Consider the following 56,121-nt stretch of genomic DNA (forward strand, 5'->3'; position numbering starts at 1 on the left):
GACTTCAGGATGCAGGTTTTGCCGCATCGTTGCCCGCCGGCGCCACGGGAGAAGCCACAATATTCACTGATCGCGTCAAGGTGGCTCACGTTATCCGAAAAGTGCTGCTGCGCCAGATTGCGATCCTTAATTATATCAATCCATTTTAGTTGAGCAGGAGCGCGAAGACGATTTGATGCTCAAACGGTTGGGGGCGCACGAACCGGATATTCGGAGCAAGTTGATGGCAGCAAACCCGGCAAAAAACGTTCGGCTTGGGTTTAAAGCGTCCATTATCGCGCTGTTCGTCGCCCTTGTTCTCGCGATTGGGTTGACGCTCGTCTACTTAAGTTTCTCGCGTATCTCCGCCATCACTGAAGCGGCTGCCAGCAAGTTCATCGACAAGGTGGCTGAGCTTTCCGCTGACCGGATCGGTTCGCAGCTCAAGCTGATCAAGGACAATCTGGAGATCTTGCGGGACCTTCCTTCGATCCAGGGCGGAGCCATCAACAACGCTCAGCAATTGAATCCGCTGCTCGCGGCGATGCTGGAGAACAACCAGGAGCTGTTCAATCTCTATATCGGGTATGAAGACGGCTCGTTTATCGAATTGGATGCTGTCGATCGTGCAGGGACCGGTGCTCGCGCCAAACTAGGCATGCCGGATGAAGCGGTGTTCCGTCTGGTCCATATCTCGAGATCGAACAACTCCGAACAGATCGAATCGAAACGGACTTTTCTTTCGAGAAAGCTTCAAGTTGTAGCGGAGGCGCCGGGGCCCCGCGATTACGATCCGCGCGATCGGCCCTGGTATCAGGACGCCAACCGGAATGACGGAAGTCTCTTGACCGGCCCTTACATTTTCTTTGCAACGGGCAAGCACGGCTACACGATCCGATTGCCTTTGAAGGCCGGAAAGCAGGGCGTCGTCGCCGGTGACGTGCTGCTTGACGCCACAGAAGAGCTTTTGACCAAGGAGAAGCTGACGGAGTCGGGCGTTGTGTTCCTGTTTGACGACGCCAACCGAATTCTTGCACACCCGCAGATGTCTGAGCTCTTGAAGCGCGAGACCGCCGTTCATGGCGAAGGCACGCTTCCCCGCATCCGCGCTGACGATATGGGCGGTGTCATCAACGCAGTTCACGCCTGGCGGGCGAGCGGCGTCGCACAGCAGTTCTTTCGTGATTCTGGCGGACGGCTCTATGCCGCAGCCTTCCGGGAAATACCGATCGCCGGCAATGCAAATATGCGATTGGCGGTCCTCGCGCCCGTCGATGAATTCTTCGCCAATATCTTGTCCGAGCGAAATCGTCTCTTTGCGATTGCCATCGGATTTGTCCTCCTGATGCTCCCGCTGGTGTTCTTTATTGGGGTCTTGTTATCGCGGTCGCTTCGTGCATTGGCGATTGAAACAGACAAGATCCAGAAATTTGAACTGGTTTCCACGCCGCCTGTGCGGTCGATGATCCGCGAGATTGACGATCTTGGCCGTTCGGTGTCGACCATGCGTACCGTGACGCAGACCTTTTCCAATTTTGTGCCGAAGCGCCTTGTCGAGCAGCTGATCAGAACAGGAACTCCGCTCCAGCTCGGAGGAACGCGCAGGGAGGTTTCCCTGCTGTTTACGGACGTCGAGAATTTCACCGCCATCACCGAGAAGGCGGATCCCAGTCAGGTGATGCAATACACGTCTCGCTACTTCGCCGTTGTTTCAGACGAAGTGATGAAGCGTTCCGGGACGGTGGATAAATTCATCGGCGATGCGATCATGGCGATCTGGAATGCGCCAGCCGATGATCCCGATCATGTGTCTCACGCCTGCGCCGCTGCGCTTGCCATGTTACGGGCCAATGAACGGCTGAATGCAGAGTTCGAGCAGGAGGGATGGCCGGCCTATAAGACCCGGTTTGGTCTTCATATCGGAGAGGCCGTTGTCGGCAACATCGGCTCTGAGGACCGCATGAATTACACCGCGCTTGGTGCCGCGGTTAATCTGGCCGCGCGTCTGGAAGGTCTCAACAAGAGCTATGGCACGTCGATCCTGGTCAGTTCAGCCGTGCGCGAACGTGTAGCCTCTGAATTTATATTCAGGAGTGTCGATCAAATATCGCCAAAGGGCTTTGCAGAATCGTTCGATATTTTCGAGTTGCGATGCGAGCGGGGCAGCAACAGCGACGAACATCTCTCTCAGGATTGGGAGATCATCTACGCAGCCCTCAAAAACAAGCCTTCTGCGGAGGCGGAAGGTTCACTTATCCTGTTTATGAAAAAGTATCCGGACGACCGGGTCGCCCGTTACTATCATCGGAAGCTGTTCTGCGGCCAAGAGGCAAGTTTATAATTCACGCCCGGCAGTCTGGGCATGTGTGCAGTGAAGAGCGAGATTGGCCGCCGTGATTGTCTGGCCTGTCGTGTCAACAGGTCGAGGATTTGGGATTTTTCAGCGGCTGCCGACCTTCCTCCAGTTCTCGCCACCGCAAATTGCGCCAACGCATCCTTCGACACGAAGCGAGTTCGGCCCCGTCCATGCAATCTTGCTGTCATACATGCCGCCATCGTCGGCATTGTAGATGCGACCCGTCCAGGTCCCGGGTCCGCTTGGACGCATTCCAACGAACAGCTGCACACCGATCATTGGACGTGATGAAAGAGATGCGTTGGGGTTCTTGGAATCGGTCTGAGGTTTGCCGGTGGCGGGATCGATCGGCTCGCGCAGCCACACCACCTTGCCGCAAAGGGTGTTGCCACACTGGCTGATCTGAATTCGGGCATCGCCTTTTTCCGTCAGCCAAACGCCTGCGGGGACCTCTTCCTCAGCCTTTACAGTGGAAAATGCGCACGTGAAAAATAAGAGTGCTAAAATAAGATTCAACTTCGACGTCATGATCAGCCTTTGTTATTCGCGTTGTTACTCGCGTTTTAGCGGTTGCGCAGAACCTACACGGCCCCGCCGCACGTTTCAAACAGCATTGCCGTTCTGATCCTTGCGCCTTTTGACGACCGTCACGTCGCGAACGCCGTCCAATTCCTTCAACTGGTCGGGAAAGGACGCAATATCGTGCGACGAGACCTTGCTTAAAAGAACCAGCAGTTCGTCACCTCCTTCGGCGTTCCTGTTTTCAACAAGAAAGCGTTTGACTTGGCTGGGCCTTAGCCCAAGCGCCTCCCTCAAATCCTCTGGCGTCAACCCGCCGTGATCAACCTCGATCTTGAGCTGGCACGTCTGGTTTCGCGAGCGATAGGCTTCTTCCAGCGGCTTCATGCCGGCGAGGATCAGAAGAATGATGATGGTGGATGCTCCGGCGGCAAGGTAGAGGCCGCCGCCGACGGCAAGCCCGATAGCGGCGACCGCCCAAATGCTCGCCGCCGTGGTCAGACCTTTGACAATCTCGCCGCGGGCAAGAATCGACCCGGCTCCGAGAAATCCGATGCCCGACACGACCTGCGCCGCGATGCGCGACGGATCCAGCACGACGTGCTCCTTGGACAGCACATCCGCGAATCCGAATGCAGATACGATCATGATGAGACACGACCCGACGCACACGAGCATATGGGTGCGGATGCCCGCAGCCCACAATAGGCGTTCGCGCTCGAATCCAACGAGGCTTCCGAGTGTGGCAGCGGCCAGCAGGCGAAGCAGCATCTCCGAGTTAGATAGCATCGTGCCTCCCATCACAGCAAAAGGGGCAAAAAGGTACCATCATCCGCAGGATATGCACCCCCTGACCGGTGTCACACACAGCCGATCAGGTGCGGGCTCCAGTGGTTGAAGGGTTCTACGAAGGCAGAGCTGAAAGCCCAAACAACGTGAGGAAGGCCGGGAACAGCTCTGAAGTTATTGCTTTTGTGCTGCTTTTGTCCCCCTTATAACGAGGGACATAATTCAACTTGGTGGGATGCGGCCGGCAAGGCTGAGGGCATGCACGAACTTATTCACGACATCACCTTCTGCATCTTGTTCGCCTGGGTGCTTGGTCTTGCGGCGCATTTCTTTCAGCAGCCGCTGATTCTCGCCTATCTGGTGGCGGGGTTCGCCATCGGGCCGTACGGGATGGAATGGGTCAAGTCGCAGGACTCGATCAGCATCATCTCTGAACTCGGCCTGATTTTCATGCTGTTCATGATCGGGCTCGAAATCGATCTGAAGAAGATCATTCGTGCAGGGCGGGTGATTCTGTTCGCCGCGAGCGGCCAACTGATAGGCGCCTGCGTTCTCGGCGTCGCCTTTTTCGTCGCGATCGGCCTCTCGATCGGCGGCGGCAAGTTCGATGCGGTCTACCTGACGGTCGCCTGTGCGCTGTCCAGCACCGTGATCATCGTCAAAGTGCTGTACGAGAAGCGCGAGCTCGACACCCTCCCAGGCCGAATCACGCTCGGCGTGCTGGTGCTGCAGGATATTTTCGCGATCCTGTTCCTGGCGATTCAACCGAGCCTCGCGGATTTGCAATTCAGCATCGTTCTGATGTCGATTGGCCGCGTCTGCCTTCTGGTCGTGACAGCGCTGGTCCTCAGCCGTTTTGTGTTGCCGAAACTGTTTCATCAAGTGGCGCGGCGGCCGGAACTTGTCATGCTGGGGGCGCTGGCCTGGTGTTTCCTGATTGGCGAGATCGCGGAACGCCTGCATCTATCTCGTGAAATGGGATCGCTCGTTGCCGGCGTGTCGCTCTCGACATTCCCCTATGCGCTCGATGTGACCGCCAAGGTCACAACGCTGCGGGATTTCTTCATCACGCTGTTCTTTGTCGGCCTTGGCATGACGATCCCGGTTCCGAATGGGGCGACCATCGGCCTCGCGCTCGTCATCGCGGCGTTTACGGTGGTGAGCCGATTGGTGACGACATTCCTGCCGCTGTATTTCATGAAGCAGGGTTTGCGGGCCAGCCTGCTGCCGGCGATCAATCTCGCGCAGATCAGCGAATTCTCCTTGGTCGTGATTCAGGTCGGTCTTGCCGCGGGTCACATCGGAACGGAGACGTCCAGCGCCGCATCGTTCGCTTTTGCGATCCTTGCGGTGCTCAGTACATTTGCCATGACGCGCAGCGACCAGATCACCCGTTGGGCGATCGCCGTGTTGAAGAAACTGGGAATCCGCGACCTGGACGACGGCGGCAAAGTCAGTGCCGAAGGGCATGAAGGGGGACACGGCGAGGCACGGCGTGTCGTCATTCTCGGCTTTTTCCGGGCCGCAAGCGCCCTGGTCAGCGAGATCGAGCAGCAGAACAAATCCCTGCTGGATCAGATCAGCGTCGTCGACTTCAATCCGAATGTCTTCCGCACCCTCACGGCGCGCGGTATCCACGTGATCTACGGCGACATCAGCAATATCGATACGCTGATCCACGCCGGCGTCAGCAAGGCCGAGATCATCATCCTGAGCGTGCCCGATTCCCTTCTCAAAGGCGCCAACAACGAGAAGCTGGTTCGCCATGTGCGATCGCTCAATCCGGAGGCAAAGATCATTTCGACAGCGGACCTGTTGGGCGATGTTCCCGATCTCTACGCCGCCGGGGCGGACTATGTGACGGTCACTCGCATTACCGATGCGCAGGAGCTCTATAAAGTCATTGACGCCGCGGATCAGGGCTTGATCGAGAGCAAGCGCGCAGAGCTAGATGCGGTGTTGCGCGAGCGCAAGGAAGTCCTGCCCTGATCTGACGTGGGTTTGATCGCCGCGAAGTCCCAGCTGTGATAAATCGCGGTGTGAATTCACGCGATCCAGGGGAATACATGCGCGACCATAGTGAAGAGACACTCACCCAGGCCGTTCTTGATCGCGTTCAGCATGCAGCCGATCCACGCACTCGGGACATGTTGCAGGCATTCGTGCGCCACATGCATGCCTTTGTGCGCGAAGTCCGTCCGACCGAGGCGGAATGGAAGCAGGCGATCGATTTTCTCACCCGCACAGGTCAGATGTGCGACGACAGGCGGCAGGAGTTCATCCTGTTGTCGGATACGCTCGGCGTATCGATGCTGGTCGATACGATCAATCATGCGCGCGGTGGCGGCACGACCGAGACCACGGTGCTCGGACCCTTCTATGTCGACCATGCGCCGATGGTTGAGCTTGGCGCGGACATTTCCGGAGGGTTGAAAGGCGATCCGCTTTTTGTCGAAGGCATCGTCCGCTCGGAAAATGGAACCGCTTTGTCCAATGCCGTCGTCGATGTCTGGCAATCCGACGATGAAGGGCACTACGACCTGCAGTTCAACGATCCAAACCTGTTCTTTCTGCGCGGGCGGTTACAAACGGACGAGGAGGGACGTTTCCGGTTCTGGTCGATCATGCCGCGCAGCTATCCCATACCGACCGACGGTCCGGTCGGAGCGCTGCTGGCGGCTGCGGGCCGGCATCCGTTTCGCCCGGCACATCTTCATTTCATGATCGCCGCGCCGGGGCATAACAAGCTCATCACTCATATTTTTGTAAAAGGTGACGATTACCTCGATTCCGACGTGGTGTTCGGGGTCAAGGACTCGCTCATCGCAGATTTCGAAACGCGCACAAAAACCACGAGCCTGAACGGCGCGCATATCGATCGCCCGCATCGCTACCTGCGCTACGATTTCAGCCTTCAGAAGGGCCCCGGAGCTTCCGCCGCCTGATCGATTGTTTCGCCCTGCGGAAGCCGCGTCCACCGAAATCGGTCTCCGGTGAGCAAACGGGGACCTTGCCGCGGGTTTTGCCAGTCATATCTGCTATTTGGGGCGAACAAAGTCCGGCAGACGACCCGCTATGTAAACGGCGCAGTTGCGCGCGCCCCCGCCCTGCGCCATACGATCTGCACCATATTTGAAGGTACGAGCGCGTTTATGGCCCATTCCATTCCTGAAGTCCTGAAAGCTTTCGCGGCCGGCGAGATTGTCGTGGTCACGGATGATGATGATCGTGAAGGCGAGGGCGATCTGATCGTCGCGGCGACGCTTTGCACCGCGGAGAAAATGGCGTTCATCATCCGCCATACCTCGGGCATCGTCTGCGCGCCGATCACCTCGGACAACGCCCGCCGGCTGCGGCTCGACCCGATGGTGGCGCAAAACGATTCCAACCACACCACCGCTTTCACGGTCTCGATCGACTACAAGCCGGGCATGACCACCGGCATCTCCGCTGACGAACGCACCGCGTGCTGCCGCGCCCTTGCCAATCCCAATGCCGGCCCCAGCGATTTCGCCCGCCCCGGACATATCTTCCCGCTGATCGCACGCGACGGCGGTGTGTTGCTCCGTTCAGGCCATACCGAGGCGGCGGTGGATCTGTGCAAGCTTTGTGATCTGCCGCCCGTCGGCGTCATCAGCGAACTGATGAACGACGACGGCACGGTGATGAAGGGCGAGCAGGTCGTGAAATTCGCGGCGGCTCATAACCTCAAGCATGTCACCATCGCTGACATGATCTCGTACCGTCAGGCGCGCGAGAAACTCATCGAGCGTGTTTCGACCTTCACCGTCGACAGCCCGATCGGCACGCTCGATGGTTATGCCTATCGCTCGCCGTTCGATCCGATCCACCATGTTGCCTTCGTCTATCAGGGTGTCGGCAACGGCCAGAACGTGCTGACGCGATTTCACAAGCCGAATATCGTGAAGGATATCTTCTTCGGCTCGGGCCGCGTTCTTGCTGCGCTGGAGCATTTCAAGAAGAACGGCAGCGGCGTCCTGGTTTATCTGCGCGATGGTGCTGCAGGCGTTCCTGTGGCGCCGCTTGACGACGATCATTCCGCCGAGGCCGATCGCAATCGGCAATGGCGTGAGGTCGGTGTCGGTGCGCAAATCCTGCGCGACCTCGGTGTCACCTCGATCCGCCATCTGACGTCGTCCGCTCATGACTACAAAGGCCTGTCAGGGTTCGGCATCGAAATCGTTGCAAACGAACCATTCGAAGGGTGAACGTCGTCGAACCGGGGAACTGGTTTAACGCTTGCAACCTGACACTGACGATTTATCGTAACCAAAACCAGCAGACATAAAGCTGAAAGGACTATTCCATGAGTTCGCGTCCGCAGACCAAGGACAAGCCGGCGAAGGCAACGTTCCAGTGGGACGATCCGTTCTTGCTCGACGATCAGTTGACCGAAGACGAGCGCATGATCCGTGACACCGCGCGCGCTTATGCTCAGGACAAGTTGCTGCCGCGCGTCTCGCAGGCCTATCTGGAAGAGAAGACCGACCGCGCCATCTTCAACGAAATGGGTGAGTTGGGTCTGATCGGCGTGACGTTGCCGGAGGAATATGGCTGCGCCAACGCGAGCTATGTTGCTTACGGCCTGATCGCGCGCGAGATCGAGCGCGTCGATTCCGGCTATCGCTCGATGAACAGCGTGCAGTCGTCGCTGGTGATGTACCCGATCTACGCCTACGGCGATGAATCGCAGCGCAAGAAATATTTGCCCAAGCTCGCCTCAGGCGAATGGGTCGGTTGCTTCGGCCTGACCGAGCCGGATGCCGGCTCCGATCCGGACGGCATGAAGACCCGCGCGGAGAAGGTCGCCGATGGCTATCGGCTGACCGGCAGCAAAATGTGGATCTCGAATGCGCCGATCGCTGACGTCTTCGTGGTGTGGGCGAAGTCCGCTGCGCACGACAATCAAATCCGTGGCTTCATCCTCGAGAAGGGCATGAAGGGCCTCTCGGCCCCGAAGATCGGCGGCAAGCTGTCGCTGCGGGCATCGATCACCGGTGAAGTGGTGATGGACGGCGTCGTCGTCCCGGAAAGTGCACTGTTGCCGAACGTGTCGGGCCTGAAGGGGCCGTTCGGCTGCCTTAACCGCGCGCGTTACGGCATTTCGTGGGGCGCAATGGGCGCTGCGGAAGACTGCTTCGCCCGCGCACGGCAATACGTGCTTGACCGCAAGCAGTTCGGCCGTCCCCTCGCGGCGACCCAGTTGGTGCAGAAGAAGCTCGCCGACATGGAGACTGAGATTACGCTCGGTCTGCAAGGCTCGCTGCGTCTGGGCCGCTTGATGGACGAAGGCAAGCTGGCGCCGGAAATGATCTCGATCATGAAGCGCAACAATTGCGGCAAGGCGCTCGATATCGCTCGTATGGCGCGCGATATGCACGGCGGCAACGGCATTTCGAGCGAGTTCCACGTGATGCGTCACGCGCAGAACTTGGAGACGGTCAACACCTATGAGGGCACCCACGACATTCACGCCCTCATCCTCGGCCGTGCCATCACCGGCATCCAGGCGTTTATGTAAAGATGCGCCGCGATTGATCTTTCGTTCCACAATGTCATGGCCGGGTTATTCCCGGCCATGAACGTGTTTGCAGTTGATCAGACGAATATGGACACAGACACATGAGCGATAACGAGGACATGCCATTCAACCGGGATTTTCCGCTTGCCCCAGGGGTAGTGGAAGAAGTCGTCCCCGGCGTGCGCCGTGTGCTGTGTAACAATCCCAGTGCTTTTACGTTTACCGGCTCGGTGACCTACATCGTCGGCCGTGGCAATGTGGCGATCATCGATCCGGGTCCGGTCAATGAAGACCACGCCCGCGCGGTGCTCGATGCCGTGCGCGGCGAAACTGTTACCCATATTCTTCTGACGCACACCCATAATGATCATTCTCCCGGCACCGCGCGGCTCAAGGAAGCAACCGGCGCAACGGTCTATGCTGAAGGACCGCATCGCGCCTCGCGGCCGGCTTATGCGAGCGAGACACGTGCGACAGAGTCCGGCGGCGACTGGGACTTCCGGCCGGATGTGACGCTCAAGGATGGCGACATCATCGAGGGGGATGGCTGGCGGCTGGAAGCGGTCACCACGCCCGGTCACACCGCTAACCACATGGCTTTCGCATGGCCGGAACGTAAGCTGATGTTCATCGGCGACCATGTGATGGGTTGGTCGACGTCGATCGTAGCTCCGCCCGATGGCTCGATGGTCGATTACATGGCGTCACTTGAAAAGCTGACGCACCGTGACGAGCAGCTCTATTTCTCCGGGCACGGACCTGAGATTCCCGACGCAGTACGTTTCGTGAAATTTCTTATTCGCCACCGCAAGGCGCGAGAAGCATCGATCCTGCATCGGCTGTCCAAGGGGCAGGCGGACATCCCGACGATCGTCCGCGCGAGCTATATCGGGCTTGCTCCAAATCTGGTTGGTGCCGCTGGCTATTCAGTGCTGGCTCACCTTGAAGACCTCGTTGCGCGCAAGGTCGTGGCAACCGATGGCGACCCGGTCATCGGGGGGACTTATCGTTTGGTCGCGCCCTTGGCCTGAGGCTTGGCGGGCGTCATCAGTTTCTTGACCGGTGCCGCATTGTCGACGGCCGTATTGAGATCTTCCGTGAACTTGGTGATGCGGGCGGCGTTGCTGCCGAGATCGTGCTCGAAGTAGCGCGACGATGAGCGGATATCGACGCGCGAGCCATCGCCATCCGGCGCGACGCGGATCGAGATGTCCTCACGGAATCCCATGACCGGCGTGCGGGCCACCGCCTCGATGCGTCCCGGGCGCTGCGGCGGTTGCGGCGGACGCTCGTCGATGATCAGCCACTTACGCCGGTTGACGATGCGCAGGACGAGCTCATAGGCCCGCTGCGGCGGGACGTCGATACTGATCGGTTCGATGTCCGGATAGGCGGCGCGCTGTTGCTCCGCTGAGTAAAGGCCGGCGTACACCGCCGAATTCGCCCCATCCGTGGCTCTCAATGGTGCCAGCGTGTCGAAGCGCGGCGGGTTGATCGCGTCGGTGGTGATATCGTGAATGGCCGGGAGTTTGCGATACTGATAGGCGAGGTAAGCCGGGTAGGCCAGGATCGCAGCACTGATCAGGAAGGCCAGAAGAATGAGGCTCATGCCGCGTGAGCCGTTCTGCCAGATCGCGGCGAACGCAGCGAGGCCAACGAGAATCGAAAGTCCGGCAAGGGCGAGGGCACCGAAGAACGTGGCCAGCGCGGGTCTCAGCTCAAGAAATCCGAAGCGGATCACGATGATCGAGGTGACGGTCGCCAGCAGCGAAAACACCGCGAGGCGCCGCGACCACACGGCGAGGGCGGAAAGCGGCTCTGTTTGATAGGCAGCTGAGAAGCGGCGTCGCATGCCTTGAATATCCGTTGGTACGCCGGCCGGAAGGGCTGCGTTGATGCGAACGTTAGAAGCGGACCACTAGCGCATTTGCGGGGCGGCTGTGAAGCGCTCTCGGCGGGAAAATTATTGATAAGCAAAGGATTTTTGGCTTGGCGTGGCTTAATCAGTCGCCCGGTTGCCTCAAAAATGTGATGCCCGGGATTAACCCGGGCATCATCAATATGAGCGGCCGAAGACGCCGGTCTTACGCCGCGGCGGTCGGGAACTTGTAGGCCTTGAATTGGTCCCGCAGCGCCGTCTTGAGGATCTTGCCGGTGGCGGTGTGCGGGATGGCGTCAACAAACTGAACGTCGTCCGGCATCCACCACTTGGCGATCTTGCCCTCCATGAACTTCAGGATCTCGTCGGGCGTGGCACTCTGATCCGGCTTCAGCTGCACGACGAGCAGCGGCCGTTCGTCCCACTTCGGATGATGCACGCCGATCACGGCGGCCTCGAGGACCTTCGGATGACCAACCGCGAGGTTTTCCAGGTCGATCGAGGAAATCCATTCGCCGCCGGACTTGATGACGTCCTTCGAGCGGTCGGTGATCCGCATGTAGCCATCCTCGTCGATGGTCGCGACGTCACCTGTATCGAAGAAGCCGTCATCGTCCAGAATATTGGTGTCGACGCGGTAGTAGGCTTTCGCGACTGCAGGACCGCTGACCTTGAGGCGACCGAAGGTCTTGCCGTCCCACGGCAGAAGCTTGCCGGTATCGTCGGTGATCTTCATCTGAACCGCGAACGGCGCGTAGCCCTGAGTTTGAAGGACATCGAGCGCAGCTTCGCCGGCGAGCTCCGTGAAAGGCGGCTTGAGCGCGCCCACGCTGCCGATCGGGCTCATCTCGGTCATGCCCCAGGCGTGGCGGGCTTCGACACCCATATCCATGAAGGCCTTGATCATGGAGCGCGGCATCGCCGAACCGCCGCAGATCAGAACCTTGAGATCGGGCAGGGTCTTCTTCTCGGTGGCCATGTATTGCAGCAGCATCAGCCAGACCGTCGGCACCCCGGCGGTGTAGGTCACCTTTTCGGTCGAGAGCAGCTCGTACACCGAAGCGCCATCGAGCTTCGGTCCGGGCATCACCAGCTTGGTGCCCATGCTCGGTGCTGAGAACGCGATGCCCCAGCTGTTGGCATGAAACAGCGGCACCACCGGCAGCATCACATCCTTGGCCCGCGTGCCGAGCGCATCGGAGTTGTTGGCCATCAAGGCATGCAGCACGTTGGAGCGGTGCGAATAGAGCACGCCCTTCGGGTCGCCGGTCGTGCCCGAGGTGTAGCACATGGCAGCAGCGGTGTTCTCGTCGAACTCCCTCCACTGGAAATCGCCGTCGACTTCCGCGATCCAGTCTTCATAGGCGATCGCGTTTTTCAGGGTAGTCTGCGGCATGTGGGCCTTGTCCGTGAGCACGATGTAGCGTTCGACGGTCGGCATCTTGTCCGCAATTTTTTCCAGAATGGGCACGAAGGTCAGGTCCGTCATCATGATGCGGTCTTGCGCATGATTGACGATCCAGACGATCTGATCCGGGAACAGACGTGGGTTGACGGTATGGCAGATGGCGCCGATGCCCATGATGCCGTACCAAGCTTCTAGATGGCGCCAGGTATTCCAGGCGATGGTCGCGACGCGGTCGCCGAGCTTGATGCCCTCGCGGTCCAGCCGCTGTCCGACCTTCAACGCGCGGGCGCGGATTTCGGCATAGTTGGTGCGATGAATTGGCCCTTCAACCGATCGAGTCACGACTTCTTGCTTGCCGTGAATCGCTGCTGCGTGATCGATAATTCGATGACACAACAAGGGCCAATTTTGCATCAATCCAAGCATCCGGTGTTTCCTCCTCAGCGTAGCTTTTTGTCTTTGTCCGGTGATCGTTTTGCTCCCCGAAGGGATTTGTATGAACTGTAGCGCGGACGACGCGGGCCGCAAATGGTCTTCTGTTTGGCATGCCAGCGGCATGATGTCTGTTGCCCAAACGTTCATATTGGTCGCCTGTGTCGCTTTCGCGGGGCAGGTGCATGCCGCTGTGCCGTTGCCGCGCCCGCGGCCTGCTGAGGCACCGCGGATTGACGATGCGCCGGAGAAGGCCGGACAGGGTGCTCAACAGGCGCCGGAGATTGAAGCCGGGAATCCGGAGGCAGCACAGGCCAAACCGGCCGCGCCTTCGGCGTGCCGTCTCGCCTTGACCGAAAGCATCGCCATCGCACCGACCATCCCGCCGATCAGAGGGCCGGGCGGATGCGGGGGTGAAGACCTTGTACGGCTTGAAGCCATCGTGCTGCCGTCGAACCAGCGTGTGGCGGTGAAGCCTGCCGCTATCCTTCGCTGTACCATGGCGACAGCTGTGGCCGACTGGATCCGAACCGACATGGTGCCGCTCGCAGCGGGCCTCGGCACCACGCTCAGCGAGCTGGATAATTTCGACTCGTTCGAATGCCGTGGCCGCAACCGCGTCAGGGGCGCAAAACTATCTGAACATGGCCTTGCCAACGCGCTCGATGTGCGCGGGCTCAGGCTGTCAAATGGCGTCACGCTCTCGCTGACGGACCGGACCCTGGCGCGTGACACACGGGAGAAGGTGCTCGCGTCGGTCTGTACGCGGTTCACCACCGTGCTGGGGCCGGGGTCGGACTGGTATCACGAGGATCATGTCCATCTCGATCTCGCCGAGCGGCGCAACAACTACAAACTTTGCCACTGGAACGTCTATGATCCGCTGCCGGCTGTCGCCCCGCTGCTGCCAGCCGAACGCCCGACAGAGGCCCCGCCGCGCGAGATGCCAGCCATCAGCGAGCGGAAATAAAAAAGCGCCGAATTGCTTCGGCGCCTTCGTGCATTTGATGTGTTCGCGAACTGTCAGGTACCGCCGGAGCCGCCCTGCAACGCCATTTTGGAGTTGAAGGGCGAGTCACCCTGCTTGGGATCGAGCACAACCACCACTGTGCCTTGCTTGGCACGGCTGTAGAGGTCGATCACGTCCTCATTGGTGAGCCGGATGCAGCCGGAGGAAATCGACGCGCCGATGTATTCCGGCTGGTTGGTGCCGTGAATGCGGAACAGCGTGTCCTTGTTGCCCTGATAGAGGTACAGCGCGCGCGCGCCGAGCGGATTGTCCGGACCGCCGGCGACTGACTGCGGTAAGCCTTCGATGCGCTTGTGAATGTCGGCTGTCGGCGTCCACTTTGGCCATTCCTGCATGTTGCCAACACGGGCGATACCGGAGAACGCCAGAGCCTCTTCGCCGACGGTGATGCCGTAGCGGATCGCCTTGCCGCCTTCCAGCACGTAGTAGAGGTAGTGGTTGTCGGAATCGACGACGATCGAGCCCGGCAATTCCTTGCGGTGATAGTTGACGATGGCGCGGCGGAAGGGCTCGGCGACCGCGACCTTCTCGTAGCGCGCCTTGGCAAGGTATTCCTTGTCGCGCGGCTTCAGAGTCGCTTCGGGCGATTTTTCATACGTCGTAGACGTGGCCTGTATGCAGCCGGCAAGCATTGCGCTTGCGAGCAGAACGGCAATTTTTGAAGTAAACGAAGACATTCCTGAGTTCCAATGGATACTGGGGCGTGTCGTCACCCCTTAATCTAGCCGGACGAAGCTTCCGATTCCGTTACCAATCTTTCTGCGTTGAATCGGCCGGTTTTTCCAGCTTTTCGGCGGACGTTTTGCTACGCAGCACGTGCTGTGTGGCTTTCCGGGTTCATGTGGCGAGTTGACGCATCCCCGCCGCCCGCGCGACACGCGAGATCAAAAGAAAAAGCGCCGCGTTTAGCGGCGCTTTTCAGATCGAGAACCAGCGCTTGGCGAGGTTAGTTACCGCCGCTGCCGCCCTGCATTGCCATCTTCGAGTTGAATGGCGAATCGCCCTGCTTGGGATCGAGCACCACGACGACGCTGCCCATTTTGACCCGGTTATAGAGGTCGATGACGTCCTCATTGGTCAGGCGGATGCAGCCGGAGGAAATGGAGGCGCCGATGTATTCCGGCTGATTGGTGCCGTGAATACGGAACAGCGTGTCCTTGCCGCCCGAGTAGAGATAAATCGCGCGCGATCCCATAGGATTGTCAGGTCCGCCCTTCACAAAGGTCGGGACGCCGAGGCGGGAAATCTCGCCCTTGGTGGGATGCCAATCGGGCCATTCGCTCATGGCGCCGACCTTGGCGATACCAGACCAGGCCATCGCTTCTTCGCCGACAGTGATGCCGTAGCGGATCGCCTTGCCACCATCCAGCACGTAGTAGAGGTAGTGGTTGTCGGAATCGACGACGATGGAGCCCGGCAGCTCCTTGCGATGGAAATCGACGATGGCGCGCCGGAATGGCTGTGCTACGGGCACCTTGTCGTAGCTGACTTTCGACAGATACTCTTTGTCGCGCGGCTTGAGGCTGGCTTCCGGTGCGGCCTCAAAATGGGTCGCCTGCATGCAGCCGGCCAGCATGGCGCCTGCGGCGAGAAGAACAAGTTTCGAAGCAAAAGAGGGCATTGACGAATTTCCGATCACGAGGCGCTGCGCGTCACTCAGTCACATGTTTTTTGCGACGCGCTTCTGTTTAGCGCACCGCCATATAAACGACGTCTCTTGCCATATTTCCAGTCATTCTCTGGTGATCTTGCCACGCGGCATCCGAGTGTGACTTTGATGCCGCACTCGCTGGCAGATCGGGCTAAATATTGGCCTTGTCAGCACTTTTAGGACCTCTCCCAGCCCCGTCCCAACGCTCCCAACCCCCCGGCGCCCGGCGGCGTTTGTGACATCGGGATGTCGCGGCCATGTGCCAGAAGGCTTGCCAGAATCGAATCAATTTGCGCTTTGACACCTCATGGCGGTCTCGGTTACCGCAGCCATCCAGCCTTCGCGTTCCGGAGATGCCCATGCTCACAGCCTATGTTCCCAGCGCGTCCGGTCTGAGGAAGTTCGATGGTCTTCAGCCAGAAGCGTTGCCTGGTGAAGCGATCTGGATCGATATGAAGACGCCGTCACCGGGCGAGGACAAGGCGGTCGAAAAACTGGTTGGCATCGAAATCCCGACCCGTGAAGACATGCAGGAAATCGAGATTTCCAGCCGCCTCTATACCGAGAATGGCGCGCGCTACATGACCGCGACTTTGATGTGCGGGGCCGACTCGCTGGCGCCGCGCACCACCCCCGTCACCTTCATCCTGACGGACCACCGGCTGGTGACCGTCCGGTACGATGAGCCCAGGCCATTCGCGTTGATCGCCGCCAAGCTGGGGCGCAGCTGTTCGCCGAATATCACGGGCGACGGCCTTCTGTTGGAAATTCTCGACGCTGTGATCGACCGCTGCGCCGACATTCTTGAGCGCGCCGGCGCGGACGTCGACAGCGTGTCCTCTCAAATATTCGAACCGTCGGCCGAGAAGGGCCATGCGCGAAGCTATTCCCAGATTTTGCTCGCCATCGGCAAGAAGGGCGACATTACGTCGAAAGTACGTGAGAGCCTGGTGTCGATCGGACGCCTGATCTCCTTCGTCACGGTCGAAACCGATGCGGGCCGCTGGAACAAGGAACAGAAAGCCCAGTTCAAGACCCTGCAGCGGGACGTCTCGTCCCTGACGGATCACGCATCCTATCTGTCGAGCAAGATCACCTTCGTGCTCGATGCGATGCTCGGGGTGGTCAACCTCGAGCAGAACAACATCATCAAGCTGTTCTCGGTGATGGCGGTGGTGCTGATGCCGCCGACCCTGATCGCGTCCATCTATGGCATGAACTTCAAGCTGATGCCTGAACTTGACTGGCCGCACGGATATCCGATTGCATTGGTGATGATGCTGATCGCCGCCATACTTCCCTACATGTTCTTCAAATGGAAGCGGTGGCTCTAGTGTTCCGGTTCTGACGTTCGTATCACGGACTCGCGGCTGATACTGATACGAACATCAGATCCACCGCACGAGCTATTTGGCGAGCTTCGCAATCGCGGCCTTGATCGAGCGTCCGCCGTCATCGTAGTCGGACCAGGCCTTCGTCTTGCGTAAAAGGGACGGTACCGTCCGCAAGGTATATTTCTTCGGATCAAGATCACTGCGCACTTGAGCCCATGTCACCGGCATCGAGACGGGCGCACCCTCGCGTGCGCGCGGTGACAACGGGGCGACTGCCGTCGACATCCGGTCGTTGCGCAGGTAGTCGAGAAAGATCTTACCGTTGCGCTGCTGCTTCGACATGTTGAGCAGGTAAAGCTCGGGATTGTCGGCTGCCATCTGTTGGCACACCTGCTGGGCGAAGGCTTTCGCTGTTTTCCAATCGATCTTGTCTTTCTTCGCGTCCTTCAGCGGCGTGACGACGTGAAGGCCTTTGCCTCCCGTCGTCTTGCAGAAACTTTCCAGGCCCAGTTCCGTCAAACGGTTGCGCATCTCACGTGCGGCGTCGATCACGGCGGTGAATTCAACGTTGGGCGCGGGATCCAGGTCGAAGACCAACCGCCCAGGCACATCAGGCTCATCGGGTGCGCAATTCCACGGATGCAGTTCGAGACCGCCAATTTGCGCCACGGCAATGAGGCCTTCGATCCGATCGATCTGAAGATAAGGTTTTCGATCGCCTGAGACTTTTACTTCCTCAAGCAGGTTCGACATGCCCGCCATGGCATGGCGCTGGAAGAATGTCTCGCCGTTGATGCCGTCCGGCGCGCGGATGATTGAGCAAGGGCGCCCCTTGATGTGCGCGATCAGCCAGTCGCCGACGCTTTCCATGTAGTGAGCGAGGTCAAGCTTGGTAATGGGCTCACCGTCGCCGCCATCGGGCCACATCGCTTTGTCGGGGTTTGAAATCGTCACGCCCAAGACGACTGCGGTGCCCTTGGACGGTTTTGCGCTCGCCTTGGATGCCTTCGCTTTTGCGGCTTTTGCCGATGCAGGTTTCGAAGGCTCCGCGACCTCGGTCTTGACCGGCTCATCCGCCGTGACCTCGCTGGCCGATTTGTCTTTTCGCAGTCCCTTGAAAGCGGCCTGCCGGACCATGCCGTCGCCGGTGAAGCCGGCGAACTCGATCTCCGCAACCAGTTCGGGCTTGAGCCAGTGCACCTCGGATGCTTTCTTCGGCACATTCGCGCCGCCAAACGGATTTTCCTTGGCGGCATTGGCTTTGAGTTCAGGCATGATCTGTTTGACGACCGCTTGTCCGTAGCCGGTGCCGACAATTCCGACGTAAGCGAGATGATCGCCGCGCGGCACGCCGACCATCAGCGAACGGAATTTGCCCGCGGTGGTTTTCCAGCCGCCGATCACGACCTCATGCCCGGCGCGGCACTTGGCCTTGCTCCAGCTTTCCGTGCGGCCAGACCGGTAGGGCGCCGACGTCATCTTTGAGACGATGCCTTCGAGCGACATCTTGCAGGCGGACTCCAGGATGGCATCGCCGCCGGTCTCGAAATGATCCACGTATTGGATGACGCCTTTGTCGCGCTTGCGCCGGCCATCGAGCAGCGCCTGCAGCCGCGCTTTGCGTTCGGACAACGGCAGCTTGCGCAGATCCGCGCGATCCGAGAACAGCAGGTCGAAAGCGTAGAAGATCAGTTCATCGGTCTTGCCGTCCGATAGGGCTGCCTGCAGCGAAGCGAAGCTTGGATGCTTCGCATGGTCGAGCGCAACGACTTCGCCGTCGATAATGCCGTCGGGAAGCTTCGCTGCTTCCTTGGCGATGGCGGAGAACTTACCGGTCCAGTCCAGTCCCTTGCGGGTCTTGAGTGAAACCTCGCCGTCCGCGATCCGCATCTGAATGCGGTAGCCGTCGAACTTGATCTCATGGACCCAACCTTCACCGGACGGCGGCCGGCTCACCGAAGCGCAGAGTTGCGGAGAAATAAAATCCGGCAGCTTGGAGACGGGCTTCGCGCCGGACGTTTTCAGCGGGGCGCTTTTGGAAGGCGACTTGCTCCGCAGTCGTGCCACGGTCTTCTTTTTTGTCCCGCGCGCGGGTCGCTTGGCGGGGCGGCTCTTGCTTTCACGCCGATCTGCAGCGAGACCTTTATTTGAATTCCAGATCTGATTGGCTTTTGCAGAGCTGGATTTGGTCATGAATGGTTTGGGGGCACGGCCTTTGCCTTCGGCGATCTGCGCCATGGTCCGGCGGGAGGCTACGGACTTGTCTTCTTCCAGGATGTCATTCTCCGCACCTTCGCGGGAATAGTCGTCACGATGCTTGATCAGCAGCCAGTTGGTGCGCTTGCCGCCCGTCCGATCGTTCTTCATGCGCACCAGCACCCATTCGCCATGCAGCTTGTCGCCTTCGAGCGCGAATTTGAGGTCGCCTTTCTTGAAACCTTTGTCAGCATCGTCCGACAGCCAATAGCCACGGTCCCACAGCATCACCGTGCCGCCCCCATATTGCCCCTTGGGAATTGTGCCTTCGAAGTCGCCGTAATCCAGCGGATGATCTTCGACCTCAACCGCCAGGCGCTTGTCTTTCGGATCGAGCGAGGGGCCACGCGTCACGGCCCATGATTTGAACACACCATCGAACTCGAGCCGCAGGTCGTAGTGCAGGCGGGTCGCATCGTGTTTCTGGATGACGAAGCGGCGGACCTTCGATGGCGCCACGGTTGTCTTGCCGCTCGGCTCTGATGTCTTCGTGAAATCGCGCTTCGTGCGGTAAGTCTTGAGGCTTTTACGGGCCACGATGTTTCCCCACCTGCAGGATCAGAGCTTCCCGGAACGAAAACCCGTGAGCTCCGTTGAGGTTCCATTCCCGCCGAACTTCGTGCCTGGAGGTTACCGATGCCGCGCCCGTACTGGAAAGGGACGTTGAAGCTGTCACTCGTGATGTGCCCGGTGGCGCTTTATCCGGCCTCCAGCACCATGGAGCGCACCCGATTTCACATGATCAACACCGAGACCGGCAATCGCCTCAAACAGCAGATGGTTGATGCCGAGACCGGCGATGTCGTGGAAGGAGAGCAGAAGGGGCGCGGTTACGAAGTCAGCAAAGGGTCGTACGTGCCGGTCGACAAGGACGAACTGGACGCTGTTCAGCTTGAGAGCAATCACACCATCGATATCGATAACTTCGTGCCGCGCGACGAAATCGACCGCCGTTATCTCGATCATCCTTATTACATGGTGCCCGACGGCAAGGCCGGCATCGAGGCTTTCGCGGTAATCCGCGATGCCATGAAGGATCAGGACCGCGTGGCGCTGGGGCGCGTGGTGCTCGCGAACCGCGAGCGTACTGTGACGATAGAGCCGCTCGGCAAAGGCCTGCTGGCGACGACGCTGAGATACGCCGGTGAAGTGCGCGATGAGGCGGACTACTTCGACAAGATCAAGACGCCGAGAACGTCCAAGGACATGATCGATCTTGCGGTGCATATTCTCGATAGCAAGGCCTCTCACTTCAATCCCGAAAAATTCAAGGACAAGTACGAGACCGCACTGCGAGCGCTGGTCAAGCGCAAGGCATCGGGCAAGACCATCAAGCAGCCCGAGCCCGAAGAGAGGCCGGACAACGTCATCAACCTGATGGATGCTTTGAAGCAGAGCCTCAAAGGGAGAGCATCGTCTTCACGCGCGACGCGCCGGTCTCGCACAACATCTTCGCGCCGGACCGCGAAGAAGTCCGGTCGTGCGACGGCGCGGCACAGGAAGGCGAGTTAAGTTGCGTGGCTGGCCGGCGCGTTCGCCTGCGCATCGATGAGCTTGTCGCGCAGCGCTTTAATCTCAGTGGTCAGGTTGATGATGTCGGGCACAGTGAGACCGGTGGCGCAGCCGATGGCTTCAGGGATGCCGCCGGCTTTTTCTTTTAACGCGCGTCCCTCGGGCGTGAGCTGGATACGGACCACGCGCTCGTCCTCACGGTCACGGGTGCGACGGATCAATTGCGCGGCTTCCAGTCGTTTCAGAAGCGGCGTGAGCGTGCTCGATTCCAGCAGCAGCGTGTCGCCGATGTCTCCGACAGTGCGGTCGTCTTTCTCCCATAAGGCGACCATGACCAGGAATTGCGGGTAGGTGAGGCCGAGCGGCTCCAGCAAAGGCTTGTAGAGCCGCGTCATCGCATGCCCCGCGGAGTACAGCGCGAAACAGATGAAATTGTCGATCTTCAAAAGCTCGGCCGTCTTCGGGGTTGCCATGGCCCATCTCCCTCATGACGGATTTAGGACGTGCGCGATTGAATCGCGCGATCGTTTTCTGAAGAGCAGCTATGCAAATTTGTATATTGCGCGATTAGATCGTGCGCGATACAAATTACCTATCCGGTTCCGATGAATGGAACCGAGCCGAGCTTCGAAACCAACGGAGATGACGATGTCTGTAAATGTTCTCTATCGCACCCAAGCAACTGCCACCGGCGGTCGTGACGGCAAAGCCGCGACCAAGGATGGTGCATTCCAGGTCAGCCTCTCGACCCCGAAGGAGCTCGGCGGTGCCGGCGGTGCGGGTAACAATCCGGAACAGCTGTTCGCGGCGGGATATGCGGCCTGCTTCATCGGCGCCATGAAGGCTGTGGCGTCACAGGGCGGTCCGAAGGTGCCGGCGGATGCGACGGTGACGGCGGATGTCGGAATCGGCCCGCGCTCAGAGGGCGGGTTTGGTCTCGATATCGCGCTCGCGGTGTCGCTCCCGGGTCTTGATCGCGCGGCAGCGGAGGACCTTGTCGCCAAGGCCCATCAGGTGTGCCCGTACTCGAACGCGACCCGCAACAACGTCGACGTCAAGCTGACGGTCGTCTGATGACATCACGAAGGTCGGTCGGTCAGTGGCCGACCGACCTGTCGATTCCAGCGCTCTTCAGACGTGCTGTCCGCCGTTGATGTGAATTTCTGCGCCATTCACATACGACGACGTCTCGGTGCACAGCACGTAGATGATCTTGGCGACCTCATCGGGGGTGCCGAGCCGGTGCATCGGGATCTGGCTGTCGACGATCTTCTCGGTGCCAGGGGACAGGATCGAGGTGTCGATCTCACCCGGGGCAATGGCGTTGACGCGGACACCGACCCGGCCGAAATCCGCCGCCATCTCACGGGTCAGCGCGGCGAGCGCAGCTTTTGACGTTGCGTAGGCGGCGCCGGCAAACGGATGCACGCGCGAGCCGGCGATCGACGTCACATTCACGACCGAACCCTTCACGGCCTTCAGCTCTTCGATCAACCCGCGCGCGAGCATGATCGGCGCGAAGAAATTCACGCGAAACACATGGCTCCAGACATCGACATCGGTGTCCACCGAGCCCATGCGCGTGCCACCAGCACCCTTCGGCGAAATAGCCGCATTGTTGACCAGCGCGTGAAGGTGGCCGCCATTGAGCCGTTCGCGGATTTCATCGATGGCGCGCGCGGTGTCCTTGTGATCGGACAGGTCAACCTGGATGTGGTCTTCCGGACCGGCGTCCCACGGGCACTGCTCGGGAAACGGATGGCGCGAACAGGTGATCACGCGCCAGCCGGCGCTGGAAAACCGGATGACGGTGGCATGGCCGATGCCGCGGCTCGCGCCGGTCAGAAGCAGCGTGCGCTTCGGCGCGTTGGAATCGGCTGGCGTGGAATTTGGCATGGGAAAGGGTCTCGGCTGCGGGCTGTCGCGTTGAAGGACTGTCTATCACGGATAGAGGCGCGTTTTCTCCCATGCGGCGTCTGAAGCTGCGCGACGAAATTCAATCCGGTCGTGCAAGCGGAATGGGCGATCGTGCCAGAACTCGAATGCCTGGGGGATGATCCGCCAGCCGCTCCAGCCGGGCGGGCGAGGCACTTCGCCGATGGTATATCTCGCGGCGTTGAGCGCGATCGCTTTTTCAAACGCCATGCGGCTTTCCAGCGGCTGGCTTTGCTTGCTCGCCCAGGCTCCGATTTGCGCCTGTTTCGGCCGGGTCGCGAAATAGGCATCCGCCTCGGCGTCGGTCACAGTTTCAACCTTGCCGCGGATACGGACCTGCCGGCGCAGGGATTTCCAGTGAAACAGCAGTGCCGCCTTGGGATTCGCGGCGAGCTCGCGGCCCTTGGCGCTGGCGATGTGGCTGTAAAAGACGAATCCGTCGGCGTCGTAGCCCTTGAGCAGAACCATTCGCAGATCCGGCAGTCCATCGGCGTCGACGGTCGCCAGCGCCATCGCATTGGGATCGTTCGGCTCGGATTTGACCGCCTCGGCAAACCACGTGGCAAAAAGCCCGAAAGGTTCCTCCGCGGCGGTGAAATCACCGGAAATTAACTCACTTGGGCTTTTGATGGTGTCTGGACCGTTCATGTTTGGAGTACCGGTTTGCGTCCCGCCGCGCCACTCAGCGCCGAGCCTTTGTTGTGCGACCGTTCCCTATATAGGGCACGCGGCGCCCGTGGCCTATCGCCGATCCGCAAGCTTTTGCTTGCCACGGCCCTTGTGATCATCGGTGTATCGACCGGGGGATGCAGCTTCCGGCTGGGCAACATGTTTGCCAAGAACGACAAGAAAGAAGATCTCTCCGACGTTACGGGCTCGATTGGTCCGATTGTGCGTGTGAAGGACGATACGGAGCTCACCGATGCCGACCTCGCGCTTGCCCGCAATGCGGCGTCCGACATCCTGACGCGCGGCGGTAAAAATGCCAGCCAGCCTTGGGAAAATCCTGAAACCGGCGCGCGGGGCTCGGTCACGCCTCTGGCCTCAACCTATACCAACGAGGGACGCACTTGCCGTGATTTTCTCGCCAGTTACGTCCGCGGCAGCAACGAGGGCTGGCTGCAGGGCGAAGCCTGTCAGGACGGCAGGGGACAGGCCTGGGAAATTCGCAATATGAAGCCCTGGAAGCGGAGTTGAATGATTTCGAAATCGCCGCTGTGGGATGGACCCGTTGCGGAAATGTGACGAAAACCCCAAATAACCCCCAATTGCTGGGTAAAGGCCAACCGGCCTCACTTGAATTCCAAGGAGATTCAACGAATGCGCGACCCCTATGAGGTCCTGGGGGTGCAGCGGGGTGCCACTGCGGCGGCGATCAAGAGCGCTTATCGCAAGCTCGCCAAGAAGCACCATCCCGATGCCAACAAGGACGACCCGAAAGCGGCCGACCGCTTTTCCGAACTGAACATGGCGAATGAGATTCTCGGCGACGAGAGCAAGCGCAAGCAGTTCGATCGCGGTGAAATCGACGCCGAGGGCAAACCGAAGTTTCAGGGTTTTGAAGGCGGCTTTCCTGGCGGCGGCGGTGCGCGTCGTGCCGGGCCGGGCGGCTTTGAATACACCTTCCGTCAGGGCGGAGCGGGAGCAGGACCCGGCGGTGCCGGCTTCGGCGGCGGTGGTGGTTTCGAGGATATTCTCAAGAGCATGTTCGGTGGGCAGGCGGGCGCTGCAGGTGCGCGCGGCGGAGCCGATACGTTTGAGTATGAAACGCCGTTCGCGGCCGATCTTGATCTGAACGTCACCATGAACGTTGCCCTTGAGGAAGCTGTGCAAGGCGCGACGCGCCGCGTGCGGCTGCCCACCGGCAAGGAACTGAACGTCAAGATTCCGGCGGGCGTCGAATCCGGTCAGCAGATCCGGCTCAAGGGTCAGGGACAGGAAGCACCGGGGCATCGTCCCGGTGATGTGCTGATTACGGTGAACGTTGCGCCGCACCCGTATTTCAAGGTCGATGGCACCAATTTGCGGCTCGATCTGTCGATCACGCTGTATGAAGCTGTGCTTGGGGCAAAGGTGCGCGTGCCGACGCTTGACGGCGCGGTGCAGTTGTCGATCCCGAAGAACACGTCGAGCGGGCGAACCTTCCGCCTGAAAGGTAAGGGGCTTCCCAACAAGGGCGAGCCGGGCGATCTGCTTGTGACCGCGCGGATCGTACTGCCCAACGGCAATGACGCGGAGCTCGAGGCGCTGATGGAAAAATGGCGCACCGATCATCCCTATAATCCGCGCACCGATCTCGAATAACGCTGCCGATGCAATGCCGTCTCCGCGAATGCGGCGACGGCATTTTTTTTTCAAAGTCATGCGTGCTGTTCGTAGCGCTTCGCGCGACGGCTTACCGAGCCTCCTCTTCCAAAACATTCGATCGTCCCTGTCCTGACGCGACAGATGATCCTGGATGGCCTCACCCACGGCTGTCCCGGCGCGAACATCTGCGTTGACTCATATATAAGTATGTACTTATATATCAAAGATGGCTGCCGCGGCACCGAAACTTGACCTCGTCTTAAAGACGCTCGCCGATCCAACGCGCCGGGCGATGTATCAGCGCATCGTTCAAGCAGGTGAGGTGACGGCGACGTCATTGGTGAAGGGCGCCCGTGTCTCGCAGCCAGCGGTTTCGCAGCATCTGCGTGCGTTGCATGGGGCGGGGTTGGTGAGCGAGCGGCGCGAAGGCCGCAACGTGCATTACAGCGCAACTCTGAGGGGACTTGCGCCGCTGGTGGATTGGCTCGGCCATTACGGTCAGTTCTGGCGAGAGCGCTTTGACGAACTGGAAAAGCTACTTGGAGAGTTGAGTGATGAGTGAAACCCAATCGATCATCGTGGAGAAGACAGTGGCGCACGCGCCTGAGAAAATCTGGCGCACGCTGACCCAGAGCGCGTTGATCGCGAAGTGGCTGATGCCCAACGATTTTGAGGCGACAGTTGGACATCGCTTCACCTTCACGACCAAGCCGATGGGAGATTGGGACGGCATCGTGCGTTGCGAGGTGCTCGACTGCGATCCGCCGCGTCTGCTTCGCTATTCGTGGAAAGGTGGCTCGGATGCAAATCCGAGATATGGCTCGCGGCTCGACACCATCGTGACGTGGACACTCACGCTCGCGGATGGCGGCACCCATGTTCGCATGGAGCATTCCGGTTTCCGCCTGCCGCAAAACCAGTCCGCATGGGATGCGATGACCCCAGGTTGGGGACACGTGCTGGATGGTATCGCGCGCGTGACGGCGGAAAATATCTAGTGTTCCGATTCCGAAGTTCGCATCATTGCGCGGCACCTTCGTTTGCGAACTTCGGAATCGAAGGACACTAGCAAGTTATTGTTGTCGTGTGGCTTTGATTCAGAAGTCCGCATTCCGGGCTCGCCGCACAAATGATGCGGTCTTCTGAACCGCCACACGAGCAGCTCAGATTGAGCGACGCGGCCGCGTGCGCTGCGCAGAGCTGCATGGCCCACATGAAGCAGGTGCGGTGGTCGCCGGAATCCCTCGAAGCTATAAGCGGCGCATCGCGAAATAGCAGGATTTCAAGGCCGCAACATTCGATGGATAGATCAAGATGGATCGGCTTTGCCTGTTTGGGTGTGACCGCGCTGGGATGGGGATTTAACTGGCCCGCCATCAAGCTGTTGCTGCGCGAGTTGCCACCGTTGTTCTCACGGGGCGCGGCCGGCGTGACAGCTGCACTTATTCTCGCCTGCATCGTGCTTGCACGCGGTGAACGATTGAGCGTACCGCGCGAAGCCGTGCCGCGATTGCTGTTTGCAACGTTCACCAACGTTTTCGCATGGATGGGCTTCACGACCATTGCCATGAAATGGGTCAGCGTCAGCGAGGGCGCACTGCTGGTCTACACCATGCCGATCTGGGCGACGCTGTTCGCGTGGCCGATTCGCGGCATGCGCCCGATGCCGCGCGACGTCATCGCTTTGGTTCTTGGGCTCGCCGGACTTGTTGTTCTGTTCAGCGGTCAGGGCTTCGCGTTCAGCCACGACAAGCTGGTGGGCATTGTTCTCGCGCTGGCAGCGGCCATTCTGTTCGCGCTGGGCAATGTCCTGAACCGATCGCAGATTCCGTTGTCACCGATCGCGCTTGTCGCCTGGCAGGTCGGCCTGGGATGTTTTGTGATGCTCGTGCTCGGGCTGGCGTTCGAAAAACTCGATTTCAGCGCCCTGTCTCCAACCGGCTGGACGGTCATGATCTATATGACGCTCATCCCGATGGGCGTGTGCTACCTGACCTGGTTCGAGACCCTGCGCCGTCTTCCGCCGGCATCCGCGTCGACGGGAATGCTGCTGGCGCCTGTGATTGGCGTGGTGTCGGCAGCGTTCGTGTTGGGTGAACCGCTGGGTGTGAGGGAGATCATTGCGATGGTGCTGACGCTCAGCGGCGTCACGATCGCGTTGCAGAAATCGTGACGCCTTCGCTTGGCAAGGAAATAGAGCTTACAGTCCCGTCTTCTCAGTCTGGTCATAGACCAGCCGCGCGACGTGTTGCAGCCGGGTACGGTCTGTCGGTCCCGATACCACGTAGCCGACGCCACGGTCGGCCCAGAACATGGCGCCGTTGCCGTCGTTAGCCGCGTAGCGCATCTGCGTGGCTTCGGTCGTGGCGCGTGAGGCGTAAATCGTAAACCGCTCACCCGAGGCGTTCTCGTACATCAGGAACGATGCGGGGCCGCTGGGGCCGGGCAGCAGCCGACCGCCGACAAGCTTCAGTCCGTTCGCGTCGAGTTCGGGCGCGCGAACCTGATATCCGCATCGCTTGGACAACCATTGCTGCAGATGGGCGCGTTCGTTGCCTGCTACTTCCACGGGATGCCGAACCTCGACCACATACAGTTTGTGGGCGTCGAGCGCGTCGTCGGTGAAATTCGCGAACATGGATTGCTTTGTGTTGGCGCCGTGCGCGATCCAGCCAACGCTGCCGCCGGCAACGAATGCCACGAGCGTTGCGGCGATGGCGCCCATCATCCAGCGCCGGGGTGGCCGCGCCAATGCGTCGAGAGACAGGCGAGGCGGCACGGGCTCATCAGCCACCGCGCCATATTTAGCCTGCAGTGTGTCGCTCATCGCCCGCCACGACGCCACCCGCGCCGAGTCGTCAGGATGGGTCGCTAGCCATGCCTCGACGGCGGCGAGGCGCTCTCCCGGCAATTCATTGTCCACATAGGCGTGGAGTTCGTCTTCCGTGACGGGAATGTTGCTGTCGGTCATCAGAATATCTTTTCCGTCTTCAATCCGATTTCATTTAACACGCCGCAACGCCGGGCGCTCGCCTTCCAGGCTCGCCTTCACGTGCGCTCTCGCCCGGGCGAGCCGTGACATCACGGTACCGATCGGCACTGCTTGGATGTCAGCGACATCGCGGTAGCTCAGTCCTTCCAGCACCACGAGCAGCAGCACGGCGCGCTGGTCCTCGGGGAGCGTGGCCAGTGCCCGGGAAATGTCGCGCCCCTCGGCTTCCGTGCCGCTGGCATCCGCCGTGGTATCGTAGAGTTCCGTCATCGTCGGTTGCCGGGCCAGCGAACGGCGGCGGTTCCGATTGAGATTGGTCAGGATCGTGTACAGCCACGCCCGCAGGTCGCCGCCGATAAACAACCGCTCCGAGCGCAACGCACGGACCAGCGTATCCTGCACCAGATCGTCGGCGAGATCGGTATCCCGGGTCAGCGCCCGCGCATAGCGCCTCAAGGCCGGAATCAGGGTTTCGACATTGTGGCGAAAATCGTGGTTCATCAGGGGCTCTGTGCGGGCCGGCACTTCCGCCCCGTTCTACAGGTAAAACACCGAAAAGACGGCACTATTCCGCGGTCTTGAGTGGATAAGGTTAGTGATCCCCGACCCTTGTCTAATGTCCCGGTTCTAACGTTCGCATCACTTTGCAGCACTCTCTTTGAGAACGTTAGAACCAGAAGGGACACTAGCATCTTGATGAAACTAGTGCGCTTTTGGATTTGACGTTCGTAATAAGGACTCGCTGCGATACTGATACGAACGTCAAATCCAGCGCACTAGCTTGAACGGCTATTGCGGCTATGCCATGAGGTGGCTCGGTTCTCCAGCAATGGACATGAGTTAAATGGCTGAAAATATGGGCCTGATGCGCGGCAAGCGTGGTGTGATCCTGGGGGTCGCCAACAATCGGTCGATTGCTTACGGAATTGCGAAGTCTTGCCGCGACCAGGGCGCAGAGCTCGCTTTCACCTGGCAGGGCGACGCACTGAAGAAGCGTGTGGAACCGTTGGCCAAGGAACTCGGCGCCATTACGCTCGGCCATTGCGACGTCACCGATTTCTCGACCATCGATGCGGTGTTCGACGAGGTGAAGAAGCAGTGGGGCAAGATCGATTTCGTTGTCCATGCCATCGCGTTCGCCGACAAGGACCAGCTCGATGGCCGCTATATCGAGACCACGGCGGACAACTTCTCCAAATCGATGCTGATCTCGTGCTACTCGCTAACCGCGATCGCGCAGCGCGCTGAGCATTTGATGACCGATGGCGGCTCGATCCTGACGCTGTCCTATTACGGTGCTGAGAAGTGGATGCCCCATTACAACGTGATGGGCGTTGCCAAGGCTGCGCTTGAAGCCAGCGTCCGCTATCTGGCCGCAGACCTCGGCGAGAAAAACATCCGCGTCAATGCAATTTCGGCCGGGCCGATCAAGACGCTCGCCGCGTCAGGCATCGGCGATTTCCGCTACATCCTGAAGTGGAATGAATACAACGCGCCATTACGCCGGAACGTTACGCAGGAAGACGTTGGCGATAGCGCCATGTATCTCCTGTCCGACCTGTCCCGCGGTGTGACCGGCGAGGTGCATCACGTCGATTCCGGTTATCACATCGCGGGCATGAAGCGCCCCGATGCGCCGGATATCTCCCTGTCGAAAGAATAAGTCTGCACGCGCATGCCCACTATTTATTTTGTCCGCCACGGCCAGACCGAATGGAATGCCGCCGGCCGTTTCCAGGGTTCGCAGGACATCCCGCTGAACGATATCGGCAAGGGGCAGGCGGTTCGCTCCGGCGAACTGCTGACAGACATCCTTGCCAACGATTCCCACGATCTGGCGAAGATGCCATTCGTGTCCTCCCCGCTCGGCCGCGCGCGCAATACGATGGAATTGTTGCGCGGAGCGCTCGGCGTCCCGCCGCACGGTTACGAGCTCGACGATCGCTTGCGCGAAATTGGTTACGGGCACTGGGAGGGTTCGACCCTGGCGCAGATGGAAGTCTCCCATCCGGAGCTGTTCGCGGAACGTCAGGCCGACAAATGGGGCGTGCCGCCGCCGGGCGGCGAGAGCTATGCTTCCGTCACCATTCGCGTGCGTGATTGGTACGACTCGCTGTTGCAGGACACCGTGACCGTCTCCCACGGCGGAACGATGCGCGCGCTGATGGTGGCGCTCGACGTCGAAACGCCGGTGAGCGCGGTCGATACGCTGGTGGAGCAGGGCGTGGTCTACGTATTCCGGGGCGGCCAGGTCACGAAACATAGTTAATGCTTCGTTAAAGTGGCACTTTAAGCGTATTTGACGCTCCCGACCCCGCGCGTTACGACATCGGATCAAAATCGCTGTTTAGCGGTTTCTCCGAGGTCGGGTAATTCACCATGTCTTTCAATACGTTCGGCCATCTGTTTCGCGTCACGACCTTCGGCGAAAGCCATGGGGTCGCGATCGGCTGCGTCGTCGACGGTTGCCCGCCCCGCATTCCCATTACGGTTGAAGAGATCCAGCGCGACCTCGATCGCCGCCGTCCGGGCCAGTCGCGGTTCACCACCCAGCGGCAGGAAGCCGATCAGGTGAAAATCCTGTCCGGCGTGATGGACACCGAGAACGGGCAGATCACGACCGGCACGCCGATTGCGCTCCTGATCGAGAACACCGACCAGCGCTCAAAAGACTATTCCGAGATCAAGGACAAGTTTCGCCCGGGCCACGCCGACTTCACCTATGAGGCCAAGTACGGCCTGCGTGATTATCGCGGAGGCGGGCGCTCGAGCGCGCGCGAGACCGCCACGCGTGTTGCGGCCGGCGCCATTGCCCGCAAGGTTCTGCCCGGCTTGAACGTGCGCGGTGCGCTGGTGCAGATGGGGCCGCACAAGATCGACCGCGCCAACTGGGACTGGGACGAGGTGGATCGCAATCCGTTCTTTTGTCCGGACAAGGCCAAGGCGGAGTTCTTCGCCGAGTATCTCGATGACATCCGCAAGAGCGGCTCGTCCATCGGTGCGGTGATCGAAGTGGTCGCCGAGGGCGTGCCCGCGGGGCTCGGCGCGCCGATCTACGGCAAGCTCGACAGCGATCTCGCCAGTGCCCTGATGAGCATCAATGCCGTCAAAGGCGTGGAGATCGGTGCGGGCTTCGGTGCTGCCGAATTGCACGGTGAGGAGAACGCCGACGAAATGCGCATGGGCAATGATGGCCCGGTGTTTCTGTCCAACCATGCCGGGGGCATTCTTGGCGGCATTTCCACCGGGCAGGCCGTGGTGGCGCGCTTCGCGGTGAAACCGACATCTTCGATCCTCACGCCACGCCGCACCATCGACAGGTCCGGTGCGGATACCGACATTATGACAAAGGGCCGTCACGATCCGTGTGTCGGAATTCGTGCAGTTCCAGTCGGTGAAGCGATGATGGCCTGTGTGATCGCGGATCACGTCCTGCGTCACCGCGGTCAGGTCGGTAATTAGCGCCGGGCTTGACCCCACGCCGCCAGGTAAAGCAAAACTGGCGCATGGTGGCCGCTGAACTTCAAAGCGTTGCAGACTGGTTGATCGATGGTGCGCGCTCGGCGTCACGCGTTGACCAGTTCATGGCTCAGGCCTGCGAGCGGATGGTCGATTGCGGCATTCCGCTGTCGCGGGTCGGCGTGTTCGTCAGCATGCTTCATCCCAATCTGATCGGCCGCAGCTTCATTTGGCGCCAGGGTTCCGGCGTCAGCATGGGAGGCATGGCCCATGGCTCTGAGGCGTCTGACGATTATCTGTCGAGCCCGCTATCGATCGTATTCGAGCAGGGGCTCGAGGTGCGGCGGCGTCTCCTGGATTCGAGCGTCGGCAACTCGCCGTTTCTGGCCGAAATGCGCGCCTCCGGTGCGACGGACTATATCGCTCTTCCGCTTCACATGTCCGACGGCGAGGTCCATGCGTCGAGCTGGCTGACCAAGGATCCCGACGGCTTCAGCGATGCTCACATCGATGGCATGCGATCGCTCCTGCCGCCGCTGACGCGCATGATCGAAATCTGGCTGTTGCGCCGGACCGCTGCGGGCCTGCTCGACAACTATGTCGGCCCGCGGGCAGGGGCGCGGATTCTGGCCGGACAAATTCGCCGGGGTCACACCGAAGCCATGCACGCCGCGATCTGGCTTTCGGATCTGCGGGGCTTCACACCGCTGTCGGATCGCCTGTCGCCGGAAACGGTGGTGAATGTCTTGAATACGTACTTCGATTGCCAGGTCGCACCGATCCTGAAGCATGGCGGCGAAGTCCTCAAATTCATGGGCGACGGGTTGCTGGCGATTTTTCCCATCGCCGAGAATGAGGGGGACGCGGCCACGGTTTGCAGCCGGGTCCTTGAAGCCGCCCGCGAATGCCGGACCAACGTCGAAGCCATGCGCTGCGAGGCGGGGGCGGAGATCCTCGACGGTTTCCGTTTTGGCCTGGCCTTGCACACGGGGAAGGTGCTGTACGGCAACATCGGCGGTGGAGATCGTCTCGACTTCACCTGCATTGGCCCTGCGGTGAACCTGGCTGCCCGGATCGAAAAAATCACCAGCCGGCTCAATCGCACGGTCTTGGCGTCCGCCGATTTTGTCCGCCATACGGACTGCCCGTGGACAGATCTTGGGCTGTTTTCGGTGGCGGGGTTTTCGGCCGACGAACGGGTTTACGGCTTGCCGGAAGAGCCAAGCGCTGCAGGTTGATGGGCATACGATACAACCCGAGAAGGATGGCGATGCCTGGTCATCCATTTGTGATTGGCCACTGAACAAAAGCTGCGGAATGAATAAAGCTTTTAGGGGCATCGCGCCGCCGTCGGCGCGGATGTTTCGGGCCTTATTTCATGACCAGTATTATTTCAGACGCGACCAGCGCCTCGTTTTCACTGCGCATCGTCACCCGCGCGGAGCTGCAAGATTGCGATGCGTGGAAATCCGCGTTCAGGGACTCCAGGAAAGATCATCGCTACTACGAAATTGTCGAAGACACCCTGCGCGACCGGTTCGAGTACGGCTATCTCGCCATTGTCGATGCGGTGGGGATCATCCGCGCGGTACAGCCGTTTTTCCTTCTGGATCAGGATCTGCTGGAAGGGCTAGGGTCCGAGTGGCGTCTGGTCTCGTTCGTGCGGCGACGTTATCCCCGCTTGTTCAAACTGCGAACGATGATGGTGGGGTGCTCCGCAGGTGAGGGACATCTTGCGGAGGCAGGCGATCTGCCGCCCGCACTGATCGCCAAAGTTCTCTCCGACGGAATCGTGCAGATCGCGCGCTCCATCCGCGCTTATATGATCGTTCTGAAGGAGTTTCCGGCAGAGTATCGCAAACCGTTCGGTTGCTTTCTCGAAAAGGGTTTTACCCGTATCCCCAGCATGCCGATGACCATCATGGATACCGGTGGCTTTCCCGATTTCGATGCCTACGCACTCGCCAAACTGAGTGGCCAGACCCGACGGCAGTTGCGGAAGAATTTCAAGGCGACCGAGGGCATTGAGATCAGCATGAGAGTCACCGACGATGTCGGCGGCTCCGTCGGTGAAATATACCGGCTTTATTTGCAGGTGTTTGAGCGATCAAAACTTCGCTTCGAAGAATTGACCGAAGACTACTTCCGCGCACTCGGAAAACGGATGAGCGACAAGACCCGGTTCTTCTCCTGGCGCCGTGATAATGCGCTGGTCGCTTTTGCCCTGTGTATGGTGGAGAGCGACCAGCTCTTTTACGAATATGTAGGGTTGGACTACGCCGTTGCGCTCGACTTCCATCTCTATCACTACGTGACGCGCGATCTTTTTAACTGGGCTGTTGCAAATCGTTACACCTGCATCCGCAGTACCGGGCTAAACTACGAGCCGAAACTGCGATTTCGCCATCGCCTCGATCCGATCGATCTCTATGTCCGCCACACCTCATTGCTTGCCAACGCCGTGCTCAGACGGGTGCTCCCCCGCATTGTCCCGGCGCGTTACGACCCGGTGCTGCAGAGATTTCCCGACTACAATTCGCTGTGGTGAGCCGTTGTCATGTACTGTTTCCGGTACAGGGCTACGGTCACATAAGGTTCATACGACCGGAGTGGCTGCATGATCCCGATGCATTTTTGAACCGCGAAATCGGCTGATTTTCTGGGTAGCATTCTCCGTTGGGAGGCGTAAAAGCCCGCCCTAAATCCCCCTGTCGCTCATGTTGCAAACCTAGCTCGATGGTCCCTTCCGGCTTTTATCTCGAAGCTCCGCGACGACTGCGGGCGCTCGTCAGAGCGCGTGAATCCACACTGATCGTCATTGCCGCTCTGATCGGCGCCATCTCCGGTCTGCTGGTGGCTGCCATGAGCGCCGCGGTGGAAGTGCTCCATGTCGCACTGTTCAACATTCCGATCGGCGCGCGCCTGTCCGGCCAGACCTCGATTGACCCGGTGCGTGCCATCGCCGTGCCTGCGCTTGGCGGGCTGGTGCTGGGGTTAGCTCTGCTAGTGCTGCTGCGGTGGCGTCCGGGACGAGAGATCGACCCGATTGAGGCGAACGCGTTGCACGGCGGCTATATGTCGTTTCGGGGCAGTATCATCGTCGCCCTGCAAACGATCTGGTCGAGCGGTGTTGGCGGCTCGGTCGGGCTCGAGGCGGGCTATACGCAGCTTGCGAGCGGCGTGGCGTCGTCCGTTGGTCGCGGCTTTCATCTCCGGCGTGTCGACCAGCGCGTGATGGTTGGCTGCGGTGCTGCCGCGGCAATTGCGGGGGCGTTCGGGGCTCCTCTCGCCGGCTCCTTCTATGCCTTTGAGCTTGTGCTCGGCAGCTATGCTCCGGCCAGCCTTGCTCCCATCGGTATCGCAGCCGTGACCGGATACGCGGTGACACACGCGTTCGCCCCGCTGTCTTTAGGAATCGTGGTGCGGCAGGTCGGTGAGGTGATGGGGCAGGATCTCGCCATCGCGTGCGTTCTCGGACTGCTCGCAGCGCTGACCGGCATCGCCATCATGCGCGGTGTCGCGCTATTCGATACGCTGCTGTCCAAAATCAATCTGTGGTCTCCGCTGCGCCCCGCGCTCGGCGGATTTATTGTCGGGCTTATGGCGCTTATCACACCGCAGGTCCTCGCCTCGGGCCACGGAGCGCTGCATGTCAACAGCATGATCGTGCTGCCCGTCACGACGATCGCCATTATTTTCGTGTTGAAGGCTTTCGCCTCCATCGTCTCGCTTGGCTCCGGCTTTCGCGGAGGATTGTTCTTCGCGTCATTGCTGCTTGGGTCACTCGGCGGGCACTTGTTCGCCGCAGGCCTTTCCGTCGTTTTCCCGCATCTGAATTTCGATCCCAATGTCTACGCCATCATCGGAATGAGCGCGTTGTCGGCTTCGATCATTGGTGGCCCGCTCACCATGTCCTTCATCGCCCTTGAGGCAACGGGCAATTTCTGGCTGACGACCGCGGTGCTGATCGCGGTGATTATTTCAATGCAGGTCACGCGCGAGCTGTTCGGCTATTCGTTCGCGACGTGGCGTTTTCATTTGCGCGGTGAGACCATTCGCAGCGCTGCGGATGTCGGCTGGATCAGAGATTTGACAGTGAAGACCATGATGCGGGCCGATGCAGTAACGGTCGATGCTGATATGCCGATCAACGATTTCATCGCCAAATTCCCCCTCGGATCGAAAACGCAGGTGGTGGGTATCGACGCTAGCGGTAGCTATGCGGGCGTGATTTTTGTCGCGGAAGCGCAAGGATTGAAGGATACGCCCGGAGCAGGCGTAAAAGACATTCTGCGCTATCGCGATGCAACATTGTCGCCGGAGATGAATGTGAAACAGGCGGTCGCTGCATTCGACGCTGCAGAAGCGGAATCGCTCGCGGTGGTTGATTCAGCACATCAACGGCGAGTGATCGGAATTCTCACCGAAGCGCATACGCTGCGACGGTACGCCGAAGAATTCGACAAGCATCGGCGCGACGTCCTTGGCGAAATATAACCTTCGCTACGTGCAGTTCCAGTTATGCGCGCCTTGGTTGCCGACTTTAGCAAATCATTAACAGCGACTTGTCTGAGTTCGATGCTGTGTAGCTCCGTAGACGTCCGATTAGCAAAATAAGAGCAGGTTGACGCTGCCCTTTGTTCGATTTTGGAGCGGCGGAGTTGGAATTCCTGCGGTCGATGCTGATGCATTCCAGCCGGACGTTTGTCTGGTCAGCGACCGCATGTGGACTCGTGGTCCTGCTCTCGTTCTTTTCTGCGATCGGTTACGACTTCTATCGCTCGACCATTCAGATGAACGAGCAGGCGGCGATGAACATCGCGTCTCTCACCAGTCAAAGGATCGCGCGCGACATCGAACTTTACGACCTGTCGCTGCAGTCGGTTCTCGAGGGCGTAACTGATCCCGATATTCTGTATCAGGAGCCGGAACTGCGGCAGAAAATCCTGTTCGACAGGTCAGCAACAGCCCCCGGATTGGGATCCCTCGTTGCGATCGACGAAAAGGGAGAATTTTTTCTGGACTCGCACGGCGTTTCGCCACGGGCTGGAAATTTTTCCGATCGGGAATATTTCAATGTCCATCGTAATCCCGGCGTCGGGTTTTACATCAGCAAGCCGTTCAGGGCTCGCTTGCAGGAAGGCATCTGGAGCATCTCGGTCAGCCGTCGCATCAACAAGCCCGATGGCGGGTTTGGCGGCATCGTTTCCGGCACGATACGGCTCAGCTATTTCGAGCGCATCTTCGACAAGGTTTCCATGGGGTCGCGGGATTCGATCGTGTTGCTCCGGGATGATGGCACGCTGGTCGCGCGCAATCTGAACGTCATGGATCCTATTGGCGCCGACTGGCACGCCGCGCCGGTCTTTACGCATTTGCGGAACCAGCCAGAAGGAACGTTCGCCAGCGATCAGTCGATGGATGGTACCGCACGTCACTTTGCATTCCATCGGGTTGGTGAGTTGCCATTTGCCGTGGTCGTTGGCCTGTCCACCGATCAGATCCTTGCGCCCTGGCGATCGAAAATGCTGGTGCTGGCCGGCATATTTGCAATCATGACGAGCAGCGTGCTCATGCTGGTGTGGATGTTGGAGAGCGAGCTTCGACGGCGTGCCACCGCGGAAAAGGCGGCTGAGCTGCTGGCCCGCACGGATGGCCTCACCAAACTCGCCAATCGCCGCTGGTTTGATCGTGGATTGGCGCGCAAATGGAGCCGTGCCGCGCGCGATGCTCGACCGATGTCGCTGCTGATGATCGATGTCGATCATTTCAAGTCGTTCAACGACACTTATGGCCACCAGGGTGGTGATCGCGTCCTGCGGGCCATCGCTGGCGTGATCAGCGATTCCATCAGGCGACCCGACGATCTCGCGGCCCGCTACGGCGGCGAGGAGTTTGCAGTGGTGCTGCCAAACACCGACAGCCGAGGGGCAAGGCAGGTTGCAGCTTCTATTCGCGATGGCGTGCATGCCCTGCAGATCGGTCACGGCGGCAGTGAACACAGCATCGTGACGGTCAGCATCGGGTTGGCGACAGCGATGCCCGGTTCCGAGACGGCAAAACCGCTGCTTCTGGTTCGAGAAGCGGATGCGGCGCTTTATCGCGCGAAGGACAATGGCAGAGACAGCATCTGCGCAGGCGATGCAACGCCGCCCAACGCTGAGGCCCTTATCAGCCGTGCGGGCTAATGTCCCGAATCCGAACTCGCCTCATGATGCAGCGCGCCTCGCAGCGAACTTCGGATTCGAAAGGACACTAGCAACCTATGATTCTAGTGTGGCTCAGGTTCAGAAGTTCGCTTGAAGGATGCGCGGAAAAATGAAGCGAACTTCTGAACCACCACACTAGTGGTCGCAAAATTCAATTGCCGCCTGCATCAATTCTCTCTCAATAAAATTTTAGCTCTGCGATACGCAATAAAACCCCGCATGCAACGTTATGATTCTGGGGGTGCACACCTTTGGTGGGAGTGAGCCATGCTCAGAAAATTCATGATTGCAGTCGCTGCCGTTGCGGCAGTTGCTGCGTATTCACCAATTGATGCCTATGCGCGCGGCGGCGGGGGCGGCGGCCACGGTGGAGGCGGCTTCGGCGGGGGCGGCGGTTTCCACGGCGGCGGGTTCGGGGGCGGCGGCTTCCATGGCGGAGGCTTCGGCGGAGGCGGTGGCTTTCGCGGCGGAGGGATGATGGGTGGCGGCTTCCGCGGCGGCGGCTTTGCCGGCGCGCCGGCTTTCCGTGGTGGTGGCTTTGGCGCCGGGCCGGGCTTTCGGGGCGGAAGTTTTGCTGCGATGCGCGGAGGCGGCTTCGGTGGCCCCCGCTTTGCGACGGTGCCGAGGGGCGCGCGTTTTGCCGCCGTTCGCGGTGGAGGATTCCGCCACGGCTTCCATCATCGCGGCCATTTCCGCCGCTTCGCTCCGTTCGCAGTCGGCTTCGGCTTTGGTTGGCCGTATTACGACGACTACGGGTACTACGACAATTACGACAACTACGATTACGGATGTTACGATCTGCAACAGGTCCGGACGCGTTATGGCTGGCGCTGGCAACGCGTCTATGTCTGTGGCTGAGACGACCCCTCAAAAAAAATCGGCGGCTGCGAAGCCGCCGATTTTGCTTTGATCGGGGGATTTGATCAGGCGGCGCGAACCGTCGTCAGGAATTTTTCAACTTCAGTCTTGAGCCGGCTGCTGTCGCTGGACAGCATCTGCGCGGACGACAGCACCTGACCGGACGCGGCACCGGTTTCCCCGGCACCGCGGCTGACATCGGCAATGCTGGTGGCGACTTCGCCGCTGCGTTGAGCGGCGTACTGCACGTTGCGGGCGATTTCCTGCGTTGCCGCGCCTTGTTCCTCCACCGCCGCAGCGATGCTCGAGGAGATTTCCGAGATCATATTGATGGTTGTGCCGATTTCCTTGATCGTGGCGACCGACTCCTGGGTCGCCGACTGCATCCCGGCGATCTGGGTGCTGATCTCGTCGGTGGCTTTTGCGGTCTGGGCTGCCAGCGCTTTCACCTCCGAAGCAACGACGGCGAAACCGCGCCCGGCTTCGCCGGCGCGGGCGGCTTCGATCGTGGCATTGAGTGCAAGCAGGTTGGTCTGTTCGGCAACGGCGGTGATCAGTTTGACCACATCGCCGATGCGGGCCGCGGCCTGCGAGAGTTCCGCGATGCTGGTGTCGGTCTTCTGTGCCTGACGCACGGCCTCGTTGGCGATGCGGCTGGATTCCTGGACCTGACGGCCGATTTCGGCGACCGACGAGGTGATTTCCTCGGTCGCAATGGCAACCGATTGAACGTTGCTGGAGACTTCCTGCGATGCGGTTGCGGCGGAGCCGGAGGTTCTGCCGGTGGTTTCCGCGGTTGAGGTCAGCGTATTGGCCGCAGCCTCGAGCTCTGTCGAGGAGGATGAGAGCGACTCGACCATTTCGCCGATCAGCTTTTCGAAGTCGCTTGTGATCCGGTCCACCCGCTGGCCGCGCTGGATCTTGGCTTCTGCATCGGCTGCCGCGGCTTCGTCAGCCGCCTTTTTGGCGACGAGGGCTTCCTTGAAGACTTGAAGCGTGTCCGCCATGGTTCCGATTTCGGTTTTTTCGCCCCGATGCGGGACCTCGGCGGTGAGATCACCTTCGCCGAGTGCCTTCATTGGAGCCACGATGGATCCAATGCCGCGCGACACGTCGCGGATCAGGTAGAAGCCGATGCCGATACCCAACAGAACCGAGAAACCGAGGGAGATCATCACAATCTTCAGTGCCGTAGCGTAGCTGTCGCTAGCCCGCTTGCTGGCGGCTGCCGAACCGGCGTTGTTGAGGTCGATGTCCTGCTTCAGGATCTGGTCAGCCTTGACGCCGATCAGATTGACGGTGGTGGTGTTCAGTTCGTGCGCTTCATGGGTGGAGGTCGAAGTCGCCTTGCGCGAGAGTTCGAGCACTTCCTTGGCCGCATTTTTATAGCGAACCCACTGCTTCAACCACTCGTCGTACAGCGCCTTTTCCTCTGGCGACGCGATCAGCGGTTCGTAGGTGGCCCGAAGCTTGTCGTTGCCCTCCACGATGGTGACCAGCAGCTGTTCCTGCGCTTGTTTCTCTTCGACGGTCTCCGCCAGCATATGTTCGCGAACCACGTTACGATAGTTGATCGTACCGGCGCGCAGGTCACCCAATGCGCGGACGCTGGGCAGCCAGCTGGTCTGGATTTCGGTCGCGTTGGCATTGATGTCTTGCATCTGCCGAAGAGCGAGCAGGCCCATCGCCGCCATGGCGACGAGCAGGAGCGCGATCACAGCCGTGATCTTGGCGCGGATGGAGACCTTGGAAAACATGATGACATTCCTTGGGCTTTTCAAACCCGTTGCGACGAAGCAGACGCCGTAGCCGTTTGGGGGAGGCGATGGATGAACAGAGCAAGCCTTCGGATTCCATGGCCTTGTTTGGCTGCTGGAATCCGTTAACGCATTTTCGCCACATTGGGTGAAGGCTTGGTAAAGGCGCGCAACCGTGAGACTACGGGCGCCCGGATTTTCGCGCCGTTTCTGCCGGGCAGCTCCGCATTTTACGAAAACACCGGGTTTGTCGAAAGAGAACGGCGGCCTATTCGCCGCCGCTTATGCCGCGCGGATGGTTGCCAGGAAGTTCTGGACCTCAAGCTGAAGGTGATTGCTCTCTTTCGAGAGCGATTGGGCAGCGGTCAGGACTTGAACGGAGGCTGCGCCCGTTTCGCTGTTGCCGCGATCGACATCCGAGATGTTCGCAGCCACCTGGGCGCTGAGTTCAGCCGCCTGCTGGACGTTACGGGCGATTTCCTGAGTCGCCGCTCCCTGTTCTTCGACGGCGGCAGCGATGGTCGAGGAAATCTCGGACATCAGGTCGATGGTAGCGCTGATTTCCTTGATGGTCGCAACCGAGTCCGTCGTCGCGGCCTGCATCCCGGCGATCTGTGCGCTGATCTCGTCGGTCGCCTTGGCGGTCTGGGAAGCCAGGGCCTTCACTTCAGAGGCTACCACGGCGAACCCACGGCCTGCCTCGCCCGCGCGGGCGGCCTCGATGGTCGCATTGAGCGCAAGCAGATTGGTCTGTTCGGCAACGGCCGTGATCAACTTGATGACATCGCCAATTCGGGTCGCGGCGTGGGACAGCTCGCCAACGCTGGCATCCGTCTTCTGGGCCTGTTGGACAGCCAGTCTGCCCACACGGCTCGATTCCTGAACTTGCCGGCTGATTTCATTGACCGACGAGGTGAGTTCCTCGCTGGCGGTCGCGGTCGATTGGATGTTTTCAGAGACGTTCTGCGACGCGCTTGCAGCCGAATTGGAGAGCTGCCGGGTCAGGTCGGCGGCATTGGTCAGGGTACCGGCGGTGGCTTCCATTTCTGTGGAGGCTGACGACAGGGACGAGATCATTTCACCGATCATGGATTCGAATTTGCGGGTGGCATTGTCCACGGTCTCGGCCCGGCGCATTTTGGCGTCGGCGTCCTGCGCTGCAGCCTCGTCCGCCGCGGACTTTGCGATCATGGCATCCTTGAAGACTTGCACGGCATCGGCGATCTGGCCGATTTCGGTAGCCTCGCGCTGATGAGGGACTTCGACACTCAGATCGCCGGTGGCCAGCGTGCGCATCGGCTGAAGGATGGAGCCGATTCCGCGGGCGATGTCGCGAACAATGGTGACGGCTGCACAGAGTCCGATCACGACCATGATGGCGAGAACGCCGAGCACGATGCGAAATGCAAGAGCGTAGTCGCTCTTGGCTGTTTCCCCGGATCTTGCTCCGCCCTTTTCATTCAGATCGACCAACTTGAGCAGCGTATCGTCCATGGCGCGGCCCGGCGGGGTTGCCTTGTCGGTATTGATCTCTACGGCCTTGGCAAAATCGCCCTTGGCGGAGGCCGCAATCACGTCGTTTGCGGCACTGCGATAATTCTGCCAGAGGGTACCCAACTGATTGAAGAGTGCTCGTTCCTCCGGCGAGGAAATGAGCGGCTCGTACTTACTGATCGCAAGATCGTATGCCTTGACGCGATCAGCGAGAGCCTTGTTGACGCTGGCTTTCTTTTTCTCATCGGTGATCAGGATGTGGTCGCGCAAAATCGCCCGATAGCGCGCCGCCTGAACCCGCAGTTCGCTGATCTGACGGATACTAGGCAGCCAGGTCACCCGGATGTCCTGCGCGGATTCATTGATCGCCCGCATCTCGTAGATGGCAAAGGCGCCGAGGGAAATTGGAGCGATCAGCAGAAGGGAAACGAGGGCAATCAACTTGGTCCGAATTGAGAACTTCGAAAACATCTACGGTCATCCCTTGGGCGGTTTGATCCCCGCGCGAGCGAAAACGGTCAGTCGAATGGAATTCGACTGCCGGGGCAGTGTGGTCGTGTTGCAAGTTCCAGTCGGACAATGACGCAAAATGTGCGCAATCCGCATAGATTAGCTTAAGGAAATTGCGTGAACCGTTGGTAAACGGCCACCGTTGGCCCTGCCGGAGCGATTGAAGACCAGGCAAGCCGCTCGAGGCGGCAGCGATCACCTCGCGGTTTGGGTGGTCTCCTGTCAGACGGGAATAGCCGCACACAGATGCGTGCGTAATGCAGGTTCCCGCTTTTCCGCTTCCGTCGGTCGTGACACGATCTGATGTGGAGTCCACGGGAGGGTCGCCATGCGATGGTCTGTCTCGATCGGAGGGGTTTTCGCCGCCGGCGCGCTGTTGGCGGGGGATGCAGCCAGCCTGGCGGCGCCGAACACGACACCGGTGCAGACTCAGAAGATCGACGAGTCCAAGCGCGTCGATGTCGAACTTATCCTCGCTGTTGATGTGTCCTATTCAATGGACATGGACGAACTGGCTCTCCAGCGCGAAGGCTACGCCGGCGCCATCACCTCCACGGAATTCCTGCAGGCGTTGAAGACCGGTCCGACCGGAAAGGTCGCTGTGACCTACTTCGAGTGGGCGGCCTCCAACGACCAGAAAGTCGTTATGTCCTGGCGCATCATTGACGGTCCGGAATCCGCCGATGCCGTCGCCGAGGAAATTTTGAAGGCGCCATTGCGCCGTGCCTCGCGAACCTCGATCTCCGGCGCGATCAATTTCGCGATGCCGTTGTTCGAAGCAAACGAATATCACGGCCTTCGCCGCGTGATCGATGTCTCCGGAGATGGTCCCAACAACAACGGCGAGCCGGTGACCTTGGCGCGTGATGCCGCGCTCGCCAAGGGCGTGACCATCAACGGCCTGCCGATCATGGCCAAGGAAACCAACTACGCGACGATGGATATCGAAAACCTCGATTTCTACTATGAGGATTGCGTGGTCGGCGGTGCCGGATCGTTCGTGGTGCCGATCAAGAGCAAGGAAAAGTTCAAGGAAGCCATCCGCACCAAATTGGTGATGGAAGTTGCTGGCCGCGTGCCGGAGCCACGGGTCATTCCTGCTGCGGCACGCGAGCCTCGCGTGTCGTGCCTGATCGGCGAGAAGATCTGGCAGGAGCGGTGGGGGCGTTGATATCCCGACTCTTATTTTGACGCGTTTTCTTCACGCGAACTCGTGTCTCGATTCCGAAGTTCGCACAGACGTGCGGCTTGTTCGGATGAAGCTCTCCATCGAGCTTGCGGTTTCATTCGGAGGAACTTCAAATCCGCGGCACTGGGGCGTGTACCCATAAAGCCGGATTGTTCGCTTCCAGGGGTGGAGCACGCATGGCCTGACCGGCCGGGAATCTCTGCAAATGACCCGAAAGGGACATTCCGCCTGGTCGGCACACACGCTTTTCACGACGCCCGCGCTCCGGATAACCCGACCACGGCGTTCATTTCGCTTTGCCACTCCGCGAGCCATTCAGGGATCCGCGCCGCCGCACGGGTTGCAGTTTTCCTTGTCCAGGCCGCGATCACCTGTCCTTCCTCTGAGAACATGAACACACCGTCCATGCCCTTCGCGCGGCGCAGAGTATCAAGCGCCTGGATGGGGGTTTGCGCGATAGGTCCCCCGACGTTGAAGGATGTATTCACCGCGACCTCGACGCCGATTCTCCTTCCGAGCGCTTTCAAATAGGCGTGCGTTACGGCATCGGTATCCTCGCGTACGATCTGCAGCCGCGCGGTCCCATCGACGTGAATGACGGCGGGCACTTGGGCGCGCGCTTGAGGCTTGGCTCTCGCGGTCAGCACCATGTAGTTATAGGCGTTGTAGTCATCGTCCGAGGCGCCCTCGGACAAATCGAACAAAGCCTTTGCCGCCGAAAGCGTCACCATGGGCGCGAGCGGCCGGATCGCTTCGCGATATTTGACGCGCTCGTTAAGCAGTTCGCGCGTGCGCGGGTTGCAAGGGTTGGCCAAGATCGATCTGTGACCCAGCGCTCGGGGTCCCGTCTCTGCCGGCCCCTGGAACAGCGCAATAATCCCGTCTCTCGCGGTGATGAACGCCATCAAGTCGGCGATGGCCTCCATCCCGGGTCCGTGCGACGCATCGCCGACGCCAATCCAGGCCACATCGGCGGCACCGTCCAGAGCGACGTGGATATCGGACATGCGGGGGGCGCGACCGCAATAAAAAGCGTGCTGGAGCGACGACCCAAGACTCACCGGCTCAAGACACACGCCGGCGGCGGCGGCGAATGCGTAAGCTGCTCCTATCGTGACCCCGGCGTCGTTCGGTACAGGCGGCGTCCACAAATGAAGCTGCGTCGATTGCTTGACGACGCGACCGTAGTAGCCGGCGTCGAAATGCTCCAGCACGCGCATGTTCGCGGCTGCGTTAAGCGCTGCGCCGCCGGTCAGCACCAGCCGGTCGCTGCCCGTTATCCGGATCAGACCATCAATGATGTGGACGAGACCATCCTCGAAAACCATCTGGGTGGCCGCCGCCTTGTCGAGCCTTTCCTGCGTATTCGGCCGGTGATGGATGTCTTCGACACGCAGGACGGCATCGGGATTCCACATCTCCTCAGGCGCGATGGGCCGGCCCAGGATCCGGGAGAGATCCTCGGTATAGGGCTGACGAAGCATACGCCGGGGCCAATTCGCGAGCGAACGGTTGAGATACACGTCGCCGTCCACCCGAAGATCAAAGATGTCTTGCAGCTGCCGATAGAAAGTGTTGGTCGAACGATCCATGTCGCCATAGGCCGCGGCGCCCATATATCGGCCTTCGCTGCTGAGCGCTGTCCAGCCGCCCTGCGTCGAGCTGATGATGCCGTAAAACATTCCGAGCGAGTCGAATAAGCTGGCGTTGCTCCGGATTTGCCCAACCACGCCGTTCTCGCCGAGATAGAGCGTCGTCGAGGCGAAGTCGCCCGAACCATCGACAACGACGATCATCGTCTTTTGCCGCTCTCTGGCAAAAGGCGAGGCCAAATATGAGAACCATGCGTGATTGTCGTGGTGCGGCATGCCAATGATCGGCATTCTGCAATCGAGGCCGAAGAGCTGACCCAACCGGGCTGGGGCTTTAAATCCCTCCTTCAATTGGTCGCCATCGAAGAGCACAGCGTTACCCTGGAATGGCAGGTGCAGGCTTGCGGGAAATTCCTCCAGAACGGACCGAAGCGCCGAGGCCATAAGCAGAGAGTAATCGTAGGTCGCGAGACAAGCGACGATCCGCTCGGGGCCAATGCCCAAACCTTTCATGATTTCAGTCAACACTTCGAGCGATGCGTGAGGATAGGCGTTGGTATGCTTTCGGCCCGAGAAGCGCTCTTCCTCATTGTTGCAGATGATCCGGAGACCGCCAGCAGGCGTCACCTCGACGAGCGCAACTCCCGTGTTGTGGAATCCGCCGATACTTATGCCAACGAGATAAGCCGTTTCGCCGCGCGCCAGTCTTGCGACCAAATCTCGCGCCCGCTCGGCGGCGAATTGGCTGTTCGGACGATGAATGCCTTTGTGCCGCAAGAACCGCTCCGCAAGGGGGAGGGCGGCCCTGAACCCGGCTGCAGCAAGCCGCGGATGGAGTGGTGTGAAGCGCCCGGCTCGACTTGTATTTCGCACTACAAAACTCCTGGGCAAACGCGAAGCGGGCTCAGGCGCCACTGCTACCATATCTCGAAAATCGGCATCTTTGCGCTCCTCGAAAGGATTAACCCGTGCGACTGAAAAGCAGAGACGTGCCTTCTGTGAATGTCCGTTCCTGGCCCTTAGCGGACATGGCCATCTTGGTTGCTGATCAAGTGCGGATGGACGAGAAAGTTGATCGACCGATCGTCCTCGCGGCACTAATGGCAAGCGAGTTGTCTGTCGGATACGGCTACCAGACGCTCGACAATCTCGCCGGCTACTTGGCGACCCACTTGGCCACCCACTTGGCCACCCACTTGGCCGCGCGCAACTCGTAAGCGCGCGACGGGTCTGGGGAGCCTCCGGCGTCTCAAATGATCGCGCGTTTTGATCTACATCAAGACGGCTGTTGTGCGAGCTTCTCAGGGTGATGTCCGCAAATGCCTGTTCGCGACGGGAGCTGCAAGATGGGCATCATCTGGACGATTATCATCGGCTTTATCGTTGGCGTCGTCGCCAAGTTCATTATGCCTGGCGACAAAACGGAGCCGCAGGGCTTCATCCTGACGACCATTCTGGGGATCGTCGGCGCGTTCGTCGCGACCTACCTGGGCCAGGCCGTCGGCTGGTACAGGGCCGGTGAGTCCGCGGGGTTCATTGGGGCCGTCGTGGGCGCAGTCATCCTGCTTTTCCTCTATGGCTTGATCACCGGCCGCCAAAGTCGCCCGACCTGACGGTGCTGAAGTCTGCGTCGCGTCAGTCCGCGCGGCGGGCGAGATAGAGACTTGTCGTCATATTCCGGACAACGCGATTTCCAAAGTCCTCGCGGGCGATGCGGCCGAGTTCGGCCAGCACCGTCTCGCGGTCGGAACGGGCGTTGACGTTCGAGTAGGTCGCATACAACGCCACGGTTTGCTCGGCATCGAGCACATGAGGCCATCGGCTCGCTTTGTGTTCCACGAGATCGAACGCACCGGTGCGCTTCAGCGCTGCCAATCGCGCTACAGAATCCAGCGCGAAAGGGATGCCGCTTTCGCCGGCTGAGGGGCTGGCAGGGGCCTCCAGCAATTCCTTGGTCGCGTCGTGAAACGGATCCGGCCGGCTGTCATCGCCGAACACGTTCCATACTGCGGCCCACCAGCCCCCTCGGCGAAGCAGGCTCGCGATCTTCACGAGAGCGGAATCTTCATCCAGCCAATGAAAGGCTGTGGCGCTCACGCCCAGGTCGAAGGTTTCACTTTCCAGGGCTGCGTCCTCGAATGAGGACACCATGACGCTCAACGTTTTACCGGGATGGGCGTCGCGCAGGAAATCGGCAAGGCGCTGGTCCGGCTCGATGGCCACCAACGGGTCAGCGCCGTGTTCGAGCAGCCGATGCGTCGCGGTGCCGGTGCCCGCTCCGATCTCGAACACCGCAGCGTCGCGGCGCAAACCGCATCGTGAGGTCAGGGTGTCATACACCCATTCAGGATAGGGCGGTCGCGCGCGGTGGTAGCCCGCGGGATTGTCGCCGAAAGCCTGACGGCCGAACGCCTTGCTCAGTCTGTTCGGAGTCATGTGCATCCCAACTTTCGCAAAAATCCCCAAATTCCCGGCGTCGAAGGTGTTCACAGATCAAAAAAAAACCGCTGCATGAAAGCGGGGATGAAGCGGACACCGTTGGCGCTGTTCTCGACTGCCGCTCGTGAGCTGGACAATCTCGAACGGCCTGAGCCCTTCCTTGATCAAACCGCCGCCGCGAAAGACTTTGATCAACCTCAACAACGATTGCGGGAAACGTTATAGTTAGCACGTTTACTCCGTACTCAGCGGGGAGAGCATCCGATGGCGGTGATACTTCCTCCCAAAGGCCGTGACCTAAGGCTCGACCTATTTCGCGGCGTCGCCAACTGGCAGGTTTTCATCAATCACATTCCAAACAACATCTTCAATTGGCTTACGACCCTGTACTACGGATTTAGCGACGCGGCTGATCTGTTCGTCTTTATCTCGGGTTTTACGGCGTCATTTGTGTACGCCAGAATTATGATCGATCGCGGCACGGTGGTGGGCGGAGCCCGGATATTGAGGCGCACCTGGCAAATCTTTGTCGCTCAGGTGTTTCTGTTTTGCGTCTACGCCTCAGGGATCGGATACTTGGCTCTGGAATATCACGACCCTAATTTGGATAATATATACAACATCCACTTGTTCTTCGAGAATCCGGTTCACATGCTTCTTGGCGTGCTCACGCTAAGATACAAGCCTCTCAACATGGATGTGCTTCCACTGTATGTCGTCCTGATGTTGGTGTTTCCGGTTGTGTTGTGGGCAATGATCCGAAAACCAAATCTGGTGGCAATCGCATCGATTTTATTGTACTTGGCCGCGCGCCATTTTGATTGGAATGCTCCCTCCTATCCCTCCGGAACCTGGTACTTCAACCCATTCTGCTGGCAACTGCTGTTCGTACTCGGCGCATGGTTTGCATTGGGTGGGGCGGCCGTATCGATGCCAATCATCAGGTCGCGCAGCCTGCTGATTTTTGGGACAGCGTATCTGATTTTCGCTCTCATCATGACCTTGGCCGGCTGGGTCCCTTCGCTTCGAGCGGCGCTTCCAGATTGGCTCTATGATGCCTTCAATCCGAATGACAAGACCAATCTCGCTCCATATCGGGTTCTGCATTTGGCAATCATCGTATTGCTGGTCACGCGGTTCTTGCCCCGTGACTGGTCCGGCCTTCACTGGCGTATCTTCAGGCCCGCTATTCTGTGTGGCCAGCAATCGCTGCAAACCTTCTGTGTCGGCATTTTTCTTTCATTCGTCGGTTACTTCGTTCTGATCCAGGTCAGTGATGCGATCTGGATGCAAATCCTGGTCAACATCGTGGGTCTTACGATCTTGACGCTCATGGCCTGGTACAAGGTTTGGATAACGAGCATGGATAAACCGACGTCACGATTGCCAACGGAGGCTTCGCCTTCAACCGGGAGTTCGAGCGCAAACCCGCCTCACGCGTAACCAAGCTTATAGAAGAACTCAGGCGTGTGCTCATAGATCCGGGCGAGAACTGATCAAGTGCGGATGGGGCGGCGAAGTCGCCTTTTGACCCATAGCAGAAATTAGACCCACGCCGGAAGTCATTCACTTAATCCAATATTATCAATCGGTATGTGAGGTTGATGGAAAAAGGAGCCTACAAACTAATTGGCCATGCAGCCTCTTGTGAACTATTTGGGGACACCGGCGGAAGCCCAAGCTGCGCACAGCGGCGGCTAAGAAGAAACAGGGATGCATTTTGGAATCCTTCGTATCCTTCGCAATCTTGTTTCACCTAGCAGCCATCATTATCGCTGCTGTCTTTCTGGTAACCGGCATCAAAAATCGGGCATTCAGCCCGTGGCTGGTGTTCTTCGTCGGGCTGATCGTACATGCAGGACCATCCCTTTTTTTGCTTGGGACGTATTCTGGTGCCATAGGCTACATCGTTGCATTCATCGCCGCGCCCTTGGCGGGAGTTGGAGCTATTTTATGGATCATTGTTGCATCATGTATTGCACTCCTGATCTGGAGCCGGGACGATCGTCGGGAATAGGCACTGAATGTCTGCTGATGGCCCTTAGCGGACATGCCTACGTCCCCGCGGATGTCCGATTTCGGGGGCAAAATGGACATCAGCTGTCCTGCATCGCTCTATGCGTACAGGCCTTAGTCACCGCTTCGCTTGAAAACGCTTTTCTAGCGGCGGAAACGCGCCACCAACTCCACATGCGGCGTGTGGCGGAATTGGTCCACGGGTGTGACGCTGTCGATTTTAAAGCCGCCGTCGAGGAGGATGCGCGCGTCACGGGCGAATGTTGCCGGATTGCACGACACGGCCACCACCTGAGCGACTTTGCTCGCAGCAAGCTGCTGCGATTGCGCTTGCGCGCCCTGCCGCGGCGGATCGAACACGACGCAGTCGATGTCCCGCAACTCTTGCGGCATCAGCGGACGACGAAACAGATCGCGGGCTTCAGCTTTGATCGGCTTTAGACCCTGAGTGTTCCTCACTGCGTTTTGCAAGGCTGCCACCGCACCGGCGTCGCTGTCGAACGCAGCCACCTTGAATTTCTCCGCAAGTCTCAGCGCAAACGGGCCGAAGCCGCAGAAGAGATCCGCGACATGTTTTGCGCCCTTGCACAGCGTGATGGCGAGACTGGCCAACGCGTCTTCACCCGCCAGCGTTGGTTGCATGAAGGAGCCCGGCGGCAGCGACACTTCGGCCTTGCCGATGCGAATGACGGGCGGCCTGCGCATAATGACGAGCTCACCGTGTCGCGTAAGCCGCGCCAGATCATGTTTCGCTGCGAGCTTCGATAGCGCAGAGAGCATTGCTGTATTCAGCGGGCCGGAGCCGCGGACATCAATATCCAGGCCGTTGGCCGCCGCGGTGATTTGGATATCGAGCGGCTTGCTCACAGGCTTGAGCAGTTCGGCGATGTCGTTGGCCGCCTCGACGGCGCCGCGCATGGCGGGATCAAGGATCGGGCAGTGGTCGATCGCGATGATCTCGTGCCGTCCCGCCGCGGCGAAACCGACGCGCAACACGCCTTGCTGGCTTTGGCGGGCGTGCATGGTCATTCGCCGCCGGCCGGTGCCATGGGCGTCGATCAGATCTTCGACCTCACAGGCGAGGCCGGCATGGGTGAGCGTGTCAACGACAAGCTGCCGTTTCCAGTTTCGGTAGGCGCTGTCCTGCCAGTGCTGGATTGCACATCCGCCGCAGGTACCGAAATGCGGACAGAACGGATCGATGCGCTCAGGGCTCGGTTCGATGACATGGGCGAGCAATCGCCGATCCCCGTGGCCGGGCGAGGGAAGGACGTCGACCGTCTCTCCGCCCAATGCATAGGGCACGTAGACGCTCATGCCATCGGTGAGGGCCACGCCGTCGCCGAAATGACCGACATGATCGATGGTGAGGCGTTCAGACATTCAAAGCCATTCCAGTCGCAAGGCCATCTTATCGCGTGCTCAACCGCGCCGCGCGCCGAGAAAAAATTCCGTGTTACCATCACCACCTGTAATGGATGACGGAAACACCTTGATGTCGGTGCAACCGAGCGAAGCCGCGAACTCGGAAATATCGCCGCACACCGCGCGATGCACGGCCTCGTCGCGAATGATGCCTTTTTTGGAGTGCTTACGATCCGCTTCGAATTGCGGTTTGATCAGCGCGAGAAGATGCATCGGCGCTGCGGCCAGCGGCAGCACTGCGGGCAGCACGTGCTTGAGGGAAATGAAACTGACATCGATCACCACGATATCAGGACGCTTCTCCAGACGCTTGCCTGCCAGCGAACGAATGTCGGTTTCTTCCATCGAGATGATTTTCGAATTGCCGCGCAGACTGGGATGAAGCTGTTCCCGGCCGACATCGATGGCATAGACGAGGCTTGCGCCATAGTTCAACAGCACCTCTGTGAAGCCGCCGGTCGACGCACCGACATCGACGCAGACGTGATCTTCAACGTCGATGGGATATTGCTCCAGTGCGCCGGCGAGTTTGACGCCGCCACGCGATACCCATGGATGGGCCGGCTCGGCATCGATCACAGCGTCGTCCGGTATCGTCTCGGACGGCTTTACGATTGGCTTTCCGTTGGCCGCCACCCGGCCTGCTTCGATCGCAGCCTGCGCTTTCGCGCGGCTCTCAAACAAGCCACGCTCAACCAGCAACAGGTCTGCGCGCTTGCGTTCGCCCATATCTTCCTTCGGATATTAAAGCCGTTCTTTCGAATATCAGGCCAGTTTCACCGTCTCGGACTTGGCGTCCTTGCCGAGCGCCTCGAACACCTTGGTCACGATGCCCTTGGCGTCGAGACCCGCCTGCGCGTACATCGTCGCTGGTGAATCATGTTCGATGAAAATATCCGGCAGGACGAGCGTGCGGACCTTCAGGCCGCGATCAAGCGCGCCATGATCGGCTAGCGTCTGCAGGACGTGAGTGCCGAAACCGCCGATCGAGCCTTCTTCGATGGTGATCAGGACTTCGTGCTCGCGTGCCAGCTTGAGCACCATATCGAGGTCGAGCGGCTTCATGAACCGGGCGTCGGCAACCGTTGCGGATATGCCAAGCGCTTCCAGGTCGTCGGCGGCCTTGAGGCACTCGCCGAGACGGGCGCCGAACGACAGCAGGGCGACCTTGGAGCCTTCACGCATGATCCGGCCTTTGCCGATCTCCAGTGGAATGCCGACTTCCGGCATCTCGACGCCGCGACCTTCACCGCGTGGATAGCGCAATGCGCTCGGCGCGTCGTTGAGGGCCACCTGGGTTGCGATCATGTGCACGAGATCGGCTTCGTCACCCGCTGCCATGATCACCATTCCCGGAAGGCATCCGAGATAGGCATTGTCGAAGGCGCCTGCGTGGGTCGGACCGTCGGCGCCGACGAGACCGGCGCGGTCGATGGCGAAGCGCACCGGAAGACGCTGGATGGCCACGTCGTGCACGACCTGGTCATAGCCGCGCTGCAGGAAGGTCGAGTAGATCGCACAAAACGGCTTGAAGCCTTCGGTGGCGAGACCCGCTGCAAAGGTCACGGCGTGCTGTTCGGCGATGCCGACGTCGAAGGTGCGCTTCGGGAACGCTTGACCGAACATATCGATGCCGGTGCCGCTCGGCATGGCGGCGGTGATGGCGACGATCTTTTCGTCCTTCTGCGCTTCCTTGATCAGGCTTTGCCCGAACACCGACGTATAAGACGGCGCGTTGGATTTGGCCTTGGCCTGGGCGCCGGTGGCGACATCGAACTTCACCACGCCATGGTACTTGTCGGGCGCTGCTTCAGCGGGCGCATAGCCTTTGCCCTTTTGCGTCACGACGTGAATCAGGACCGGACCATTGCCGGCATCGCGCACGTTGGTGAAGACGGGCAGGAGATGGTCGAGGTTATGACCGTCGATCGGGCCGACATAGAAGAAGCCGAGTTCTTCGAACAGCGCGCCGCCGGTGACCATGCCGCGTGCATATTCCTCCGCGCGCAGAGCGCGATCTTCAAAAAATTTCGGCAGGCGATGGGCGAGGTTTTTCAGGGCCTCACGGGCGGAGCCGTAGGTGTGGCTCGAGATCAGCCGCGCGAGATAAGCCGACATCGCTCCGACGGGCGGCGCGATCGACATGTCGTTGTCATTGAGAATGACGATCAGGCGCGAGTGCATTGCGCCGGCGTTGTTCATGGCTTCATACGCCATGCCCGCAGACATCGAGCCGTCGCCAATCACCGCAATGACGTTGTTCTTGCCGCCGGTGAGATCGCGCGCGACGGCCATGCCGAGACCGGCTGAAATCGAGGTCGAGGAGTGCGCCGCGCCGAACGGGTCGTATTCGCTCTCGGCGCGCTTGGTGAATCCGGATAGACCATTGCCCATGCGCAGCGTACGAATGCGATCACGGCGACCGGTGAGAATCTTGTGCGGATAGGCCTGATGGCCGACGTCCCAGATGATGCGGTCATCGGGGGTGTTGAACACATAGTGCAAGGCCGTGGTCAACTCGACGACGCCGAGACCGGCGCCGAGGTGTCCGCCCGTCACCGATACTGCGTCGACTGTTTCCTGACGCAGTTCGTCGGCGAACTGGCGCAACTGCTCGGGCTTGAGCTTGCGCAGCAGGTCCGGCGTCGGCGCGGCATCAAGAAGGGGAGTCTTGCTCGAATGTGACACGTCAATCTTCCGCAATGAGGTAAAAGGGAGAACGCCCGGCGAGGCAATACACAGGCCATCAAAGGTCCGAAGCGGACCCGTGGCTTATACCAATTCCAAAGTCATGCCAATCCGTTAGGTGTGCGCAGGCTGGCTCACATCTTGGTCATTTCAGACTGGAAACGGGTTCAAATGGCCGGATTTTGACCGATTTCAGCGATCGAGAGGCCGCTGATCGCGTTCATAGGTATGTTCCATAAGCGCCCATTCCTCTCTCGAGGACATGCCCGGGAAGGTAAGCCTGACAGGGAGCCCACGGCTTCCTGCTCACCGGGGCAGGGCGGGAAGCGAGGTAGAAGCCCTCTTACTGCACGTCGAGTGGCTCGGTCCCCACAGCATTGCCGTTGGCATCGGTGGTGATCTTGTCGACGCGCGCTTCCGCCTGCCGCAGCAGCTCTTCACAACGCCGTTTCAGGCTTTCGCCGCGCTCATAGATCGCAACCGATTCCTCAAGCGGCACCTTGCCGTCTTCGAGCCGCTTCACGATCGATTCAAGCTCCTCGATCGCGCGCTCAAAGCTCAGCGTCTTGACATCCGCATGAGTGTTATCGGCCATTCAGTATCCTCACGTTCAGTTCCACACCGCGAAATCTAGAAATGATTTACGAGTGCAATATGGCGGCTGTTTAGCCTGATTTGCCGTGTGCTGGAAGCTGACGATCAACCTTAGTTGTTCATCAGCGCTGCGACATGCACGGCAACGGAATCACGCAATCCCTGCAGATCGTAGCCGCCTTCGAGCACCGAGACGATACGCCCCTGCGCGGACTTGTCGGCGATTTCCATCAGCTTGCGGGTCACCCACGCATAGTCTTCTTCCTTGAGTTCAAGGCTGCCGAGCGGATCGCGCCAGTGCGCGTCAAAGCCTGCGGAAATCACGATCAGCTCCGGCGCGAACTGCTCCAGCCGCGGCAGGATCGCCAGGTCGAAGGCTTCGCGGAATTCGCGGCCGCCGTTTCCGGCCCGCAGCGGCGCGTTGACGACGGTATCTTCCTCGCCGCGTTCGGAGGTCGAACCGGTGCCCGGAAACAACGGCATCTGATGGGTCGAGGCGTACATCACGGTCGGATCAGACCAGAAAATTTCCTGGCTGCCGTTGCCGTGATGGACGTCGAAATCGACCACCGCTGCGCGGGTGATGCCGTATTTGCGCTGGGCGTAGCGCGCGGCAATCGCTGCGCTGTCGAAAAAGCAGAAGCCCATCGGCTTTGCGGTTTCGGCGTGATGGCCCGGCGGACGCGTCCCGACGAACGCGTTGGTCTTGGTGTTGGTCATGACAGCATCGACTGCCGCAACGGCGCCGCCCGTGGCGCGCAGCGCGGCTTCCAGCGTGCCCGGAGACATCGAGGTATCGCCGTCGAGGTAGATCATCCCCTCTTTCGGCGAGATGTGACGCAGCTCGTCGATGTATTCGTTGCTATGGCACAGCGCGACGGTGTCGAAATCGGCCACCGGTGCATCAATGCGAACTAGCGGCTTGAAGAGATCTGCGGCCAATCCCTGCTCGATGGCGCGCATGCGATCCGGACGCTCGGGATGACCGGGGGCGGTGTCGTGATCGATGCAGGCAGTGTGGTGATAGTAGAGTGTCGGCATGGACAGTGTCCCCTGTTCAGGTTCCACGAATAGAAGGCGGGGATACCCAGCACAAGGCCGGGCAGGACGATTCATATAGGCCTTGGTTCTGACGTTTAAATATCACGCTTTCTTGCGGGCAAAGAAGGCCTTGAAAGCGGCCATCGCCTCTTTCGAGCTCATCCGCTCGCTGAAAAGGTGGCTTTCCTGTTCAATGCGGCGAACCAGTTCGTCCGGCGGCTGCTTGAGCAGCTTGCGCGACAAGGCAACCGCTTCCGCGGGAAGCGCGCAGATTTCGCGGGCGACCTTGCGTGCTTCGACCTCGGTATGGCCCGGCGCGACCACGGCATTCACGAACCCAGCCTCCTTGGCGTCCTGCGCACTGACAGGGCGCCCCATCACCAGCATTTCGAAAGCGCGCTGATGGCCCATGGTCATCGGCACCAGCAGGCTCGAAGCCCCTTCGGGCACGAGACCGAGATGGATGAACGGGGTTGAGAACGTTGCCGCGGTGCTGGCGAGAACGTAGTCGCAATGGAAGGTGAGAGTGGTGCCGATGCCGATGGCAATGCCGTCCACCGCCGCGATGATCGGCTTGGTGTTGTGCACCAGTGAATGCAGGAACTTCACCGCGTTCATCGGGCGCGCTTCGCCCTGTGCTGCACTGCTCGCTTTCATAAAATCGTCAAGGTCATTGCCGGCGGTAAATACGCCGGAGCCGCCGGTGATGATCAGGCAGCGAATCTCGGGATTGTTCTGCGCCGTGTCGATGGCGTTGCTCATCGCTGCGTACATTTCCTGCGTCAGCGCATTCTTCTTTTCTGGCCGTCGCAGCGTGATGACGCGTGTGGCGTCTTCGTCGGTCACCAGTACGTGCTCTGTCATGATCAATCCTCGAAATACGCTGCTGGAATTAAGTGTCTGGCGCGGCCTGAAAACTCGTCCTACAT

Annotated in this window: 51 protein-coding genes (1 of these 51 cut by a window edge); 29 read left to right on the top strand and 22 right to left on the bottom strand. The window is 59.8% G+C overall.

The window, feature by feature from the left end; genetic code table 11:
- Together ACP0KA_RS15590 and ACP0KA_RS15595 are read left to right on the top strand one after the other, a co-directional pair.
- On the top strand, nt 1-149 hold the final stretch of the coding sequence (locus tag ACP0KA_RS15590) for an HlyD family secretion protein (RefSeq protein WP_424629652.1). The gene continues 793 nt to the left of window position 1, outside the view; the window shows 149 of its 942 coding nt (coding positions 794-942); its start codon lies off the left edge, out of view; its stop codon occupies nt 147-149.
- A gap of 74 nt (nt 150-223) precedes the next feature.
- A complete protein-coding gene (locus ACP0KA_RS15595) occupies nt 224-2,320 on the top strand; it encodes an adenylate/guanylate cyclase domain-containing protein (RefSeq protein ID WP_424629653.1) in 2,097 nt (698 codons plus the stop codon).
- 99 nt (nt 2,321-2,419) lie between these two features.
- Here the strand turns inward: ACP0KA_RS15595 and ACP0KA_RS15600 are convergent, their stop codons facing one another.
- On the bottom strand, nt 2,420-2,863 hold the full coding sequence (locus tag ACP0KA_RS15600; protein WP_424629654.1) for a DUF2147 domain-containing protein: 444 nt from the start codon (nt 2,861-2,863) through the stop codon (nt 2,420-2,422).
- A gap of 75 nt (nt 2,864-2,938) precedes the next feature.
- The gene (locus ACP0KA_RS15605; RefSeq protein ID WP_424629655.1) at nt 2,939-3,643 is read right to left on the bottom strand and encodes an MgtC/SapB family protein; all 705 of its coding nucleotides are present in this window, start codon (nt 3,641-3,643) and stop codon (nt 2,939-2,941) included.
- Nucleotides 3,644-3,901: 258 nt separating this feature from the next.
- Between ACP0KA_RS15605 and ACP0KA_RS15610 the strand changes: the two genes are divergently transcribed.
- From ACP0KA_RS15610 to ACP0KA_RS15630, 5 genes are all read left to right on the top strand, one after another.
- Nucleotides 3,902-5,632 (top strand): cation:proton antiporter, encoded by a 1,731-nt coding sequence (locus tag ACP0KA_RS15610; protein WP_424629656.1) that lies wholly within the window; start codon nt 3,902-3,904, stop codon nt 5,630-5,632.
- 77 nt (nt 5,633-5,709) lie between these two features.
- On the top strand, nt 5,710-6,588 hold the full coding sequence (locus tag ACP0KA_RS15615) for an intradiol ring-cleavage dioxygenase (RefSeq protein ID WP_424629657.1): 879 nt from the start codon (nt 5,710-5,712) through the stop codon (nt 6,586-6,588).
- Nucleotides 6,589-6,795: 207 nt separating this feature from the next.
- Nucleotides 6,796-7,872, top strand: a complete 1,077-nt coding sequence (gene ribB / locus ACP0KA_RS15620; RefSeq protein WP_424629658.1) for a 3,4-dihydroxy-2-butanone-4-phosphate synthase — start codon at nt 6,796-6,798, stop codon at nt 7,870-7,872.
- 98 nt (nt 7,873-7,970) lie between these two features.
- Nucleotides 7,971-9,185, top strand: coding sequence for an acyl-CoA dehydrogenase (locus tag ACP0KA_RS15625; protein WP_424629659.1), 1,215 nt, complete (start codon nt 7,971-7,973; stop codon nt 9,183-9,185).
- A 101-nt stretch (nt 9,186-9,286) separates the two neighbouring features.
- Nucleotides 9,287-10,216 (top strand): MBL fold metallo-hydrolase, encoded by a 930-nt coding sequence (locus ACP0KA_RS15630; RefSeq protein ID WP_424629660.1) that lies wholly within the window; start codon nt 9,287-9,289, stop codon nt 10,214-10,216.
- Here the strand turns inward: ACP0KA_RS15630 and ACP0KA_RS15635 are convergent.
- A complete protein-coding gene (locus tag ACP0KA_RS15635; RefSeq protein WP_424629661.1) occupies nt 10,189-11,037 on the bottom strand; it encodes a DUF1499 domain-containing protein in 849 nt (282 codons plus the stop codon). The genes ACP0KA_RS15630 and ACP0KA_RS15635 overlap by 28 nt on opposite strands.
- A gap of 232 nt (nt 11,038-11,269) precedes the next feature.
- The gene (locus ACP0KA_RS15640; protein ID WP_424629662.1) at nt 11,270-12,898 is read right to left on the bottom strand and encodes a fatty-acid--CoA ligase; all 1,629 of its coding nucleotides are present in this window, start codon (nt 12,896-12,898) and stop codon (nt 11,270-11,272) included.
- Nucleotides 12,899-13,028: 130 nt separating this feature from the next.
- Here ACP0KA_RS15640 and ACP0KA_RS15645 point away from each other — a divergent pair, with 130 nt between their 5' ends.
- The gene (locus ACP0KA_RS15645) at nt 13,029-13,874 is read left to right on the top strand and encodes an extensin family protein (protein WP_424629663.1); all 846 of its coding nucleotides are present in this window, start codon (nt 13,029-13,031) and stop codon (nt 13,872-13,874) included.
- 53 nt (nt 13,875-13,927) lie between these two features.
- Here the strand turns inward: ACP0KA_RS15645 and ACP0KA_RS15650 are convergent, their stop codons facing one another.
- Both ACP0KA_RS15650 and ACP0KA_RS15655 read right to left on the bottom strand, forming a co-directional pair.
- Complete coding sequence (locus tag ACP0KA_RS15650; RefSeq protein WP_424629664.1) at nt 13,928-14,611, bottom strand: L,D-transpeptidase; 684 nt, start codon at nt 14,609-14,611, stop codon at nt 13,928-13,930.
- A 269-nt stretch (nt 14,612-14,880) separates the two neighbouring features.
- Nucleotides 14,881-15,555, bottom strand: a complete 675-nt coding sequence (locus ACP0KA_RS15655) for a L,D-transpeptidase (RefSeq protein WP_424629665.1) — start codon at nt 15,553-15,555, stop codon at nt 14,881-14,883.
- Between the two features lie 389 nt (nt 15,556-15,944).
- Between ACP0KA_RS15655 and ACP0KA_RS15660 the strand changes: the two genes are divergently transcribed.
- Nucleotides 15,945-16,919, top strand: coding sequence for a magnesium transporter CorA family protein (locus tag ACP0KA_RS15660; RefSeq protein WP_424629666.1), 975 nt, complete (start codon nt 15,945-15,947; stop codon nt 16,917-16,919).
- A gap of 72 nt (nt 16,920-16,991) precedes the next feature.
- Here the strand turns inward: ACP0KA_RS15660 and ligD are convergent, their stop codons facing one another.
- On the bottom strand, nt 16,992-19,712 hold the full coding sequence (gene ligD, locus ACP0KA_RS15665) for a DNA ligase D (protein ID WP_424629667.1): 2,721 nt from the start codon (nt 19,710-19,712) through the stop codon (nt 16,992-16,994).
- Nucleotides 19,713-19,811: 99 nt separating this feature from the next.
- On the opposite strand from ligD, the gene ACP0KA_RS15670 reads away from it, so the two are divergent.
- Nucleotides 19,812-20,687 (top strand): Ku protein, encoded by an 876-nt coding sequence (locus ACP0KA_RS15670; protein ID WP_424629668.1) that lies wholly within the window; start codon nt 19,812-19,814, stop codon nt 20,685-20,687.
- On the opposite strand, the gene ACP0KA_RS15675 is transcribed toward ACP0KA_RS15670, so the two are convergent.
- The gene (locus tag ACP0KA_RS15675) at nt 20,684-21,160 is read right to left on the bottom strand and encodes a MarR family winged helix-turn-helix transcriptional regulator (protein ID WP_424629669.1); all 477 of its coding nucleotides are present in this window, start codon (nt 21,158-21,160) and stop codon (nt 20,684-20,686) included. The two genes, ACP0KA_RS15670 and ACP0KA_RS15675, sit on opposite strands and share 4 nt — an antisense overlap.
- A 175-nt stretch (nt 21,161-21,335) precedes the next feature.
- Here ACP0KA_RS15675 and ACP0KA_RS15680 point away from each other — a divergent pair, with 175 nt between their 5' ends.
- The gene (locus ACP0KA_RS15680) at nt 21,336-21,761 is read left to right on the top strand and encodes an organic hydroperoxide resistance protein (RefSeq protein ID WP_424629670.1); all 426 of its coding nucleotides are present in this window, start codon (nt 21,336-21,338) and stop codon (nt 21,759-21,761) included.
- Between the two features lie 57 nt (nt 21,762-21,818).
- Here the strand turns inward: ACP0KA_RS15680 and ACP0KA_RS15685 are convergent, their stop codons facing one another.
- Both ACP0KA_RS15685 and pdxH read right to left on the bottom strand, forming a co-directional pair.
- Complete coding sequence (locus ACP0KA_RS15685) at nt 21,819-22,583, bottom strand: SDR family NAD(P)-dependent oxidoreductase (RefSeq protein WP_424629671.1); 765 nt, start codon at nt 22,581-22,583, stop codon at nt 21,819-21,821.
- A gap of 45 nt (nt 22,584-22,628) precedes the next feature.
- Nucleotides 22,629-23,270 carry a pyridoxamine 5'-phosphate oxidase gene (pdxH, locus tag ACP0KA_RS15690; protein WP_424629672.1) on the bottom strand — a complete coding sequence of 214 codons (642 nt, stop codon included), beginning with the start codon at nt 23,268-23,270 and terminating at the stop codon, nt 22,629-22,631.
- Between the two features lie 15 nt (nt 23,271-23,285).
- Between pdxH and ACP0KA_RS15695 the strand changes: the two genes are divergently transcribed.
- From ACP0KA_RS15695 to ACP0KA_RS15715, 5 genes are all read left to right on the top strand, one after another.
- Complete coding sequence (locus tag ACP0KA_RS15695; protein WP_424629673.1) at nt 23,286-23,819, top strand: RT0821/Lpp0805 family surface protein; 534 nt, start codon at nt 23,286-23,288, stop codon at nt 23,817-23,819.
- Between the two features lie 123 nt (nt 23,820-23,942).
- The gene (locus tag ACP0KA_RS15700) at nt 23,943-24,926 is read left to right on the top strand and encodes a DnaJ C-terminal domain-containing protein (RefSeq protein ID WP_424629674.1); all 984 of its coding nucleotides are present in this window, start codon (nt 23,943-23,945) and stop codon (nt 24,924-24,926) included.
- A gap of 229 nt (nt 24,927-25,155) precedes the next feature.
- Nucleotides 25,156-25,491 carry an ArsR/SmtB family transcription factor gene (locus ACP0KA_RS15705; protein ID WP_424629675.1) on the top strand — a complete coding sequence of 112 codons (336 nt, stop codon included), beginning with the start codon at nt 25,156-25,158 and terminating at the stop codon, nt 25,489-25,491.
- Nucleotides 25,484-25,927 (top strand): SRPBCC family protein, encoded by a 444-nt coding sequence (locus tag ACP0KA_RS15710; RefSeq protein ID WP_424629676.1) that lies wholly within the window; start codon nt 25,484-25,486, stop codon nt 25,925-25,927. The genes ACP0KA_RS15705 and ACP0KA_RS15710 overlap by 8 nt, the downstream gene beginning before the upstream one ends.
- Nucleotides 25,928-26,229: 302 nt before the next feature.
- Nucleotides 26,230-27,102, top strand: a complete 873-nt coding sequence (locus tag ACP0KA_RS15715; RefSeq protein ID WP_424629677.1) for a DMT family transporter — start codon at nt 26,230-26,232, stop codon at nt 27,100-27,102.
- 27 nt (nt 27,103-27,129) lie between these two features.
- On the opposite strand, the gene ACP0KA_RS15720 is transcribed toward ACP0KA_RS15715, so the two are convergent.
- Both ACP0KA_RS15720 and ACP0KA_RS15725 read right to left on the bottom strand, forming a co-directional pair.
- A complete protein-coding gene (locus ACP0KA_RS15720; RefSeq protein WP_424629678.1) occupies nt 27,130-27,900 on the bottom strand; it encodes an anti-sigma factor family protein in 771 nt (256 codons plus the stop codon).
- Nucleotides 27,901-27,930: 30 nt separating this feature from the next.
- Nucleotides 27,931-28,422, bottom strand: coding sequence for a sigma-70 family RNA polymerase sigma factor (locus ACP0KA_RS15725; RefSeq protein WP_424629679.1), 492 nt, complete (start codon nt 28,420-28,422; stop codon nt 27,931-27,933).
- A gap of 343 nt (nt 28,423-28,765) precedes the next feature.
- Here ACP0KA_RS15725 and fabI point away from each other — a divergent pair, with 343 nt between their 5' ends.
- The 8 genes from fabI to ACP0KA_RS15765 all read left to right on the top strand — a co-directional run bounded on the left by fabI (nt 28,766) and on the right by ACP0KA_RS15765 (nt 38,447).
- The gene (fabI, locus tag ACP0KA_RS15730) at nt 28,766-29,584 is read left to right on the top strand and encodes an enoyl-ACP reductase FabI (RefSeq protein ID WP_424629680.1); all 819 of its coding nucleotides are present in this window, start codon (nt 28,766-28,768) and stop codon (nt 29,582-29,584) included.
- Nucleotides 29,585-29,596: 12 nt separating this feature from the next.
- Nucleotides 29,597-30,190, top strand: coding sequence for a histidine phosphatase family protein (locus ACP0KA_RS15735; protein WP_424629681.1), 594 nt, complete (start codon nt 29,597-29,599; stop codon nt 30,188-30,190).
- 110 nt (nt 30,191-30,300) lie between these two features.
- Complete coding sequence (aroC, locus tag ACP0KA_RS15740; RefSeq protein ID WP_424629682.1) at nt 30,301-31,383, top strand: chorismate synthase; 1,083 nt, start codon at nt 30,301-30,303, stop codon at nt 31,381-31,383.
- 44 nt (nt 31,384-31,427) lie between these two features.
- A complete protein-coding gene (locus ACP0KA_RS15745; RefSeq protein WP_424629683.1) occupies nt 31,428-32,618 on the top strand; it encodes an adenylate/guanylate cyclase domain-containing protein in 1,191 nt (396 codons plus the stop codon).
- Between the two features lie 140 nt (nt 32,619-32,758).
- Complete coding sequence (locus tag ACP0KA_RS15750; protein ID WP_424629684.1) at nt 32,759-33,928, top strand: GNAT family N-acetyltransferase; 1,170 nt, start codon at nt 32,759-32,761, stop codon at nt 33,926-33,928.
- Nucleotides 33,929-34,116: 188 nt separating this feature from the next.
- Complete coding sequence (locus tag ACP0KA_RS15755; RefSeq protein WP_424629685.1) at nt 34,117-35,877, top strand: chloride channel protein; 1,761 nt, start codon at nt 34,117-34,119, stop codon at nt 35,875-35,877.
- Between the two features lie 164 nt (nt 35,878-36,041).
- On the top strand, nt 36,042-37,568 hold the full coding sequence (locus ACP0KA_RS15760; protein ID WP_424629686.1) for a sensor domain-containing diguanylate cyclase: 1,527 nt from the start codon (nt 36,042-36,044) through the stop codon (nt 37,566-37,568).
- 288 nt (nt 37,569-37,856) lie between these two features.
- Nucleotides 37,857-38,447 (top strand): hypothetical protein, encoded by a 591-nt coding sequence (locus ACP0KA_RS15765; protein ID WP_424629687.1) that lies wholly within the window; start codon nt 37,857-37,859, stop codon nt 38,445-38,447.
- Nucleotides 38,448-38,512: 65 nt separating this feature from the next.
- On the opposite strand, the gene ACP0KA_RS15770 is transcribed toward ACP0KA_RS15765, so the two are convergent.
- Both ACP0KA_RS15770 and ACP0KA_RS15775 read right to left on the bottom strand, forming a co-directional pair.
- Nucleotides 38,513-40,204, bottom strand: coding sequence for a methyl-accepting chemotaxis protein (locus tag ACP0KA_RS15770; protein ID WP_424629688.1), 1,692 nt, complete (start codon nt 40,202-40,204; stop codon nt 38,513-38,515).
- 282 nt (nt 40,205-40,486) lie between these two features.
- Complete coding sequence (locus ACP0KA_RS15775) at nt 40,487-42,169, bottom strand: methyl-accepting chemotaxis protein (RefSeq protein WP_424629689.1); 1,683 nt, start codon at nt 42,167-42,169, stop codon at nt 40,487-40,489.
- Between the two features lie 367 nt (nt 42,170-42,536).
- On the opposite strand from ACP0KA_RS15775, the gene ACP0KA_RS15780 reads away from it, so the two are divergent.
- Nucleotides 42,537-43,379 (top strand): DUF1194 domain-containing protein, encoded by an 843-nt coding sequence (locus tag ACP0KA_RS15780; protein ID WP_424629690.1) that lies wholly within the window; start codon nt 42,537-42,539, stop codon nt 43,377-43,379.
- A 266-nt stretch (nt 43,380-43,645) separates the two neighbouring features.
- On the opposite strand, the gene ACP0KA_RS15785 is transcribed toward ACP0KA_RS15780, so the two are convergent.
- Complete coding sequence (locus ACP0KA_RS15785; RefSeq protein ID WP_424629691.1) at nt 43,646-45,913, bottom strand: carbamoyltransferase C-terminal domain-containing protein; 2,268 nt, start codon at nt 45,911-45,913, stop codon at nt 43,646-43,648.
- A gap of 44 nt (nt 45,914-45,957) precedes the next feature.
- Between ACP0KA_RS15785 and ACP0KA_RS15790 the strand changes: the two genes are divergently transcribed.
- Together ACP0KA_RS15790 and ACP0KA_RS15795 are read left to right on the top strand one after the other, a co-directional pair.
- On the top strand, nt 45,958-46,206 hold the full coding sequence (locus tag ACP0KA_RS15790) for a hypothetical protein (RefSeq protein WP_424629692.1): 249 nt from the start codon (nt 45,958-45,960) through the stop codon (nt 46,204-46,206).
- Nucleotides 46,207-46,335: 129 nt separating this feature from the next.
- The gene (locus tag ACP0KA_RS15795) at nt 46,336-46,602 is read left to right on the top strand and encodes a GlsB/YeaQ/YmgE family stress response membrane protein (protein WP_424629693.1); all 267 of its coding nucleotides are present in this window, start codon (nt 46,336-46,338) and stop codon (nt 46,600-46,602) included.
- 22 nt (nt 46,603-46,624) lie between these two features.
- Here ACP0KA_RS15795 and ACP0KA_RS15800 read toward each other — a convergent pair whose 3' ends face one another.
- Nucleotides 46,625-47,425, bottom strand: coding sequence for a class I SAM-dependent methyltransferase (locus ACP0KA_RS15800; RefSeq protein WP_424629694.1), 801 nt, complete (start codon nt 47,423-47,425; stop codon nt 46,625-46,627).
- 267 nt (nt 47,426-47,692) lie between these two features.
- Between ACP0KA_RS15800 and ACP0KA_RS15805 the strand changes: the two genes are divergently transcribed.
- Together ACP0KA_RS15805 and ACP0KA_RS15810 are read left to right on the top strand one after the other, a co-directional pair.
- Nucleotides 47,693-48,871, top strand: coding sequence for an OpgC domain-containing protein (locus ACP0KA_RS15805; RefSeq protein WP_424629695.1), 1,179 nt, complete (start codon nt 47,693-47,695; stop codon nt 48,869-48,871).
- A 277-nt stretch (nt 48,872-49,148) separates the two neighbouring features.
- A complete protein-coding gene (locus ACP0KA_RS15810; protein ID WP_424629696.1) occupies nt 49,149-49,445 on the top strand; it encodes a hypothetical protein in 297 nt (98 codons plus the stop codon).
- A gap of 143 nt (nt 49,446-49,588) precedes the next feature.
- Here ACP0KA_RS15810 and ACP0KA_RS15815 read toward each other — a convergent pair whose 3' ends face one another.
- The 6 genes from ACP0KA_RS15815 to ACP0KA_RS15840 all read right to left on the bottom strand — a co-directional run bounded on the left by ACP0KA_RS15815 (nt 49,589) and on the right by ACP0KA_RS15840 (nt 56,056).
- On the bottom strand, nt 49,589-50,827 hold the full coding sequence (locus ACP0KA_RS15815; RefSeq protein ID WP_424629697.1) for a class I SAM-dependent RNA methyltransferase: 1,239 nt from the start codon (nt 50,825-50,827) through the stop codon (nt 49,589-49,591).
- Nucleotides 50,828-50,866: 39 nt separating this feature from the next.
- Nucleotides 50,867-51,598: a TlyA family RNA methyltransferase gene (locus tag ACP0KA_RS15820; protein ID WP_424629698.1), complete on the bottom strand. Its 732-nt coding sequence runs from the start codon at nt 51,596-51,598 to the stop codon at nt 50,867-50,869.
- A 36-nt stretch (nt 51,599-51,634) separates the two neighbouring features.
- Nucleotides 51,635-53,557 (bottom strand): 1-deoxy-D-xylulose-5-phosphate synthase, encoded by a 1,923-nt coding sequence (gene dxs / locus ACP0KA_RS15825; protein ID WP_424629699.1) that lies wholly within the window; start codon nt 53,555-53,557, stop codon nt 51,635-51,637.
- A 343-nt stretch (nt 53,558-53,900) separates the two neighbouring features.
- Nucleotides 53,901-54,152 (bottom strand): exodeoxyribonuclease VII small subunit, encoded by a 252-nt coding sequence (locus ACP0KA_RS15830; RefSeq protein WP_424629700.1) that lies wholly within the window; start codon nt 54,150-54,152, stop codon nt 53,901-53,903.
- A gap of 110 nt (nt 54,153-54,262) precedes the next feature.
- Nucleotides 54,263-55,192 (bottom strand): histone deacetylase family protein, encoded by a 930-nt coding sequence (locus ACP0KA_RS15835; RefSeq protein ID WP_424629701.1) that lies wholly within the window; start codon nt 55,190-55,192, stop codon nt 54,263-54,265.
- 102 nt (nt 55,193-55,294) lie between these two features.
- On the bottom strand, nt 55,295-56,056 hold the full coding sequence (locus ACP0KA_RS15840) for a crotonase/enoyl-CoA hydratase family protein (RefSeq protein WP_424629702.1): 762 nt from the start codon (nt 56,054-56,056) through the stop codon (nt 55,295-55,297).
- Between the last annotated feature and the right edge of the window lie 65 nt (nt 56,057-56,121).

Source organism: Bradyrhizobium sp. SYSU BS000235, from assembly GCF_049747295.1.
Taxonomy (GTDB): domain Bacteria; phylum Pseudomonadota; class Alphaproteobacteria; order Rhizobiales; family Xanthobacteraceae; genus Afipia.

Excerpts from the sequence above, each read along its gene's own strand:
- ACP0KA_RS15595 (WP_424629653.1), top strand. The coding sequence starts at position 224 with ATGGCAGCAAACCCGGCAAAAAACGTTCGGCTTGGGTTTAAAGCGTCC.
- ACP0KA_RS15600 (WP_424629654.1), bottom strand. The coding sequence starts at position 2,863 with ATGACGTCGAAGTTGAATCTTATTTTAGCACTCTTATTTTTCACGTGC.
- ACP0KA_RS15605 (WP_424629655.1), bottom strand. The coding sequence starts at position 3,643 with ATGCTATCTAACTCGGAGATGCTGCTTCGCCTGCTGGCCGCTGCCACA.
- ACP0KA_RS15610 (WP_424629656.1), top strand. The coding sequence starts at position 3,902 with ATGCACGAACTTATTCACGACATCACCTTCTGCATCTTGTTCGCCTGG.
- ACP0KA_RS15615 (WP_424629657.1), top strand. The coding sequence starts at position 5,710 with ATGCGCGACCATAGTGAAGAGACACTCACCCAGGCCGTTCTTGATCGC.
- ribB (WP_424629658.1), top strand. The coding sequence starts at position 6,796 with ATGGCCCATTCCATTCCTGAAGTCCTGAAAGCTTTCGCGGCCGGCGAG.
- ACP0KA_RS15625 (WP_424629659.1), top strand. The coding sequence starts at position 7,971 with ATGAGTTCGCGTCCGCAGACCAAGGACAAGCCGGCGAAGGCAACGTTC.
- ACP0KA_RS15630 (WP_424629660.1), top strand. The coding sequence starts at position 9,287 with ATGAGCGATAACGAGGACATGCCATTCAACCGGGATTTTCCGCTTGCC.
- ACP0KA_RS15635 (WP_424629661.1), bottom strand. The coding sequence starts at position 11,037 with ATGCGACGCCGCTTCTCAGCTGCCTATCAAACAGAGCCGCTTTCCGCC.
- ACP0KA_RS15640 (WP_424629662.1), bottom strand. The coding sequence starts at position 12,898 with ATGCTTGGATTGATGCAAAATTGGCCCTTGTTGTGTCATCGAATTATC.
- ACP0KA_RS15645 (WP_424629663.1), top strand. The coding sequence starts at position 13,029 with ATGATGTCTGTTGCCCAAACGTTCATATTGGTCGCCTGTGTCGCTTTC.
- ACP0KA_RS15650 (WP_424629664.1), bottom strand. The coding sequence starts at position 14,611 with ATGTCTTCGTTTACTTCAAAAATTGCCGTTCTGCTCGCAAGCGCAATG.
- ACP0KA_RS15655 (WP_424629665.1), bottom strand. The coding sequence starts at position 15,555 with ATGCCCTCTTTTGCTTCGAAACTTGTTCTTCTCGCCGCAGGCGCCATG.
- ACP0KA_RS15660 (WP_424629666.1), top strand. The coding sequence starts at position 15,945 with ATGCTCACAGCCTATGTTCCCAGCGCGTCCGGTCTGAGGAAGTTCGAT.
- ACP0KA_RS15670 (WP_424629668.1), top strand. The coding sequence starts at position 19,812 with ATGCCGCGCCCGTACTGGAAAGGGACGTTGAAGCTGTCACTCGTGATG.
- ACP0KA_RS15675 (WP_424629669.1), bottom strand. The coding sequence starts at position 21,160 with ATGGCAACCCCGAAGACGGCCGAGCTTTTGAAGATCGACAATTTCATC.
- ACP0KA_RS15680 (WP_424629670.1), top strand. The coding sequence starts at position 21,336 with ATGTCTGTAAATGTTCTCTATCGCACCCAAGCAACTGCCACCGGCGGT.
- ACP0KA_RS15685 (WP_424629671.1), bottom strand. The coding sequence starts at position 22,583 with ATGCCAAATTCCACGCCAGCCGATTCCAACGCGCCGAAGCGCACGCTG.
- pdxH (WP_424629672.1), bottom strand. The coding sequence starts at position 23,270 with ATGAACGGTCCAGACACCATCAAAAGCCCAAGTGAGTTAATTTCCGGT.
- ACP0KA_RS15700 (WP_424629674.1), top strand. The coding sequence starts at position 23,943 with ATGCGCGACCCCTATGAGGTCCTGGGGGTGCAGCGGGGTGCCACTGCG.
- ACP0KA_RS15705 (WP_424629675.1), top strand. The coding sequence starts at position 25,156 with ATGGCTGCCGCGGCACCGAAACTTGACCTCGTCTTAAAGACGCTCGCC.
- ACP0KA_RS15710 (WP_424629676.1), top strand. The coding sequence starts at position 25,484 with ATGAGTGAAACCCAATCGATCATCGTGGAGAAGACAGTGGCGCACGCG.
- ACP0KA_RS15715 (WP_424629677.1), top strand. The coding sequence starts at position 26,230 with ATGGATAGATCAAGATGGATCGGCTTTGCCTGTTTGGGTGTGACCGCG.
- ACP0KA_RS15720 (WP_424629678.1), bottom strand. The coding sequence starts at position 27,900 with ATGACCGACAGCAACATTCCCGTCACGGAAGACGAACTCCACGCCTAT.
- ACP0KA_RS15725 (WP_424629679.1), bottom strand. The coding sequence starts at position 28,422 with ATGAACCACGATTTTCGCCACAATGTCGAAACCCTGATTCCGGCCTTG.
- fabI (WP_424629680.1), top strand. The coding sequence starts at position 28,766 with ATGGCTGAAAATATGGGCCTGATGCGCGGCAAGCGTGGTGTGATCCTG.
- ACP0KA_RS15735 (WP_424629681.1), top strand. The coding sequence starts at position 29,597 with ATGCCCACTATTTATTTTGTCCGCCACGGCCAGACCGAATGGAATGCC.
- aroC (WP_424629682.1), top strand. The coding sequence starts at position 30,301 with ATGTCTTTCAATACGTTCGGCCATCTGTTTCGCGTCACGACCTTCGGC.
- ACP0KA_RS15745 (WP_424629683.1), top strand. The coding sequence starts at position 31,428 with ATGGTGGCCGCTGAACTTCAAAGCGTTGCAGACTGGTTGATCGATGGT.
- ACP0KA_RS15750 (WP_424629684.1), top strand. The coding sequence starts at position 32,759 with ATGACCAGTATTATTTCAGACGCGACCAGCGCCTCGTTTTCACTGCGC.
- ACP0KA_RS15755 (WP_424629685.1), top strand. The coding sequence starts at position 34,117 with ATGGTCCCTTCCGGCTTTTATCTCGAAGCTCCGCGACGACTGCGGGCG.
- ACP0KA_RS15765 (WP_424629687.1), top strand. The coding sequence starts at position 37,857 with ATGCTCAGAAAATTCATGATTGCAGTCGCTGCCGTTGCGGCAGTTGCT.
- ACP0KA_RS15770 (WP_424629688.1), bottom strand. The coding sequence starts at position 40,204 with ATGTTTTCCAAGGTCTCCATCCGCGCCAAGATCACGGCTGTGATCGCG.
- ACP0KA_RS15775 (WP_424629689.1), bottom strand. The coding sequence starts at position 42,169 with ATGTTTTCGAAGTTCTCAATTCGGACCAAGTTGATTGCCCTCGTTTCC.
- ACP0KA_RS15780 (WP_424629690.1), top strand. The coding sequence starts at position 42,537 with ATGCGATGGTCTGTCTCGATCGGAGGGGTTTTCGCCGCCGGCGCGCTG.
- ACP0KA_RS15785 (WP_424629691.1), bottom strand. The coding sequence starts at position 45,913 with ATGGTAGCAGTGGCGCCTGAGCCCGCTTCGCGTTTGCCCAGGAGTTTT.
- ACP0KA_RS15795 (WP_424629693.1), top strand. The coding sequence starts at position 46,336 with ATGGGCATCATCTGGACGATTATCATCGGCTTTATCGTTGGCGTCGTC.
- ACP0KA_RS15800 (WP_424629694.1), bottom strand. The coding sequence starts at position 47,425 with ATGACTCCGAACAGACTGAGCAAGGCGTTCGGCCGTCAGGCTTTCGGC.
- ACP0KA_RS15805 (WP_424629695.1), top strand. The coding sequence starts at position 47,693 with ATGGCGGTGATACTTCCTCCCAAAGGCCGTGACCTAAGGCTCGACCTA.
- ACP0KA_RS15815 (WP_424629697.1), bottom strand. The coding sequence starts at position 50,827 with ATGTCTGAACGCCTCACCATCGATCATGTCGGTCATTTCGGCGACGGC.
- ACP0KA_RS15820 (WP_424629698.1), bottom strand. The coding sequence starts at position 51,598 with ATGGGCGAACGCAAGCGCGCAGACCTGTTGCTGGTTGAGCGTGGCTTG.
- ACP0KA_RS15830 (WP_424629700.1), bottom strand. The coding sequence starts at position 54,152 with ATGGCCGATAACACTCATGCGGATGTCAAGACGCTGAGCTTTGAGCGC.
- ACP0KA_RS15835 (WP_424629701.1), bottom strand. The coding sequence starts at position 55,192 with ATGCCGACACTCTACTATCACCACACTGCCTGCATCGATCACGACACC.
- ACP0KA_RS15840 (WP_424629702.1), bottom strand. The coding sequence starts at position 56,056 with ATGACAGAGCACGTACTGGTGACCGACGAAGACGCCACACGCGTCATC.